Source organism: Streptomyces sp. I05A-00742, assembly GCF_013055795.1.
In the GTDB taxonomy this organism is placed as follows: Bacteria; Actinomycetota; Actinomycetes; order Streptomycetales; family Streptomycetaceae; genus Streptomyces.
Map to the genome: position 1 here is coordinate 1 of NZ_JABETO010000042.1, position 48,435 is coordinate 48,435.

Here is a 48,435-nt window from a genome sequence, read left to right on the forward strand (position 1 = left end):
CGCGGGGCGCCGCTGTCCACGGGGGGCTTGGGCACGGCGACCCGGGGCGCGCCGCTGTCGAGCGGCGGCTTGGGCCCGCCCGGCGCGGGGACGGGCGGCATGCCGCTGACGAGCGTCTCCGCGGCGGGGTTCGGCCGCGCGGCGCCGGGCGGCGGCGGGACGGAGCCCTTGGCACCGGGCGGCGGCACCTTGGGACCGGACCGCTGCTGCTGGCCGCCGCCCTTGGGGCCCTTCTTCTTTTTGCCCTGCTTCTGGGCAGGAGCCGGTGCGGCGGGGGCCGGCGCGGCGGCGGCCGCGGGCGGCGGGACGACCGGGAAGCCGTCGTGCGGGGTGTCCGTCCGCCCGCCGACGGGGAACGGCAGCCGGGGCCCCTGGCCCTGCTGCCCCTGGCCCGGGGCCGGGAACTGCTGGGTGGTCTCCGGCGTGCCCGGCCCGTTCCCGGGCCCGGTCCACGGCGTGCCGTTGGGCGTGCCCGGGCCGCCGGGCGCCTGCGGCGTACCGGGGCGGGCCGGGACGCTGCCCGTCAGGGCATCGGCGGTCCACGGCGCGCCCCCGGCGGCCGGGGTGTTGTTGAAGGGGTCATCGGGCAGCGGCGTGGCGCCGGTGACGGACGGGCCGCCCGGTACGGGCATGGCGCCCGTGGTGTCAGGACCGCCCGGCCACGGCGCGCCACCCTGACCCAGCCCCTGACCCTGACCCGGTACCTGACCCTGACTCGGTCCCTGGCCGAAGCCCTGGGTTCCCGGCCCCCCGAACGGGTCGCCGGGTACGGGCATGGCACCGGTGGCAGAGGGGTCGCCCGGCCACGGCGCGCCGCCGCCCATCGGCCCCTGCTGCGCCTGCGGCGGCTGGTGGGACTGCGGCGCCTGAGGGGACTGCGGGTACGGAGCCGGTCCGCCGCCGAACGGGTCGCCCGGCAGCGGCATGGCGGCCGTCGTCGACGGGTCGCCCGGCAGCGGCGGGTGCGGTGCGGCACCGCCGCCGGCGAGGTCGCGCGGTATGCCGGGGGGCGTGCCCATGCCGGGGACGTTGCCCGGCACCGGAGCATTGCCCATGCCCTGAGCATTACCCATGCCCTGAGCGTTGCCCATGCCCTGAGCATTGCCCTGGACCGGCCCGGGCGTCGGCGCCGGAGTGCGGCGCGGCAGCCCGTTCGCCCCGGCCGCCGGCGAACCGCCGGGCGGCGTGGAGCCGCCGGCCGGCTTGCGGGGTGCGAACCAGTCGCTGGTCTTCTCGGCCGGGCGCTCCGGCTCCGGGGCCGCCGCGGGCGGTTCCGGCTGCCGGGCGGGCGCGGCGGCGGCCTGCGGCCGCTCGGCCCCGTCGCCCGGCGCCTCCGGAGCACCCTCGGTCTGCGCATCGTCGCCGACGGGGGTGCGCATGACCACCGGCGGGATGGGGCGCGAGCCCGGGATGTTGATGCGGATCCGCGTGGTCAGCGTGGTCTCGGTCTTCGGTGCGTCCGGCGTGCGCCCGGCGTTCGGCCGGCCGTCGCCCCCGGACCCGTAGGGCTGAGTCCCCGACGGGTACGCGGCGCCGCCACGGCCCTGGGGGCCGGAGGACGGACTGTCAGATTCTCGGCTCAAAGCAGGTTCTCCCGGTTATTCTCCGCCGCCCTCCGACCTCTCCGGGGTCGCCCATGCCCAAGGTCAGGGGGGCTCGGCGGCGCCACCACCATACTGGGCACCACGGGCGCGCATTTGACGACCGCCGGATACCCCGGCGGCCCGCAGGCGATACGCGCCGTCGCGGCTCGCACAGCGGCGGGCGACATCAAGGAAAAGTCAGGCGAATCGCCGGACAAAACAGTCGCCTCACGGGCCAAGTCGGTCGGCGGGCCCGTTCGGTTGCGGATTTCTCACCAGCGTGGCACAGATCACAACTACGACCATTCCGCCCAGCATGAAGACGTTCGAGCCGATACCGGCCTCGAACAGGAAGTCTCCTTCGGGACGGTTGAGCGCGAGCACGAGCACCGCGAGCAACCACCCCACGCCGCCGGACGCGGCCCCGGTCCGGCCGCCCGTCAGCACCCGTCCGCCGTGGCAGAGCGCCGCGAGGGCCACCAGGGCGAGCAGCAACCCGCCCGGGAACCACGCCGCTTGCACCAGCGAACCGGCGATCCCGACCAGGAAGCCGAGGACGACGAGGCCGAGGTGGGTGGCGACCTTGCCCGCCGTGAGAGTTCCGGTCAGCACGCCGCACCTCCGGCGACGCCCGCGAAGAGGTCGTCCTCCCGGGCGGCCGCCGCCGCGCCGCGGACGAGGCGGTAGTACTCGTCGGCGAAGAGCGGCTGGCTCAGTTCGTTGGAGAGGGCGAAGAAGTGACCGGCCACCACGATCTGGGTGGCGTGCGCCCGCATGGCCGCCGCCTTCGCCGGCAGGTGGGCGGCGGTGTCCGGAGCCGCCGTCACCTCCTCGTCGGGGACGACGCCCGGGACGTCGTCGAGCGACGCGACGCCGGGGAAGGGCAGCGTGCCGCCCGCCGCCGCGGTCTCGCGCAGCCGTGCGAAGGCCGCTTCCGCGACCGAGCGCGGAACGCAGTTCCAGTAGACCTTCGCCACCTCGTACGGGTCGCCGAGGTCCCGGCGGAACGCCGGTTCGCCGGCCAGCTCCACCGCGCGCGTCGCCACCCGGTGCGCCTGGATGTGGTCGGGGTGCCCGTAGCCGCCGTGCGGGTCGTAGGTGACCAGCACCTGCGGGCGCACCTCGCGAATCACCTCAACGAGGTACGCGGCGGCCTCGTCCACGTCGGCCCGCCAGAAGCTCTCCGGGCGGTCGTTCTGCGGGGCGCCCATCATCCCGGAGTCCCGGTAGCGCCCCCGGCCGCCGAGGAACCGGTGGTCGGTGACGCCGAGCTCCTTCATCGCGGCGGCCAGTTCGCCGGCGCGATGGGCGCCGAGGCCGTCCTCCCGGTCGGCCGTGAGGTGGGCGGGGCCCGGCGGGAGCACCTCGCCCTCCTCGCCGAGGGTGCAGGTCACCAGGGTGACGTGAGCACCCTCGGCGGCGTACTTGGCCATGGTCGCGCCGTTGTTGATCGATTCGTCGTCCGGGTGCGCGTGCACCAGGAGCAGCCGGCGGCCTGGAAGGTCGGTCATGGGGACAGCCTACGAGCCGGACGGCTCCACGGGGGAGCCGACCGCGGCACGTGGCGGGCGGCCCGTCAGAGCTTGATGCCGCCGATCATCGCGGTGACGCTCTTCGTCAGCTGGTGAAGGGTGGGGGCGACGGTCGAGCTCGCGAGGTAGAAACCCAGCAGCACACAGATGGCGGCGTGACCCGCCTTCAGCCCCGACTTCCGGACCAGCAGGAAGACGACGATCGCCAGCAGCACCACCGCCGAAATCGAGAGTGCCACAGCGGTTCACCTCCAGATACGCGGTCGAGCGGACGGCAGGACGAACGGCGCGCGCGTCCTCGGGACGGCACGCGGCGAGGCGCGGGGAGTTCCCCACTATGCGTGAGGGATCATAACTTTCCGCGCTGCTCTCGTGACTCGGTGCACAGGAGCAAAGCCGGGGCGCACGGTGACTTCTCGCCGCCCGGCACCGCCCTGCACCGGCCGGCCCTAGGCTCGGCCGTATGACCGGACAGCTCTCGTTCCCCCGCCAGTACGCCCGTACGCAGCGCTACACCCTCGGGGTACCGCGCGCGTTCACCGTGGCGCCGGACGGCTCGCGCGTCGTCTTCCTGCGCACCCGTTCGGGCACCGATCGTTCCCATGTGCTGTGGGTGCTCGACCTCGACGACGGGCGGGAGTACCCGGCGGGGGATCCCGCCGTCCTGCTGGGGGGCGCCGAGGAGGAGTTGTCGCCCGAGGAGCGCGCGCGGCGCGAGCGGGCGCGCGAGGGCTCGGCGGGCATCGTGGACTACGCGGTGGACAGCGCCGCCGAGTTGGCCGCCTTCGCCCTGTCGGGGCGGCTCTTCGTCGCCGAGCTCCAGGGCGGCAGCACCGTCGAACTCCCCGTCCCCGGACCGGTCGCGGACCCGCGGCCGGCGCCCGACGGCCGCCACGTCGCGTACGCGGCGGGCGGCGCGCTGCGCGTGGTGGAGGCCGACGGCAGCGGTGACCGGGTTCTGGCCGCGCCGGAGGCGGAGGGCGTCACCTGGGGGCTGGCCGAGTTCATCGCGGCGGAGGAGATGGACCGGACGCGCGGCTACTGGTGGTCCCCGGACAGCGATTCCCTGCTGGCCGCCCGCGTGGACGAGGCGCCCGTACGCCGCTGGTGGATCGCCGATCCGGCCCGCCCGGCCGATGCCCCGGCCGAGATCGCCTACCCGGCCGCCGGCACGCCGAACGCCCGGGTGTCCCTGGCCCTGTTCGGCCTGGACGGCGGGCGCACGGACATCGAGTGGGACCGGGAGCGCTACCCGTACCTGGCCCGCGTGCACTGGTCCGCGGGCGGCCCGCCGCTGCTGCTGGTGCAGGCTCGCGACCAGCGCACACAGGTCGTCCTGGAGGTGAACACCACCACCGGCGCCACCCGCGCGCTCCTCACCGAGGAGGACCCGGCGAATTGGCTCGATCTTTTCCCCGGCGTCCCCGCGTGGACCCCGGACGGGCGGCTGGTCCGCATCGCGGACACCGACGGCGCCCGCGCCCTCGTCGTCGGTGAACGCGCGCTGACGGGACCGGAGTTGTTCGTCCACGCCGTACTCGACATCACCGAGGGATCCGTGCTGGTCAGCGCCTCCGCCGGAGCCGCGGCGGACGACCCGGAGCCCGGCTCCGCGCACGTCTGGCGGATCGGCGAGGGGGGCGCGGAACGGCTCTCCGACCGGCCCGGGCGGCACTCCGCCGTGCGCTCCGGCGCGGTCACGGTCCTGGCCTCCGTGACACCGGACCGCCCCGGGGTCGAGACCGTCGTGTTGCGGGACGACAAGCCCGTGGCCACCGTGGCGTCGCTCGCCGAGACCCCCGTGCTCTCCGCGCGCCCCCGGTTCACCCGGGCGGGGGATCGTGGGATCCCGTGCGCCGTGCTGTTGCCGACCGGTTACCGGGACGGCGACGGTCCGCTGCCCGTCCTGATGGACCCCTACGGGGGACCCCACGCCGCGCGCGTGGTGGCCTCCCACAACGCCCACCTCACCTCGCAGTGGTTCGCGGACCAGGGCTTCGCCGTGGTCGTCGCCGACGGGCGCGGCACCCCGCACTCCTCCCCCGCCTGGGAGAAGGCCATCCGCGACGACTTCGCCGGCGTCACCCTCGACGACCAGGTCGCCGCCCTCCACGCCCTCGCCGGCAGCCACCCCCTCGACCTCGGCCGCGTCGCCATCCGCGGCTGGTCCTACGGCGGCTACCTCGCCGCCCTCGCCGTACTGCGCCGCCCCGACGTCTTCCACGCCGGCATCGCCGGCGCCCCCGTCACCGACTGGCGCCTCTACGACACCCACTACACCGAGCGCTACCTCGGCCTGCCGGACGAGCGGCCCGACGTGTACGACCGCAACTCCCTCGTGACCGAGCGGGGGTTGTCGGCCGCGGCCGAGCAGCATCGGCCGCTCATGGTCATCCACGGGCTGGCCGACGACAATGTGGTGGCGGCGCATACGTTGCGGTTGTCGTCGGCGTTGCTGGCGGAGGGGCGGGCGCATGAGGTGCTGCCGTTGTCGGGGGTGACGCATATGACTCCGCAGGAGCAGGTGGCGGAGAACCTGCTGTTGCTCCAGGTGGACTTCCTGCGGCGGTCGTTGGGCGGGTGAGCGGCCCCGTCCCTTCCCCCGGAGGGGGCATCCCCAACGGGCTGAAGTGTGCGCCCGGGCGCACACTTCAGCCCGTCCGGCGTTTGAGGACGCGCGCCGCAGGCGCGCTCAGGGGGCGTGGGGGAACTCCCCGCAGAAACGGTGAAAGGGAGGGACCGGGGCACCCCCACCGCCCACCAACTGTCAAGCACACCACCACCTCGATCCGCACAACCTTCGCTCAAGAAGCGCCAGAACCGCGCACCTTCCCCCGCAGCCCTCTTGACTCCGCGCCAACGCCATTGCGACAGTCCCGTCCAACCCCGGTGTGAGCCCGATCACCCGGCGGGTCCACCACAACATGGCGGGGGCCGCAAAGCGATGACGAGTCCTTCCCCGACCACTCCCCCCAGTCCCTCCCCGATCACCGAGCCGGCGGCCCCGGCCGCCGCGCCCGCGGAACTGGCCGGCCGGTCCCCGGGCCAACTGATGTGGCTGCGCTTCAAACGAGACCGCGTGGGCACCGTCTCGGCCTGCATCGTGATCTTCTTCTTCGTCGTGGCCGTGGCCGCGCCACTGATCTCGATGCTCTACGGGAAGGACCCGACCACCACCTACGGGCTGGACGAGAAGGGCCTGCTGAACGAGTACGGCTACCCGATCGCCCCCAACGGCGGGATCTCCGGCCGCTTCTGGTTCGGGATCGAGCCGACGCTGGGCCGGGACGTGCTGACGCAGTTGGTGTACGGCATCCGCACGTCGCTGCTGATCGCGGCGGCGGCAACGGTGCTGTGCGTGGTGACGGGCGTCCTCGTCGGGGTGGCCGCCGGGTACGCGGGCGGACGGACGGACTACTTCCTGGGCCGGTTCATCGACCTGCTGCTGGCGTTTCCGCAGCAGTTGTCGTTCGTGGCCTTCACGCCGGTCGTCTACTCGCTGTTCGTCAGCCCGGAGAAGGAGACCCCGACGTACCTCCGGGTGGTGACCCTGATCGTGGTGCTGTGGGCACTGGGCTGGATGGGGCTGGCGCGACTGCTGCGCGGGCAGGTACTGAGCCTGCGGGAGCGGGAGTTCGTGGAGGCGGCCAAGGTGACCGGTGCGTCGCCCTGGCGCATCATCACCAGGGAGCTGCTGCCCAACCTGTGGACACCGATCCTCGTCCAGTCCACCCTGATGCTGCCCGCCCTGGTCACGGCCGAGGCGGGGCTCTCCTTCATCGGCGTCGGCATCCTGGAACCCACGCCCGACTGGGGGCGGATGTTCGCCAACGGCGCCCAGTACTACGAGAGCGACATCACCTACATCTTCTTCCCCGGGCTGGCCATGATCATCTTTGTGGTGGCCTTCAACCTCCTCGGGGACTCCGTCCGGGACGCGTTCGACCCACGGACCAGGCGGCGCTGAGCGAGCGCCGTCCCGCTCGTCCCCGGCAGCACACAGCAGCCAACGCACCACACCACAAGCGCACGGCAAGCACACAGCACGTCCCCGTCACCACACGGAACAGGCAGGTGCAACCCATGACGAGACTCCACCGCAGGGCCCGGTACGCCGTGACCCTGGCAGCCGGGGCCCTGGTGGTCTCCGCGTGCAGCAGCGGCGGCGGAGGGGGTGACGGGGACGGCGGCTCGAAGAGCGAGGGCCCCGGGGAGGACAAGACCGTCTCCGCCAACTACTCCATCGGCACCGCGGCCGACGCGGCAGGGCCCGCCCCCGAGGCCCCGGGGGCGAAGAAGGGCGGCACCGTCACCGTCCTCCAGCGGGACGCCTTCAACCACCTCGACCCGGGCCAGATCTACTTCGCCGACGTCCTGGCCAACCAGATGCTCTACAACCGCTCCCTCACCTCGTACAAGATCGACGACAAGGGGCGGGTGAAGCTCGTCGGCGATCTCGCGACCGACTCGGGCACCCCGTCCGACGGCGGGAAGACCTGGAAGTTCACCCTCAAGGACGGGCTGAAGTTCGAGGACGGCTCCCCGATCACGTCCAAGGACGTCCGCTGGGGCATCGAGCGGCTCTACGCCCCCTTCGAGACCGACGGCCCGCTCTACATCCCCCAGTGGCTCTCGGGCGACGGCAACGACTTCCGCAAGGCGCTCCCGGACGGCCCGTACAAGGGGCAGCACCTGCCGTCCTCCGTCCTGGACACCCCGGACGACAAGACCATCGTCTTCCACTTCCGGCAGCCGCACGCGGACACCCCGTACGCGACGGCCATGCCCAACATCGGCGCGGTGAAGGCGGACAAGGACACCCAGCGCAAGTACGACATCGCCCCCTTCTCCTCCGGCCCCTACAAGGTCGACAACTTCAAGGTCGGCAAGTCCCTCACCCTCGTGCGCAACGAGCACTGGGACCCGAAGACCGACCCCATCCGCCACCAGTACGCCGACCGGTTCGAGATCAGCTTCGGCCACCAGTACGCGGACTCCACCCGGCGCCTCCTGGCCGGACAGGGCGTGGACCGGACCGCCATGTCGTTCAGCAACGCGGTGGCCCCCGAGATGACCGCCAAGGTCCTGAACCAGGCGGACACCAAGGCCCGCCGCCTGGTGGAGGTCCAGCCCTACGTCGACTACATGACGTTCAACACCTCCCGCATCAAGGACGTCAAGGTCCGCAAGGCGCTCGCGTACGCCATGCCCAACGGGCAGATCCTCCAGCAGAACGGCGGCGCGACCGCCGGCATCGTGGCCACCAACTACCTCTCCCCCGCAATGGACGGCTACCGGCCCACCGACCCGTACGGCAAGAAGGACAAGCCCGCGGGCGACCCGGAGAAGGCCAGGGCCCTGCTGAAGGAGGCCGGCAAGGAAGGGGTGGAAATCGTCTACGCCTACGCCAACACGGACGTCCAGCAGAAGGTCTCCGTCGTCGTCACCCAGGCCCTGGAACGGGCGGGCTTCAAGGTGCAGAAGAAGGAGGTCGACGCCAACACCTGGCGGACCGCGATCTCCGAGGTCGGCAACAAGTTCGACGTCTACCGCACCTCCTGGGGCGCCGACTGGCCCGTCTCCTCGACCGTCGTCCCGCCGCTGTTCGACGGCCGGCAGATCGCCGACGGCTCGCAGAACTACGGCCACCTCGACAACCCCGAGGTCAACGCGGAGGTCGACCGCATCACGAAGATCACTGACGTGAAGAAGGCGGGCGAGGAGTGGCAGAAGCTGGCCGACCGGATCCTCACCGATGACGTACCGGGCGTCCCCACCTTCTACAACCGGCAGTTCTCGCTCTGGGGTTCGGGGCTCGGCGGGGTCAAGTACCACCCGGTGTACGGAACCCTCGACCCCACCGCCGTCTTCGTCAAGTGACACACCGGTCCGCACGGCCCACCCCTCCGTGCGGCCGGGTACCGTCCCGGCCGGACACCGACCCGTGAAGAGCCCGCAGCCATGCTGAGATTCCTCGCCCGCCGGTTCCTCGGCGCGATCGTCATCGTCCTGCTGATCAGCGCGATCACCTTCTTCCTGTTCTTCGCGCTGCCCTCCGAGCCCGCCCTGATGTCGTGCGGGAAGAACTGCACGCCCGACGCGCTGGCCGTCATCAACAAGAACCTGGGTCTCGACGAGCCGGTGCCCGTCCAGTACTGGCACTACATGACCGGCATCTTCACCGGCCGTGACTTCTCGGTGGGCCACTGCCCGGCGCCCTGCCTCGGCTACTCCTTCTCCAACCAGCAGCCGGTCTGGGACACCATCGTGGACCGCTTCCCGACCACCCTGTCCATCACCCTGGGCGGGGCGGTCGTCTTCCTCGTCGTGGGCGTCGGCATCGGTATGATCGCCGCCGCCTTCCGGGGCACCTGGATCGACAAGTTCTTCAGCTCGCTGTCTCTGATCGGCAACTCGCTCCAGATCTACTTCGTCGGCGTCATCGCCCTCGCCGTGTTCGTCAGCGGGCTGCACTGGCTCGACAACCCGACGTACCACCCGATCACCGAGGATCCCGTCAAGTGGTTCACCGGGCTGATCATCCCGTGGCTGGTGCTGTCCATCATCTTCATCGCGAGCTACAGCCGGATGACCCGCTCCCAGATGATCGAGCAGCTCGCCGAGGACCATGTGCGCACCGCGCGCGCCAAGGGCCTCGGCCGCCGCGCGGTCTTCTTCCGCTACGCCTGGCGGGGGGCGATGACGCCGATCGTCACCCTCTTCGGCATCGACCTGGGGTCGCTGTTCGGCGGCGCCATCATCACCGAGTTCACCTTCAGCCTGCACGGGCTCGGGCGGCTCGCCGTCTCCTCGGTGAGCGAGACCGACCTGCCCACGCTGATGGCCGTGATGCTCGTCGGCTGTACGGCGATCGTCGTCGCCAACATCGTCGTCGACGCGGCGTACGCGGTGATCGACCCGCGTGTGCGGCTCAGTTAGCACGCCCGGCAGACCGCGCCCAGCACGCCCGGCGGACCGCCCAGCACGCCCCGTGGACCGCCCCGCACGCCCCGTGGACCGCCGCCGGAACGGCCCCCAGCCAGGAGCTCCCCGATGAACGAAACCCCGTCCCCGCCCTTTCTGACCCTCCGCGACCTCCACGTCCGCTTCAGCACCGAGGACGGCGTCGTCAAGGCCGTCGACGGCCTGTCCTTCGGCCTGGAGCGCGGCCGCACGCTCGGCATCGTCGGCGAGTCCGGCTCCGGGAAGTCCGTCACCGCCCTCACCGTGCTCGGCCTGCACGAACCGCGTACCACCGAGGTCACCGGGGAGGTCCTGCTGGACGGGCGGGAGCTGACGGGCGCCCCCGAGTCCACGCTGGAGAAGCTGCGCGGCGCCCGGATGGCGATGGTCTTCCAGGACTCGCTCACCGCCCTGTCCCCGTACTACACGGTCGGCCGGCAGATCGCCGAGCCGTTCCGCAAGCACACCGGCGCCTCCCGGAGCGCGGCCCGGCTGCGCGCGATCGAGATGCTGGACAAGGTCGGCATCCCCAACGCCTCGCTGCGCGTGGACGACTACCCCCACCAGTTCTCCGGGGGCATGCGCCAGCGCGCGATGATCGCCATGGCGCTGGTCTGCGACCCCGAGCTGCTGATCGCCGACGAGCCCACCACCGCCCTGGACGTCACCGTCCAGGCACAGATCCTCGATCTGCTCAAGGACCTCCAGCAGCAGACCGGTTCGGCCATCATCCTCATCACCCACGACCTCGGCGTCGTGGCCCGCACGGCCGACGACCTGCTGGTGATGTACGCGGGACGGGCCGTCGAGCGCGGCCCGGTGCGCGAGGTGCTGCACGCGCCCCAACACCCGTACACCTGGGGCCTCCTGGGCTCCATGCCCCGCCTCACCTCCGACGTCGACACCCCCCTGACCCCGATCCCGGGCGCCCCGCCCAGCCTGCTCTCCCCACCGCCGGGCTGCCCCTTCCACCCGCGCTGCGCCTGGACCGTGGAGGTGCCGGGCGACCGCTGCGCGACCGAGCGCCCGGAGCTGCCCGCCGGGCGGGGCGCGGCCTGCCACCTGGACGCCGGGCAGCGGCGAACCCTGTTCACCGAAGGGGCCCGGCTCCGGACGCTCCGCGAGGCCCCGAGGAGCGAGGCATGACGGACATCCTGGTCGCCGAGGGACTGACCAAGCACTTCCCCGTCCTGGGCGGCTTCCCCGTCCGGCGGCGGGTGGGCGCGGTGCGGGCCGTCGACGGCATCGACCTCGCGGTACGGGCCGGGGAGTCCTTCGGGCTCGTCGGCGAGTCCGGCTGCGGCAAGTCCACCACCGGCCGGCTGCTGACCCGCCTCCTGGAACCGACCGCCGGCCGGATCACCTATCAGGGCGAGGACATCACCCACGCCAACCGCAGACAGCTCGCCCCCGTCCGCTCCCAGATCCAGATGATCTTCCAGGACCCGTACTCCTCCCTCAACCCCCGCCAGACCGTGGGCCGGATCATCGCAGGACCCATGGAGGTCAACGGCATCCGCCCGCCCGGCGGCCGGGAGGCCCGCGTCCGCGAACTCCTCGCCACCGTGGGCCTCAGCCCGGAGCACTACAACCGCTTCCCCCACGAGTTCAGCGGCGGCCAGCGCCAGCGCATCGGCATCGCGCGCGCCCTCGCCCTCGACCCCAAGGTCATCGTCGCCGACGAGCCCGTCTCGGCCCTGGACGTCTCCATCCAGGCCCAGGTCGTCAACCTGCTGCGCAAGCTCCAGGACGAACTGGGCATCGCCTTCCTCTTCATCGCCCACGACCTCGCCGTCGTCCGCCACGTCTCGCAGCGGGTCGCCGTGATGTACCTCGGCAGAATCGTCGAGGTGGGCCCCCGCGACGCCATCTACCACCACCCCCGCCACCCCTACACCCACGCCCTCCTCTCCGCCGTCCCCGAAGTCCCCGAACCCGGCACCGAGCACGAGCCCCTCCGCGAACGCATCCGCCTCACCGGCGACGTCCCCTCCCCCGTCTCCCCACCCTCCGGCTGCCGCTTCCGCACCCGCTGCTGGAAGGCGGCGGAGAGGTGCGCCACGGAGGAGCCGCCGCTGGCGCGGGCGGAGGGGAGCGGGGAGGGGCATCTGACGGCGTGCCACTTTCCGGAGGCGGTGGCGGTGGCCTAGGCAGCGGGCCGCCGCGCGCCGCTGCGTCAGCCCGCCCGGGGCGCCCCCTCCGGAACCACCGGAACCAACTGCTCCGTGCGCGGCCGCGCGGGTGGCGCATCCCACACCGGCCGCGACACCAGGTACGTCGTACGGTTGATCACGTCCCCGTCCTTGAGCCCTGCCAGGAACGGGTCATCGGGGTTCGGCCTCCCCACGAGGAACTCCGCCCTCTCCAGCACCTGGTACGTGCGCGGAGCGATGATCAGGCGGGATCGACGGTTGTCGTTGCCCGTGAAGTCGAGGGCCGTGCCGGTCCGCCCCCTGCTGTCCTTCACCGTGCCGGCCGGTCGGACATGGGTGATGCCGGGCAACAGGCCGTACAGCGCGGCCCGGACCCGCGGTGGGGCGGGCGACTCGGAGAGCAACCCCCCGATGCCGTCGAAGAGTTCCTCCGGCAGCGGGACGCCGATATCGGGCTTCTCGCCGGCGAGGCTCTGCAGGAGCGCCTTGGGGTTGCCGGTGGGCAGATTCCAGAGTTCGTCCCAGTCGATGTCCCAGCTCTGCACCCCGAACCCCGTGCTCGCGCCCTTTCTCATCTTCGTCCCGTACACAGGTCCGTCGCCTTCGCGCTCCCGGCTCTCGTTCCGTGCCGTCCAGGAGGTCCGCTTCGCGTAGGTCTTCAGGGAGCCGCCCTTCTCCCGCCCCATGCTGACGGTCTGCACTTCCCAGAACGGGGCCCGTTCCTCCACCGGCTTGGCCAGCGCCGGCCTCACCCGCCCCCTGCCCGACTCGGGTGAGGCCCACACGGCCGCTCCCACGGCGACGGCCATCACGGCGGCGGCGGAGACGATGACCGGCACGCGGCGCCGCCAGCGCGGCCGGAGCGGCGCGGCCCCGCAGGCCTCCGGCACGCGCGTGCCGCTCACGGCCGCGACGCCTTCCGCCCCGCGGCCCTCCTCGGCGAGGGCGGCCCCCCGTACGGCGGCGAGCACCGCCGCGACGACGTCCGCGGAGGGCGGCGCGACCTTGCCGGCGGCGCGCAGCCGGCCGGCGCCGGGGAAGTCGAGGACGTCCCGGCCGGTGCCGTCGTTCGGGTCGTTCCGGTCGTTCCCGGTCATGCAAGGTCTCCTGTCAGGGGCTTCGGGTCGGACGGGGCGAGGGCCGTGCGCAGCCGGGTGCGCGCGCGGTGCAGCCGGGAGCGGGCCGTTCCTGCGGGAACGCCCATCACCGCGGCGGCTTCGGTGGGACTGAGCTGCTCCCAGGCGACGAGAAGCATCAGCTCACGTTCCACGGCGGGCAGTTCCGCCATAGTGTCGCGGATGAGCGGCGCGACCGCCGCCGCGTCCAGCCGCCGGTCGACGGCATGCCATGGATCACTGCTCACCTCATCGCCGTGCGGGACCCGGGACTGCCGCTCCTGCCCGCGCCAGTGCGCGGCCAGTACATTTCTGGCCACCCCGAACAGCCACGCCCGCACGGTACCCCGCTCCGGGTCGTACGTCCCCCGCGCCGTGAACGCCTGGAGCCACGCCTCCGACAGCAGGTCGTCCGCCGCCCCCGGCGCCCGGCGGGCGAAGTACCCGTGCAGCGCCCCCGAATGACGCTCGACCAGCGGTTCGAAGGCCCCCGCCTCCCGCGTCGAGCGGACAAGCAACGCGTCGTCCGTTTCCACCGACACCCCTCCTCGGCCGCCGGAGCAGCGGCTCTCGGACGTTACTTGCCAGTCGGCAGGGGGAGCGTTCGCAGGCGATCCGGTAACTGCGGGTCCAGAACGCCTCGGTGACACCATCGGTAACAGCGGTAATACTTCCGACAGTTGCGCACGGCTGCGTACTCTCCACGTCAACGCATCCGGCGTGAATTCGCCGAGGAACGGACCAGGGATCACAAGAGGCGCGCCATAACGACGGCCGCTCGCACAGGCGCCATTCCCGGTCCGTCGGTGTAACGGGTCCTGGGTAACCCCCACCCCTTCAGTGCGGATCCGCTCGGCTTTCCGACCTCGTGCGCGCGAGTAGGACCACGCCCTCAGCCCCCCTCCACCGCCGGCACCACCCGCCGCTCCCCCGCGTAATGACAGGCCGACACGTGCGCCGCCGGACCGCCGCTCTCCCGGAACCACTCGGGGACCTCCAACGGCGGCACCACCTCCGCACACGTGCGCTGGGCCTTCCAGCAGCGGGTGCGGAAGTGGCAACCGGAGGGCGGGTTGGCGGGTGACGGGACGTCGCCCATGAGGAGGATGCGTTCGCGGCGGCTGCGGACGGAGGGGTCGGGGACGGGGACGGCCGAGAGGAGGGCCTGGGTGTAGGGGTGCGTGGGGTGTTCATAGATCTGGGCGTCGGTGCCCGCCTCCACCACACGGCCCAGGTACATCACGGCCACCCGGTCGGAGATATGGCGGACCACGGACAGGTCGTGGGCGATGAAGACGTACGACAGCTCGAACTCGGCCTGGAGCCGTTCCAGCAGGTTGACGACCTGGGCCTGGACGGAGACGTCGAGCGCCGAGACCGGTTCGTCGGCGACGATCACCTCGGGGCGCAGGGCGAGGCCCCGGGCGATGCCGATGCGCTGCCGCTGGCCGCCGGAGAACTGGTGGGGGTAACGGTTGATGTGCTCCGGGCTGAGGCCGACGACGTCGAGGAGTTCGCGGACGCGCTTGCGGCGGTCGCCCTTGGGGGCCACCTCGGGGTGGATGTCGAAGGGCTCGCCGATGATGTCGCCCACGGTCATCCGGGGGTTGAGCGAGGTGTACGGGTCCTGGAAGACCATCTGGATGTTGCGCCGTACGGCCTTCAGCGCCCGCCCCGACAGCTTGGTGATGTCTTCGCCCTTGTAGTGGATCCGCCCGGCGGTGGGCCGTTCGAGGTTGACGAGCAGCCGGGCCAGCGTCGACTTGCCGCAGCCCGACTCGCCGACGACGCCCAGGGTTTCGCCGCACCGCAGGTCGAAGGAGACGCCGTCGACGGCCCGGACGGCGCCGACGTGCTTGCGGAGGAGGACGCCGCGGGTCAGCGGGTAGTGCTTGACCAGGTCGCGCACCTCCAGGATCGCCCCGCCGTCAGCTCGCATCGAGGGTCTCCTTCCAGAAGTGGCAGGCGCTGGTCCGGCCGGGGGCCACCGGGAAGAGCGGCGGCCGGTCGGTGCGGCAGATGTCCCGGGCCCTGGGGCAGCGGGGGTTGAAGGGACAGCCGGGCGGGACGTCCAGCAGGCTGGGCGGCAGGCCCTTGATCGCGTGGAGCTCCCGGCCCTTGCGGTCCAGGCGCGGGATGGAGTCCAGCAGGCCGCGGGTGTACGGGTGGGCGGGGGCGGCGTAGAGGTCACGGACGGGAGCGTTCTCGACGACCCGTCCGGCGTACATCACCGCGATCCGGTCGGCGACGTCGGCGACGACGCCCAGGTCGTGCGTGATGAGGATCAGGCCCATCGTGAACTCCCGCTGGAGCTCGGCCAGCAGGTCCATCACCTGCGCCTGGACCGTCACGTCGAGGGCGGTCGTCGGCTCGTCCGCGATGATCAGGTCCGGCTCCAGGGCCAGCGCCATCGCGATCATGATGCGCTGCCGCATACCGCCGGAGAACTGGTGCGGATAGTCCCCGACCCGGTCCTTCGCCGCCGGGATGCGCACCCGGTCCATCAGGGTGACCGCCCTGGCCCGCGCGTCCTTGCGGGTCATCCCCTGGTGGACCTCGTACATCTCGGCCAGCTGGGCCCCGACGCTGAGCACCGGGTTGAGGGCCGACAGCGCGTCCTGGAAGATCATCGCCATCCGGTCTCCGCGCAGCCGGCGGCGGTGCTCCGCGCCCATGGTGAGCAGGTCCTGGCCGCGGAAGAGCACCTCGCCGCCGGTGACGTGCCCGGGCGGCGAGTCCAGGATGCCCATGACGGCCTGCGCGGTGACCGACTTGCCCGACCCGGACTCGCCGAGCACGGCCAGCGTCTCCCCGGCGTCGACGGTGCAGCTCACGCCGTTGACGGCCTTGGCCACGCCGTCCCGGGTGCGGAACTCGACGTGCAGATCGCGGACTTCGAGCAGGGCGTCGCTCACGGCCGTCTCCTCACCGCAGTTTGGGGTCGAGGGCGTCGCGCACCGCGTCGCCGAGCATGATGAACGCGAGCACGGTCACGCTGAGGAAGCCCGCGGGCCAGAGCAGCATGTGGGGGGCGTTGCGGATCTGGTTCGAGGCGTTGGAGATGTCGATCCCCCAGGAGACGGTGGGCGGTTTGAGGCCGACGCCGATGAACGAGAGCGTGGCCTCCAGGGCGATGTAGGTGCCGAGGGCGATGGTCGCCACGACGATGACGGGCGCCACCGCGTTGGGCGCGATGTGCCGCAGCAGCAGCCGCCGGTTGCCTGCGCCGAGGGCGCGGGCGGCCTGGACGTAGTCGTGCTGCCGGGCGGAGACGACGGCGCCGCGGGCGATGCGGGAGATCTGCGGCCAGCCCAGCAGGACGATGAAGCCGACCACCGGCCAGACGGACCCCCCGGTGACCACGGAGAGGAAGACGAGGCCGCCGAGGATGATGGGGATGCCGAAGAAGACGTCGGCGAGCCGGGAGAGCAGCGCGTCCCACCAGCCCCCGTAGAACCCGGCGAGCCCGCCGAGCACGCTCCCCAGCAGCGCGGCGCCGGCGGTGGCGCAGAGACCCACCGTGATGGAGGCCCGTGCCCCGTACACGGTCCGGGTGAAGACGTCGCAGCCCTGGGCGTCGAAACCGAACGGGTGGCCGGGCTGGGAGCCCTCCTGGGACTTGGCGAGGTCGCACTGGAGCGGGTTGCCGCTCGCGACCAGGCCCGGCCAGACGGCGATCAGCAGCAGGAAGGCGATGACCAGGGCGGAGAGCAGGAAGACGGGGTTGCGGCGCAGGTCGTGCCAGGCGTCGGACCACAGGCTGCGCGCCTTGGTGCCGCCGGGGGCGGGGGCGGCGGTGGGGACGGGAGCGGCGGTGGGGGCGGGGCCGCGTTCCAGGGTCTCGGCCTCGCGGGAGGCCAGCCGCGCGGCACCGCCGTCGCCGGGGCTGACGGCGTCCGGTTCCTCGGGGGGCGGGTACGCGGGGGGCTCAGACATGGCGGATCCTCGGGTCGAGCACGGCGTAGAGGAGGTCGACGATCAGGTTGGCGAGGAGGAAGACGATGACGAGAACGGTCACGAAGCCGACCACGGTCGGCGAGTTCTGCCGCAGGATGCCCTGGTAGAGCTGGTAGCCGACGCCGTGGATGTTGAAGATCCGCTCGGTGACGATGGCGCCGCCCATCAGCGCGCCGATGTCCGCGCCGATGAAGGTGACCACGGGGATCAGCGAGTTGCGCAGCAGGTGCCGGACGACGATCCGGTGGCGCGGCAGCCCCTTGGCGACGGCGGTCCGGATGTAGTCGGCGCGGGCGTTCTCGGCGAGCGAGGTGCGCGTCAGCCGGGTGACGTACGCGAGCGAGACCAGGCCCAGGACGGCGCCGGGGAGCAGCAGTTCGGCGAAGGTCGCCTCGGGCGACACGGACGGGGAGACGGCCCCCCACTTGACGCCGAAGAGGTACTGGAGGACGTATCCGCTGACGAAGGTCGGGACGGAGACCACGATCAGCGTGACCATCAGCACGCTGGTGTCGGCCGCCCGCCCGCGCCGCAGCCCGCCGACGACACCGAGGGCGATGCCGATGACGACCTCGAAGAGGATGGCGACGATCGTCAGCCGCAGGGTCACCGGGAAGGCGTCCCCCATCAGTTCCAGCACGGGCTGCCCGGTGAAGGCGGTCCCGAAGTCACCGGTGAGCACCTGCCCCATGTAGTGCAGGTACTGCTTCCACAGCGGCTGGTCGAGGTAGAGCTCCTGGCGGATGCGCGCGGCCACCGCCGGGTCGGGCGCCTTGTCCCCGAAGAGCGCGGCGACGGGGTCGCCGAGCGCGTAGACCATGAAGAAGATGAGGAACGTGCTGCCGATGAACACCGGGATCATCTGGAGCAGCCGGCGGATCACATACCGTCCCATGGGACCCCTCCTCGGTTCGTCGGTCTGTCGGTCTGTCGGTTCCTCGGTCTGTCGGTCAGGCGGCGGCGCGGGTCACTTGACCTTGATCCGCTCGTAGACGGGCACGCTGAACTGGTTGAGCATCACGTCGGAGATATCGGCGGTGTAGCCGGCGTTGCCGTTCTGGTACCAGAGCGGGATCGCCGGCATGAGGCCGGCGAGGATCCGCTCGGCGTCCTGGAACTTGGCGACCGCCTTCCCGGTGTCCGACTCCGCGTTGGCCTCGTCGACCAGCCGGTCGAAGCGGGCGTCGCTGAACTTGCCGTAGTTCGACGAGCCGTCGGTGTAGTACTGCGGCTGGAGAAAGTTCTGGATCAGCGGGTAGTCCATCTGCCAGCCCGAGCGGAACATGCCCGTCATCCGCTGCTGAGTGATCTTGTTGCGGAAGTCGGCGAAGGTGCCCACCGGGTTGACCCTGCACGCCCCGTCGTCGCCGAGCGCGTTGTTGATGCTGTTGCACACGGCGTCCATCCACACCCGGTGGGACCCCGTGTCGACATTCGACGTGAGCGTGACCCGCCCGCCCGGCAGCCCGCCACCCTCCTTGATCAGCCTCTTCGCCTGCCCCGGGTCGTACGAGCAGGCCCCGCCGCACAGCCCCGGCCGGTAGCCGCCCCTGTCCCCGAGGACCGGCGACGTCCAGTCGGTCGCCGGCGTGCGGGTCCCGCGGTAGATCCGCCGCGTGATCTGCTCCCGGTCGATCGCCATGGACAGGCCCCGCCGCACCTTCTCCATGCCCGCCTTCGACCATTTCCCGTCGTACAGCGGGAAGAACAGCGTCTGGAGAATCCCGGCCGGCTGGTTGATGTACCGGTCCCCGATGTCCTTCCTGACGTTCCTCAGCTGCGTGCTGGGGATGTCGTCGACCAGATCGATGTTCCCCGCCTGGAGATCCGTGTACGCCGTGTTGCTGTCGGTGTAGACCCGGAGCTCCACCCCCGTGTTCTCCGCCTTGTCCGGCCCCGGATACCCGTCCCACTTACTGAGCCGCATCGCCGACCCCCGGGTGTACGCGTCCACCGCGTACGGCCCGTTCCCGACCGGCTTCCGAAGCCACCCCTCGTGATCCTCGAAGAACGCCCGCGGCAACGGCGCGAACGCCGCGTACCCCAGCGTGTCCGGCCAGGTCGAGAACTTGGTGCTCAGCTTGACCGTGAACGTCCTCGGATCCTTGACCACCAGCCCGGACAGCGTCCTCGCGGTGGGCGACCCGTTATCCGGGTGCACTTTTTCATAACCGTCAACATAGGCAAAGAAGGAGGCATTCTTCTGTTTGTTGTCCACCAGCGCAGCGTAATTCCACGCATCGACGAAGGACTGCGCCGTCACTTTCTCACCGTTACTGAACGCCCAGCCGTCCTTGAGCCGCACCGTGAAATTCTGCGCGTCACTCGACTCGATCTTCTCCGCCAGCATGTTCTCCGCGGCCCCGGTCTTCGGGTTGTACTGCTTCAGCCCCCGAAAGATCAGCGCCAGCACCTTCCCACCCTGCACCTCATTCGTATTCGCCGGCTCCAGCGCGTTCTGCGGATCCCCCCAGGAGGCCCGCACCACCCCGACGGTCCGCCCGTCGGTACCACCACCGCAGGCGGACGCAGCCGCAGCCGCCAGGAGGGCACACCCGACAGCTCCGCCGACCCGGAACCGCGCGCCTCCTCGCATGGGGCTGCCTCCTCGGGGTGGCGGGTCGGGGTACGGCGGGGACGCCGGGGTGTAGGCCCAAATATCACGGATCTGATCACTCGGTGCACTTTCACAGGCGCTGAATGTGCGGCTCACCGGGGAGAAACCGCCCGGATGCGGGAGCGGGAGTGCCGACGCAGCGCGGGAGTGGAGCCGGGTGGCGACCACGCCCGGAGCCCGCATCCTCGGACTCCGCAGCCGCCCCGCGCCGGGCATCGATGCGAAAGGAAGCGTTGGGCAATCACGCCCCATTCCCTATCGGATCGCGATTTCCCCCATACAAAGAGGGGGAAAGTGTCGCATCACCGTCTGGGCGTCGTGTCCTCGTCGACGCACCAAAAGGTGTTACCGGGCCTCAGGGCCTTCCGATTTTCCAGCACCACTCCGCACCAGTCTCGACCATGTGCGCTTGGGTGACCACGCAACGTGGACGGGCACACCCGACATCCGGCACGAAGAGGGATATCTTCTCGCAACGCAGAGACGCGACGGAAGGGGCTGGCTATTACCACCATTACCCGCAGCACCCTTGATCGATGCAGTTTCCCGTCCCTACTGTCGCCGCCAATCCGATCGAGAACTCGGTATCCGGCTCGCGCGGTCCGCCGACCATGCGACGAAAGTCAGGAGATTTCCATGACACACACGAACTCGCTCGACGTCGGCCAGGGGTACCTGGACGCCACGGAGCTGGACCTCGACGTCAGGATCACGGAATCCGACGTCACCGCCGACTTCGACCGCAAGGCCCTGACCACCACGGGATGGTCCGGAGGTGTCGGCTACGCCCGCTGCGGGGGTTGCTGACAGCCCACCGACTCCCCCCGGAAGGCGCTCGTCCGCCCTCCGGGGGCTTTTCATGACTCAGCACCCAGCGAGGGGGACAGTTGCGGTACGACCATTACGAGACGGTGGGGCCACTGTCGGTCCGCATGGCCGGTGCTGCCCACGACCGGCGTCTCCCGCCCTTCGATGCGACGGATCCGTTGCCGTACGTCCGGTCACTCGCCGCCGACCCGCTCCTCCGGGAAGCCGTCCAGGTCGCCAGCCCCGATCTCGCCAACGTCCTCGACCGGATCGACACCGGCATCCCTGTCAGCCCGAAGCGCCTTTACAAAGTTGCCCTGTCGCTCACCCGGTACGCGCTGCGCCACTCCGGCAGGACGACTCCCTTCGGGCTCCTCGCCGGTGTGACCACCGCACGCGTCGACCCGGCCCCGGGCGCGGAAATCCACGGGCCGGGCCGGAAGGCGGTCCATCTCGACGGGGCGTGGCTGGACCGCCGCCTCCGGATGTGGCTGGAGGTGCCGAGTGTCAGGCACCGGACCGATGTGGTTCTCAACGATCTGTGCCGCGTGCACGGCGGGCGGCTCCTGGTGCCCGCCGGGCGAGACGAGGTCTCGGTCCGGTGTACCTCTCTGGTCGACTGGGTGCGCGACGCCGCCGCCACCGCCCTGCCCTACGGCGAGTTGTTGGACAAAGCGACCGCCGCCTTCCCCCATACACCGGCCGAACGGATCGACGCCGCCCTGCTCGTACTGGTCCGCAGAGGCTTCCTGCTCACCTCCCTCGATCGCCCCGACCCTGGCGAAGCTACGCTGGATCGCATCGAGGCGGCCGTCGAGGCCGATCCCCAAGCGGCGGCGGAATTGCACGGAATACGGGCAGCCCTCCGCTCCTACGCGCGGACGCCGCCCGGTGAGGGCGGCGAGGCGCTGCGCCGGGTGTTCCGGGTGACGGGCACCGAGAACGGCCCGGCACCCTCCGTCCCGAACATCAGGGTGGATCTCCGCATGGACGCCGACGTCCGCGTGCCACGGGCCGTCACTGATGAGGCGGAACAGTACGCCTCGGCGATGAGCGGCATCGAGTGGAACCGGTCGGCTGCTCCATATCTTCCGGCCTACCGCGCAGCGTTCCTGGAGCGTTACAGCACGGCCATGGTGACGCTCGGCGAGCTCGTAGACCCCCAGCGCGGCCTCGGGTTCCCCGCGTCCTACCGGGCGCCCTTCGCCGACCAGGTGGTACCGACGCCCGGCTCCATGCACGGTGATGCCATCCGCGCCCGGCGCCGGCTGATCACCGAGCTGGCACAGGAGGCCCTGGCCTGTGACGGTGACGAACTGCGGCTCACGCCCGAGGTCATGGCTCTCCTGACGCCGGAGGAACCGCGGAAGGCGGGGCCACGGACGGTCCCGCACACGCTGGAACTCTGTTTCCAGCTGTTGTCCGAGAGCTCTGACGCCCTGGCCGGTGGAGAGTTCAAGCTGATCACCAGCCCTCACCCCGGTTCGTGGACCGCCGGCGCGACGACCGGGAGATTCGCGGAACTCACGGAGACCACCGACGCACTCGCCCGCCTGATGGGGACTCTTGACGACGGGGATACCCTGGCCGCCCAGGTCGTCTTCCGCCCCCACACCCCCGGTGCCCTGACCGCGCTCCAGGTGCCCCGCCTACTGCCGCATCTCATACCCGTCGGCACGTTCTCCGCCGGTGACGAGCCGGGGCGGCTCGACTGGCGCCGCCTCCTGGTCAGCGGCGATGCCTCGGGCCTATGGCTCACCGACCCCGACACTGGACGCCGCGTCCTGCCGGTGGTCCCGCACATGGTTTCCGCCACACAGGCGCCGGATGTGGCACGGTTGTTGCACGACCTCGCCCACGGCGGTTCCCAGGCCGCGCCGGCCTGGGAGTGGTATGGCCTGGACGATGACTTCCTCGTCCTGCCGCGGGTGACATTGGGCAAGGTGGTCGTCTCCCCGAAGCGCTGGCTCGCCGACAGCAGACTGCGCCGGGCCGCCGCGGACCCTGAGGTCTGGGATGACGCCGTAGCCGGCTGGCGAGACCGTCACCGTGTCCCCGAGCGGGTGCAGATTGCCCGGGCGGATCGCGGTTTCGGGCTCGACCTCGCAGACGCCTGGCACCGGACTCTGCTGCGTCACGAGGTGCTCGCGGGCGGCGCCCTGCGCATCGTCGAGGACCCAACGGCCGACGGCCGGGGCCTCGGCTGGGCCGCAGGGCACAGTACGGAGGTGGTGATTCCGCTGGTTCACCGCTCACCGAGGGCCGACGCACCGCCACGGCCCGGGACGGTCGCATCGTTCCCTGGGCGGACGGCGCCCCACCGTGCCGAGGTTCGTACCCGCCACCTGCCGGGTGAGGAGTGGCTCTACGCCAAGCTCTACGCGGCGGAGAACTTTCACGACGAGCTCTTGGGCACTCATGTACCACTCCTGCTCCACGACATCGGCGCCCACGTCGAACGGTGGTTCTTCATCCGGTACCGGGACCCCGACCCCCACCTGCGCCTCCGGTTCCACGGCGACGCACGGGCGCTCTCCTCCCGCGTCCTGCCCGAACTGGCGCGTAAGGTACGCGGGTTGCAGGATGCCGGACTGGTCAGGGCGATGACGCTGGACGCCTACGAGCCGGAGACCGATCGCTACGGCGGCCCCGACGCCCTGCCGCACGCGGAACGCCTCTTCCACCTGGACAGCCGGTCGGCCCTCGCCCAACTCGCCGCGCGGCCCGGTGCGTCACCGATTCCCGACGCTGTCCTGGCCGCCGCCAACCACGCCCTGCTGCTGGAGACTGTATACGGGCCGGATTGGTGCTCCTGGGCGGCCGAAGCGTTCGCGAAGGGGCACGGCCACACGGCATACCAACGACACCGTGACCTGTCCCGCCGGCTCATCGCGCCGGGCCGCACGGCGGCGGCGCTCGCGGGCCGCCTCTCCCTCCCCGCACTGGCGGACCTCTGGTCGGAGCCCGCAGCGATCGCAGCCTGCGACCTGCCCCTCCCTCAACGTGACCAAGTTCTCCACTCCCTGCTGCACATGCAATACGTCCGGTTGCTGGGCCTCGACCCCGAGGGCGAGGAGTGCGGGCGCGCTATTCTGCGCGGCGTCGCGCGGGACTACCTCGGGCGGCTCCAGCACACCCGATGCCCGGCCGGCGGACGAGGCGAGGGGTGAGGTGCCTACTTCCGCACACCGCGCCGCGGCCCTGTTCGTCGTCTCGCGGACGCTTGAAACGCTCGCCGATCCCGCGTCCGTGGCGGCCGACGTCGGCTTCCCGGACGACCACCTACGGCGAGACCACCCGGACGATCAGCCACTCTGGTCCGACCTCTCCATGGGTGGCTTCCCGGGGCTCTCCCTCGCGTTCAGCGCCAGCCGTGCCGGGGCCGTCGAGCATGCCGGCCGCACCCACATGTACTTGTGCGCATCCCTGACCGCGGCGAACAGGACTGCGGAGGGAACCGGCCTCTATGCGGGCCTTGGTTCAGCCGCTTTCGCCGCCCTAGTCGCTCATCGGGCCACCGGCGGATATCAGAAGGCGCTCGACCGGTTCGACGAGTACCACCGGATTCTGGTTCGGAAGGCTCTGCCTCGCGACACGCACGAACCCGTCGCGACCAACGGCGAGTTCGAGACCATCCGCGGCCTGAGCGGCATCGGCCGCCATCTGCTGGCGCGTGGCGCCACTTGTGAACCCGAGCTCCGTGCCGTCCTGACGTACCTCACCACCCTGGCGACAGGCACCGTCACCCACGAAGGCCACCAGGTTCCACGCTGGTGGGCACGGGCCATCCCCGAGAAAGGCCGGGAGTCGGACTTTCCAGCCGGGCATCTCAACCTCAGCCTGTCGCATGGCGTGTGCGGACCCCTCGCCCTGCTCTCGCTCGCGTGGCGGGGCGGCTTCGTCGTCGAGGGCCAGCGCGAGGCCATCGAGAACATCGTCAGCCTCCTGGAAAGCTGGGCCGTGCCCGAAGGCGACGGCCTCCGCTGGCCCTTCCACCTCTCCCTGGCGCAGTGGGCCGCCGGCCCCGCAGCACTCGACCTGCCTCGGCAGCGCCCCTCCTGGTGCTACGGCGCTCCCGGCATGACCCGCGCCGTCCAACTGGCCGCCCTCGCTCTGGACCGCCCCGACTGGCACGACCTCGCCCACCGCTCCCTGCTACCACTGCTCACCCGCCCCGTGGCCACCTGGGGCCTGGAGGAAGCCGCACTCTGCCACGGATCGAGCGGCGCCCTCCACCTCTTCGGGCTGCTCAGCGAGCATATTGACGACGACCGGCTCCGCATCGTCCAGGACGAGCTGGCGGCCCTCACCATCAGCCACTTCCATGAAGACCACCGCTTCGGCTTCCGCGCCGCCCTGACCAACGCCCCCCTCGGCGCCGATGTGCCCGGCTTCCTCGACGGCGCCGCCGGCATCGCCCTCGCCCTCGACGCCTACGCGCACGGCGGCCGCGCGCACGCCGGCTGGGACATGGCGCTGCTGGTCGCCTAGCGGAGGGACGAGCAAGAAACCGCCACCTAAAAGATCCGATCTCTTCCCGATTTACCAGGGCATGTGATTCCAGCAATCGGCCCACATATCACCCCATCAGGGCCCGCTTGCCGGACACCTCGAGCCGCGCCAATTCCTTTGAGGCGGAAACGGGATCTCACTCCAGAAATTACGCGACCGTCCGCTCCCTCCTGGGAGCCGAGCGTAATAAATCACACGGAGAAAATCGTCCTCAGGTCGGAAGTCACGATATGGCGGACAGCAGCGGAACGCCGCCGAATTCGGTTCATGCACCTTTCCGACCCACCGGAGAACTCCACTCACCCCCCTTGATCACGCCTATCGACAGCCCTACAGTCATGGCCAGTTCCCGGTAAGAAATTGCGCAGAACACGGAACTTTTCCGTGCCCTGCGCCAAAATAGGGAGGCATCTCATGACGCATATGAACCTGCTGGACGAAATGACCGAGTCCGCTGCTCTGGACCTCGACGTCCAGATCTCCTCCGACATGGCGGCGACGGACTTCCACGCGGTCAAGGGCCCCACCTCGGGCCACGCCTTCGCCGAGGCCGCGGACCCGACCTGCTGCTGGTGATCCCGCGCCCGGGGGTCTTCACGGCCCCCGGGCATTCCGCATCACCGGAGACACCCACCTGTGAAGGAGCCGGCCTTGCCGGGCGACCATTTCGACATCGCGGAACCGCTGCTCGTCCGCATGGCGAGCACCCCTCGCGAGGAGCTGCGCCCACAGGCCGCCGCGGGATCTCCGACGGGCATGCGCGAACTCGCCGCCGACCCGCTGCTGCGCGAGGCGATCCAGGTCGCCAGCACCAGCCTGGCGGACCGGCTCGATGAGCTCGATGCCGGGGCGGTCGTCAACGACCGGCGCGCGACCAGTGCGGCACTCTCCGTCACCCGGTACGCCCTGCGCGCCGGCGGCAGGCCCACTCCCTTCGGCCTCTTCGCGGGAGTGAGCCCGGCAAGCATCGGTGACACGGCGCATGTCGACATCCGTGGGCCCGGGCGGAAACAGGTACGCCTCGACGCCGAATGGCTCGACGCCCACGTTCGGGACCTGCTCGCCTCACCGACGGTCCGCAGGGAGGTCACGGTCGTTCTCAACGACCTCTGCCACCGCCGGGGCGAACGTCTGGTACTGCCGACGGCCGAGGGCGAGACAACGCTGCGTCGCACCGCGCTTGTCGCCCTGTTGACCGAAGCGGCGGCGAGTCCGGTCGCCTACCACGAACTGCTGGACAACGCCGCCACCGCCTTTCCCGACATCGCCGCCGACGACGTCGACACCGTGCTGGCACAACTCGTCCGGCACGACTTCCTGCTGACGTCGATCACGCCACTCGACCTGGGTGCCGAGGCGCTGGACCGGGTGGAGACCGCACTCGCGACCGCTCCGGAAGCGGCCGCGACGTTTCGGCGGATCCGCGACGGGCTCCGGGCCTATGAGCTGACAGCTCCCGGCAAGGGCTCCGAAGCCTGGCGCCGGGCCCTGCGACCGACCGGGTCGGTCACCTCGTCCGGCCGCCCGCCGATCCACGTCGACCTTCGCATGGACGCGGACATCCGGTTGCCCCGCATCGTGGCCCAGGAGGCCGAGGCCTACGCGTCCGCCATGTGGGCCATCTCGCCGGAGGGGCGTACCCATGCCCATATGCGCCGGTACTGTGACCGCTTCCTGGAGAAGTACGGGACGGACGCGCTCGTCCCGCTCGGGGAACTCGTGGACCGTCACCGCGGCCTGGGCTTCCCCGACACCTACGGCTCGTCCCCGGCGGACGACGGTTCACCGTCCGAACGGCCCGACGAGCCCCGCGAGCGCCGTCTGTTGACAGCGGAACTGGTGCACGACGCCCTGCTTCAGGAGGAACGGGAGCTCAGGCTCACACCGCAAGTGATCGACCGTATCGCCGCGACCGGCTCCGCGGTTCCCACCACCGCGCCGCCGTACTCACTGGAACTGTGCTTCCAGATTCTGGCGGACAACGTGACAGCCCTCGATCAGGGGGACTTCCGGTTGATCGGCAGCAGGCACTCCGGTTCCTGGACGGCAGGCGCGACCTCCGGCAGGTTCGCGGAACTGACCGGCCTCGCCGCTGATCTGTCACGTCTCATGAGCCGGCCGGCGGACGAGGGCGTCCTGCCCGCCCAGGTCGTCTTCCGGCCGCTCCGGCCCATGGCCCTCAACCTGGTCCAGGTCCCGCCCTTGCTCCCCCACCGGATCCCGGTCGGCGTCCATGCGGATCCCGGCCGACCGGACCACCTCGACTGGCGGCGTCTGCTCGTCCGCGCGACCACCTCACGGCTGCTGCTCGTGGACGAGCGGACCGGACGTCAGGTGCTGCCCGTGGTACCGCACATGGTGAGGCTCGACCGGGAGGCGCCCCACGTCGTGCGTCTGCTCGGGGACATCTCGCACGACAGGCCCCGGAACTGGCACGGATGGAACTGGTGCGGGCTGGAGACCCTGCCCGTGCTGCCCCGTGTCACCTTCGGCAGGGTCACCGCCGCACCCCTGCGCTGGCTGCCGGACCGTCGCGTGCGTGAGGCCGCCTCGGCGCCGGAGCAGTGGGACGACGCCGTCCGGCGGTGGCAGGAGCGCTACCGCGTACCGGACCAGGTGCAGATCGTCCGCGAGGACCGGGTGTACGGCGTCGACCTGACGAGTCAGTGGCACCGCACGCTGCTGCGGGACGAGGTGCGCACCGGCCCCGGAGTGATCATCGCGGAGGATCCCGCGGCGGACGGCCGAGGACTCGGCTGGGCACAGGGGCACAGCACCGAAGTGGTCTTCCCCTTCGTCCGCCGGCGCCCGGCCGACGCCGCACGTCCGACCGGGAGCGCCCGCGCCACATCGACCGGCATCCGGCACCTGCCCGGTGAGGAGTGGCTGTCCGTCAAGCTCTACGCGGCGGCGGACACCCATGACGAGTTGCTGCGCGCGTATCTCCCCGGGCTCCTCCGTGACGTGGTGCCCCACACCGACCACGGGTTCTTCATCCGCTACCGCGACCCGGAAGCCCACTTGCGTCTGCGGTTCCACGGCGTTCCCGCGACCCTCCGCTCGATCGTCCTGCCGGAACTCGCCCGCCACGCCCGGGCGATGCAGGACGCGGGAGCGGTGCGCGCCATGGTGCTGGACAGCTACGCACCGGAAACCGACCGCTACGGCGGCGAGGACGCGCTGCCGGCCGCCGAGCGACTGTTCTGCCTGGACAGCCAGTCCGCGCTCGCACACCTCACCCTGCTTCCCCACACCGGATCCACCGTTCCCTCGGACGTGCTCTCGGCCGCGCATCACGCCCTCCTGCTGGAGTCGCTGGGGGACTGGGACTGGTGCTCATGGGCCGGGCGGGTGTTCCCCAAGAGGCCGGCACACCGGGCCTTCCAGCGCGTCCGCTCCTATGCCCGGAACCTGGTGCGTCCGGGCCAGGTCGCCACGGCGATCGGCGAGCGGCTCGCCGCCCCTTCCCTGGCCCGGCTGTGGACGGACGCGCCCGAGACCCGCGCCTACGGCCGGTTCCTCCTGGCGCCGGACGGCAGCGGCCTCCGCTCCCCCGCCCACGAACGCTCCCTGCTCAGCCTGCTGCACATGCAGCACAACCGGCTGTTCGGTATCGACCCCGCCCACGAGGAAAGGGGTTACGCGATCCTGCGGGGCGCCGCACGGGATCACCTCGCGCGGCGGGACCGGGAGGCGAGGACATGAGCACGTCGCGTCGCCTCGCGGCCGTGGACGTCGTCCAGCACGTACTCGACCGGCTCACCGTCACGGCGTTCTCCACGGCCGGCGCGCCCGGAGCCGGGGCTCCGGTTCCGGACCGCAGTCCCGACGAGTCCCTGGCGGACCTGTCGTTGGCCGACGGGCACCCCGGTATCTCCCTCGCCTTCAGCGGGACGGTCCCCCGGCGCCCCGGGCACGCCGCCCGGGCCCACGACCATCTGGCACGGGCGACATCCATCCTGGCCCGCGGTGACGAACCCGCGGCGGGCATCTACAACGGTCCCGGCTCGATGGCCTACGCCCTGCTGATCGCCCATCGGTCCACCGGCGGATACCGATCGGCGCTGGAAAGGCTCGACGACTTCCAACGGAACCTGGTGCGCACGTCCCTGCCCGAGATCACCGACGCGCCGGTCGCCAGCAACGGACAGTTCGAGGTCGTCCGGGGCCTGAGCGGCATCGGACGGTACCTGCTCGCACGGGGCGAGACCTGCGCCCCGGAGCTCCGCCTGCTCCTCGGCCACCTGGTGGAACTGGCGCACGGCCGCGTGATGCTCCGAGGCCGTCCCGTACCCCGGTGGTGGACTGCGGTGCCCGCGTTGCCGGACCTGGAATCCGCGCTGCCCGACGGTCACCTGAACCTCGGCCTCTCGCACGGCATCGCCGGCCCCCTGGCCCTGTTGTCCCTCGCGTGGCGGGACGGCGTCGTCGTGGAGGGCCACCGCGAGGCCATCGAGCAGCTGGTGGGTCTGTTCGAGGAGTGGACGACCGAGGACGGCGACGGCATCCGCTGGCCCGACTACCTCGGACTCACCGACTGGTCGGCAGGCTATGGCCGGCCGACCGGCCGGACGAAGCCTCCCTCCTGGTGCTACGGCGCGCCGGGCACTTCACGGGCGATCCAGCTGGCCGCCCTGGCCCTCGACCGGTCCGACTGGCACGATCTCGTTCACCGCTCGCTGCTGCCGCTGCTCACCACGCCGCTCGACGCCTGGGGCACAGACACCCCTTGGCTGTGCCACGGCTGGGGCGGACTGCTCCACCTGTTCGGCCTGCTGAAGGAGCACATCGACGACCCGCGACCGGCCCGTGTCCACGAGCAACTGGCCACCGCGGTCCTGGAACGGTTCGACACCGGCACCCGATTCGGCTTCAGCTCACCGCACAGCAACGCCCCCGGCTTCCTGACCGGCGCCGCCGGCACCGCCCTCGCGCTCGACGCGTACGCGAACGGCGGGCGTGCGCACAGCGGGTGGGACATGGCGCTGCTCGTGAACTGAGGCCGCTTTCCGGAGGGCAGCACTCCAGCCGGGTCCCCTGCCTGTGCCGAGGAAGGCGATACGGGTCGCCGGCACGGATCTCATCGAGCGTCCCGACGAGCTCTATGCCGACACTCCAGACCCCATTCGCCCCCTCCGACGCCCCCGCCCGGCACCCGACACGAACCGTTCACGGAGCGCCCATTCCGCGGAAATCCCGTCGAACCGCACCCACCGGACCGCCGCGCGGAAATCCGACCGACGGCTCCCCCGATTTCTCTCGGCGATTTCCCTGTTGCCGGACCCCACCGGCTCAGTACGATGCGTCGTCTCGTATTCAAGTATCAACCCCCGTCGGTTGCACGGCAGTTCGGCGGTCGCGGACGACGAGGAGGAACGCGGATGAGCGATGCGCGCCCACGGCGCCAGGGGCGGGTGCGGATTCGTACCCAGGAATCCCCCGCGTCCCGGAATTCCGGCGGGTCCCGTACATCCGACGGCGTACTTTTCGACCCGCTTTCCCCGTCCTTCCTCCTGGACCCCTATCAGGTCTATACCAAGCTGCGGCAAGAGGACCCGGTGCACCGGCACGAGGAACTCGGGCTGTGGGTGATATCCCGCTACGAGAACTGCCGGTATGTGCTCCAGGAGGACGGGCTCTTCGCGGCGGATCCGCGGCGGCCGCGCGGGGACGGACTGCCCGGGCCTGAGGAGGCGGGAACGCTGGCGGCCGAGGACCGGGCGCCCGTCCGGGAGCTGCTGACGCATGCCTTCCGGACGCAGGACCTCGGACAGCTGGCCGCGGATGTCCGGGAGTTCACCCGTGAGCGCCTCGCGTGGCTGCACAGCGAAGGCCGGGAGGAGGCGGACTTCGTCTCCGCGCTCGCGGTGCCCGTCGCCTCGTACGCGGCGGGCGCCCTGTTCGGCGGTGGGCTCGCGCGGTGGGACGGGTACCTGGACGCCTGCGCGGACGCGGTCCGGGGCATGACGGCCGGGGCCACGCCGGAGGAGACCGACGCGGGGCTGCGGGCCAGGGCGCTGCTGGGGCAGATGCTGCGCACCGAGTACCGGTACGCGCACGGCGGCAGCGACCGCAGGGGCGGTCTCCTGCGCTACCTGCGGCTGCACGAGGCCGAGCACTCGGTCGGGGCCGAGGCCCTGACGGGGTCACTCGGCGCCCTGCTGTTCGCGGCCCTCAACTCGGGCCGCCGGCTGCTCGGCAACACCCTGAACGCCCTTGTCCGCACTCCCGGGGCGCTCCGCGGGTTCGCCGGACTGAGCGGCGCGGGAACGGCCGTCGCCCTGGACGAACTGATGCGGTACGACAGCCCGTTCCAGGCCCAGGACCGGACGGTGACCGCCGCGACCACCCTGGGCGGCCGGCGGCTGGCCGCCGGCGACCGGGTCAGGGTGCTGCTGGGCTCCGCCCACCGGGACCCCGAGGCGTTCCCCCACCCCGACCGCCTGGACCTCTCCCGCAGCCCCAACCCCCACTTCGCCTTCGGCGTGGGCCCCCACTCCTGCCTCGGGGTACCCCTGGCCCTGCTGGAGGCCCGCGTCCTGCTCACGGAGTTCGCCACCGCGCACCCGGACAGCACCCCCGTCGGGGACGGCACCCGGGAGCCCCACCCCACCCTGCGCGGCTTCACCGCGCTTCCGGTCACCCTCCCGCACTGAGGCGAGGGCTCATCCGGACGGCTCAGGACGGCTCCGAGCCCGAGGGCGGCGGCCACACCACGCCCGCCGCCCGCTTCTCCCCGCTCAGCGGTGCGCCGGCTCGTCCCGGGGCAGGAGCGAAGCACATGAACGTCGGCCGAATGCGCTCCCATGAGGGTGTCCCCCGACCGCCGGCAAAAGAGAAGCCCCCGCCCCGCCCCGGTCACCGGGACGGAGCAGGGGCGAAGGCCCTGCGGACGACGAACGCTTACGCCGCCCCCACCACCTGCTTCTCCTCCGCGAAGTGGCAGGCCGACTCGTGCGCGGCCGGGGTCTTCTTACCGGCGAAGACCTCGGGCACCGCCAGCAGCGGCACCTCCTCGGCGCACTTGTCCTCCGCCTTCCAGCAACGCGTGCGGAAGCGGCAGCCGGACGGCGGGTTGGCCGGCGAGGGGACGTCGCCGGTCAGGATGATGCGCTCGCGGCCCTCGCGGGCCTCGGGGTCGGGGACCGGGACGGCCGAGAGCAGGGCCTGGGTGTAGGGGTGGGTCGGGTGGTCGTAGATCTCGGAGTCGGTGCCGATCTCGGCCATCTTGCCCAGGTACATCACCCCCACCCGGTCGGAGATGTGCCGGACGATCGACAGGTCGTGGGCGATGAAGATGTAGGACAGGTTGAACTCGTCCTGCAGCCGCTCCATCAGGTTGACGACCTGCGCCTGCACCGAGACGTCCAGCGCCGAGACGGGCTCGTCGCAGATGATGATCTCGGGGTTGAGCGCCAGCCCGCGGGCGATGCCGATGCGCTGCCGCTGACCGCCGGAGAACTGGTGCGGGTAGCGGTTGACGTACTCGGGGTTGAGGCCGACGACGTCCAGGAGTTCCTGGACCCGCTTCCGGCGGTCGCCCTTGGGGGCCACCTCGGGGTGGATGTCGAAGGGCTCGCCGATGATGTCGCCGACGGTCATGCGCGGGTTCAGGGACGTGTACGGATCCTGGAACACCATCTGGATGTTGCGGCGCACGGCCTTCAGAGCCCGCCCCGACAGCTTGGTGATGTCCTGGCCCTTGTAGAAGACCTCGCCGGCGGTGGCCTTCTCCAGGGTCATCAGCAGCTTGGCGACGGTGGACTTGCCACAGCCGGACTCGCCGACGATGCCCAGCGTCTCGCCCTGGTAGAGGTCGAAGGAGACTCCGTCCACGGCCTTGACCGCGCCGATCTGCTTCTTGAAGAGGATGCCCTGCGTCAGCGGGAAGTGCTTGACGAGGTTGCGGACCTGGAGGATCGGCTCGCCGCGCTCGACCGGGGCGTCGAGGACGGCCTCGACCTCGGCGGTCGTGCTCGCGTCCGCCACCTGCACCTCGGAGACGTTGGGCGTCGCGTCCACGGCCTCATCCGTCTTGCCGGACTTCTTGCCGGTCTCAGCCATGGATCGTCTCCTTCCAGAAGTGGCAGGCGCTCCGTCGGCCCGGCAGCGCCGCGCCGTCCGCCTCGGCCACATCGTGCAGCGCCGGGATCTCCTCGCGGCAGATGTCCTGCGCCTTGGGGCAGCGCGGGCTGAAGGCGCAACCCGTCGGGATGTGCAGCAGGTTGGGCGGCAGACCCTTGATCGCGTACAGCTCCTGGCCCTTCTGGTCCAGGCGCGGGATCGAGTCGAGCAGACCCCGGGTGTACGGGTGGGCCGGGCGCTTGTACAGCTCACCGACGGGCGCGGTCTCGACGATCCGGCCCGCGTACATCACCGCGATCTTGTCGGCGACGTCGGCGACGACGCCGAGGTCGTGGGTGATGAGGATGAGGCCCATATTGAACTCGCGCTGGAGCTCGGCGAGCAGGTCCATCACCTGGGCCTGGACCGTCACGTCCAGGGCGGTGGTGGGCTCGTCGGCGATGATCAGGTCCGGCTCCAGGGCCAGCGCCATCGCGATCATGATGCGCTGGCGCATACCGCCCGAGAACTGGTGCGGGTAGTCGCCGACGCGGTCCTTGGCGGCCGGGATCCGGACGTGGTCCATCAGCTCGATGGCCTTGGCCTTGGCGTCCTTCTTCGACATGCCCTGGTGGATCCGGAACATCTCGCCGAGCTGGTAGCCCACGGAGAGCACCGGGTTCAGGGACGACAGCGCGTCCTGGAAGATCATGGCGATCTTCGCGCCACGGATCTTGCGGCGCTCCTCGTTGGGCATCGTCAGCATGTCCCGGCCGCGGAAGAGGATCTCCCCCTTGGGGATCTTCGCCGGCGGCATGTCGAGGATGCCCATGATGGCCTGTGCCGTCACGGACTTGCCGGAGCCGGACTCGCCGAGGACGGCGAGCGTCTCACCGGCGTCGACCGAGTAGTTGACGCCGTTGACGGCCTTGGCCACGCCGTCCCGGGTGTGGAACTCGACGTGCAGGTCGCGGACTTCGAGGAGCGGCCCGGCGTCCTGGCTCTTCTTCTCGGGGACGTCCGCGGTCTTCTCGGTAGTCGTGGTCACGTACGCCTCCCTCAGCGCAGCTTGGGGTCGAGGGCGTCGCGCACCGCGTCGCCGAGCAGGATGAACGCGAGCACGGTGAGGCTCAGGAAACCGGCCGGCATGAGCAGGGCGTGCGGACCGTCCCGCACGTCCTTCTGGCTGGCGGAGATGTCCACACCCCACGAGACCGTCGGGTCCTTCAGGCCGATGCCGAGGTACGACAGCGTGGCCTCGGTGGCGATGTAGCCGCCGAGCGCGATGGTGGCGACAACGATCACCGGACCGATGACGTTGGGCAGAATGTGCCGGAAGAGGATCCGGCTGGTGCCGGCGCCGAGCGCCCGGGCCGCCGTGACGAAGTCCGCCTGCTTCTGGATGATGACGGCACCGCGCATGACACGGGCGATCTGCATCCACCCGAAGGCGGTCAGAGCGAAGGTCACCGTCCACACCGTGCGGTTGGTGAACGCCTGCAGCAGCACCAGGCCACCGAGGAGCAGCGGGATACCGAAGAACATGTCGGTGATGCGGGAGAGGATGGTGTCGATCCAGCCGCCGAAGTATCCGGCGATCATGCCGACGATACCGCCGAGGACGGTGACGGCGAGGGTCACGCAAACGCCGACGATGATCGAGGCGCGGGCGCCGTGCACGGTACGCGCGTAGACGCTCTGCCCCTGGACGTTGTAGCCGAACCAGTCCTTCTGGAAGAAGTGGGACCAGTTGGGCGCGCCGAGGTAGTGATTCCGCAGGTCGGCCTGGCGCGGGTCCACGTCGGTGAAGAGCGACGGGAACGCGGCCATGAGGATCAGCAGGACGAGCAGCACGCCCGACGTCCAGAACAGCCAGCTGCCGCGCAGTTCGCGCCAGGCATCCTGGCCGAGGCTGCGGGACTTGTTGCCGTCGTCCTTCTTGCCGCCGCCGGCCGACTCGCCCGCCATGGTGGTGAGCTCGGTGGCCGCGGCGAGACTGGCGGCGGACGTGTCCGCGAAGCCACCGCTGAGGTTCGGACCGGCGCCCATGACGCTGCTGGGGGTCACCTGCTGGGGCTTGTTGTCAGGCATAGCGGATCCTCGGGTCCAGGACTGCGTAGAGCAGGTCGACGACCAGGCTGCTCACGAGGTAGATGAGCACCAGCACGGTCACGACGCCGACCACGGTGGGGCCCTCGCTGGTGTTGACGGCCTGGTAGAGCGTGTTGCCCACACCGGGGACGTTGAAGATGCCCTCGGTGACGATCGCACCGCCCATGAGCATGCCGAGGTCGGTGCCGAGGAACGTGACGACAGGAATGAGGGAGTTGCGCATCAGGTGCACCCCGACGACCCGGCGCCGGGGCAGGCCCTTGGCCACCGCGGTGCGGATGTAGTCGGCGCGGAGGTTCTCCGCCACGGTCGTCCGCGTCAGCCGGGTCACATACGCCAGCGAGAGCAGGGCGAGCACGACCGCCGGCAGGATCAGCTGGGAGATGTCCTCCGAGTCCCTGACGGTCGGGGCCACCAGCTTCCACTTCACACCGATCAGGAACTGGGCCATGTTGCCGAGCACGAAGACCGGAATGGACACCACGATCAGCGTGAAGATCAGAACCACTTGGTCCAGGATCTTGCCGCGCCGCAGGCCCGTGAGCACACCGAGGCCGATGCCGAAGACCAGCTCGATCGCGAAGGCGAACAGCGCCAGCCGAATGGTCACCGGGAAGGCGTCCGCCAGCAGGTCGGACACGGGCCGGCCGGTGAAACTCTGTCCGAAGTCACCCTGCAGGAGACCACTGATGTAGTCCCAGTACTGCTTGATCAGGGGTTGGTCCAGCCCGTATTCATGCTTCAGTTTCGCGACTGTCGCCGGGTCGGCCGCCTTCGACCCGAACATCGCCTTGATGGGGTCGCCCGGCAGCGAATACACCATCAAGAAAATAAGCAGCGTGGTCCCGATGAACACCGGGATCATCTGGAGCAGTCGCCTCGCGACAAAGCGCCCCATTGTTCCTCCTGTCGCCGACGGGCCCAGCGGCCGCCGCCTGTTCCTTGTGGGAAGCGGACGGCCACTGGGCCTACGTCACTGCAAACGTCCCGGTTACTTCTTGACCTCGACCTCGGTCCAGACGGCCTGGCGCTGGTAGTCCATCTTCACGTTCTGCACGCGCTTGGAGTACCCGGCGACGGTGTGGTCGGTGAAGAGCGGGATGGCCGGCATGTCCTCCATGAGCTTCTTCTCGGCCTCGAAGTAGCCCTTGTTGGCCTCTTCGGGCGTCTTGGCCTCGTCCGCCTTGTTCATCAGGGCGTCGACGGCCTTGTTGCTGTAGCCCATGTCGTTGGCGCCGGCACCGGTGCGGAACTGCTCGGTGACGAAGTTGGCGATGTTCGGGAAGTCCATCACCCAGGCCATACGGAAGGGGTTGCTGAGCTTCTTCTCGGTGATCAGGTCACGCGACTCCTGGAAGGTGGACTTCGCGTCGGTCACGCACTCGACCCCGGCGTTCTGCCGGATGTCGTTGCAGACCGCGTCCACCCACTCCTTGTTGGCGCCGTCGGCGTTGTAGGTGATGGTCACCTTGTTGCCGGGGACGCCGCCGCCCTGCTTGATGAAGTCCTTGGCCTTGGCCGGGTCGAACTTGCAGAACTCGCCACAGGCGCCGTCCTGCCAGCCGATCATGCCCTTCGGAGTGAAGCCGGTGGCCGCGTCCTTGCTGCCCTTGAGCGCCCTCTTGGCGATGGTCTCGCGGTCGATCGCCATGGACAGGCCCTGGCGCACCTTGGCCTTCTCCGGCTTCTTCCACTCGTCGTTGTAGAGCGGGAAGCCGATGTTGGTGTTGCCGCCGTACGGCTGGCTGATGGCGCGGTTGCCGAGGTCCTGCTTGAAGTTGCCCACCTGCGAGTTGGGCACCTGGTACATGATGTCGATCTTGTCCGACAGCAGTTCCGCGTAGGCCGCGTCGTCCTTGCTGAAGAACTTGAAGTCGATGCCGCCGTTCTTGGGCTTGTCGTCGCCCTTGTAGTCGGCGAACTTACGGACCTTGAAGTCGACCTTGTGGGCCCAGTCGCCTTCCATCTTGTACGGGCCGTTGCCGATCGGGTGCTCGCCGAAGGCCTTGGGGTCCTTGTAGAACGCCTCGGGAAGCGGGAAGAAGGCGTCGTAGTACAGCCGCTGCTTGAAGGTGGAGACCGGACGCGCGAGCTCGATGGTGAACTCGTTGTCGTTGACGACCTTCAGACCCGACATCGCGTCGGCCTTGGGGTCGCCCTTCTCCGGGTGGACCTCCTCGTAGCCCTTGATGGCCTCGAACCAGGAGGAGTTGAGCTGGGCGTTCTTGGCGTTGGCGGCCCAGTTCCACGCCTTCACGAAGGAGTTCGCGGTGACCGTCTCGCCGTTGTGGAACTTCCAGCCCGGCTTCAGCTTGACGGTGTAGTGCTGGTTGTCAGTGGTCTCGACGCTCTGCGCCTGCGCCATCTGCAGCTTGTTGTTGATGTCGAAGGTCACCAGACCACGCCACATGTTGGCCATCATGTAGTGGCCGCCGACCTCGTTGGTGTTGGTCGGGATGAGCCCACGCTGCGGCTCGGTGTTGTAGTAGGTGAAGACGCCGTTGGGGTCAACGGCCGCGTTGCCCTCGTCATCGTTACTGCTGCCGCCACCACAGGCCGTCGCCGCCATCGAGACGACTATCGCACCCACGACCCACTTGGCACTCTTGGCACCGCGCATGGGTATCCCTCCTCAGGAGTCCACTGTCACCAAAAGGGAGTCCGGCCCCCAGCGCTGACACCCCTGACAGCGGAAAGCAGGAACCGGCCCCCGAGTGTGCTCGTGAGTCCTCGCGCTCCCCACAGCGCGTGACCCATTGACCCGAGCTAATGGACCCACTATTGAGTACCGCCGCTCCTTAAACCACACTTACTGGGTCTCGCTTTGGTCACATCGATCACCGTCGCATGCCCGAAATCCGGACAAAGACGGCCCAGACAGACACGTACGAAACGGGCCGTTGGCGCCAGATCCGGAGGCCACTGTCCGATATCAGGACGCGGCCTCACGTCCTGTCAGGAAACGCCGAAGGCCCGGCACCCCTCGTACGGGGTACCGGGCCTGCGGGGCCGGTCCGGCGAACGGGCGCCGGACCGGCGGGGCTTGACGCGGGCCTGCGACGCCATCGGCCGACGCGGGCCGCAGCGCTCGCTACGGAGCCTCAGCGCTTGGCGCGGGAAGCCGTGCGGCCGCGCTCCTTCTGGTCCAGGACGACCTTGCGGATGCGGACGGCCTCCGGGGTCACCTCGACGCACTCGTCGTCGCGGCAGAACTCCAGGGACTGCTCCAGGGAGAGCTTGCGCGGCGGGACGATCGCCTCGAAGGAGTCGGCGGAGGAGGAGCGCATGTTGGTGAGCTTCTTCTCCTTGGTGATGTTGACGTCCATGTCGTCGGCGCGCGAGTTCTCGCCGACGATCATGCCCTCGTACACCTCGGTGCCCGGGTCGGTGAAGAGCACGCCGCGCTCCTGGAGGTTCGTCATCGCGAAGGCGGTGACGGCACCGGCGCGGTCGGCGACCAGCGAGCCGTTGTTACGGGTCTTCAGCTCGCCGAACCACGGCTCGTGGCCCTCGTGGATGGAGTGGGCGATACCGGTGCCGCGGGTGTTCGTCAGGAACTCCGTACGGAAGCCGATCAGACCCCGGGACGGGACGACGAACTCCATGCGGACCCAGCCGGAGCCGTGGTTGGACATGTTGTCCATACGGCCCTTGCGGGTGCCCATCAGCTGGGTGACGGCGCCCATGTGCTCCTCGGGCACGTCGACCGTGAGGCGCTCGACCGGCTCGTAGGTCTTGCCGTCGACCTGCTTGGTGACGACCTGCGGCTTGCCGATGGTCATCTCGAAGCCCTCGCGGCGCATCTGCTCGACCAGGATGGCCAGCGCCAGCTCACCGCGGCCCTGCACCTCCCAGGCGTCGGGGCGCTCGGTGTCCAGGACGCGCAGCGAGACGTTACCGACCAGCTCGCGGTCCAGACGGTCCTTGACCTGGCGGGCGGTGACCTTGCGGTCCTTGACGGCGGACTTGGCGTCCGCGCCCTTGCCCGTGCCACCGCGGCCGACCAGCGGCGAGGTGTTGGTGCCGATGGTCATCGAGATCGCCGGCTCGTCGACCGTGATCAGCGGCAGCGCGACCGGGTTCTCCGGGTCGGCCAGGGTCTCGCCGATCATGATGTCCGGGATACCGGCGACCGCGCAGATGTCACCGGGGCCCGCCACCTCGGCCGGCTTGCGGGTGAGCGCCTCGGTCATCATCAGCTCGGTGATGCGGACGTTGGAGATCGAGCCGTCGCGCTTGATCCACGCGACCGTCTGGCCCTTGCGCAGCTCGCCCTGCTCGACGCGGAGCAGCGCGATGCGGCCGAGGAAGTTGTCGGCGTCGAGGTTGGTGACGTGGGCCTGGAGCGGCGCGTCCTCCTCGTACGTCGGGGCCGGGACGTGCGCCAGGATCGTGGAGAAGAACGGCTCCAGGCTGGTGCTGTCCGCGGGGACGGTGCCGTCCTCCGGCTTGGTCAGCGACGCGATGCCGTCACGGCCGCAGGCGTAGACGATCGGGAACTCGATCTGGTCCTCGTCCGCGTCCAGGTCCAGGAAGAGGTCGTACGTCTCGTTGACGACCTCGTCGATGCGGGAGTCCGGGCGGTCCGTCTTGTTGATGCACAGGATGACCGGCATCCGGGCCTGCAGGGCCTTGCGCAGCACGAAGCGGGTCTGCGGCAGCGGGCCCTCGGAGGCGTCGACGAGCAGGACGACCGCGTCCACCATCGACAGACCGCGCTCGACCTCGCCACCGAAGTCGGCGTGGCCGGGGGTGTCGATGATGTTGATCGTGATCGGGGCCCCGCCGTCCTTGGGGTGGTACTTCACCGCCGTGTTCTTGGCGAGGATCGTGATGCCCTTCTCACGCTCCAGGTCGTTCGAGTCCATGACGCGGTCGTCGACGGATTCGAGCTGGTGGGCGGCGAAGGCACCGGCCTGCTTGAGCATGGCGTCGACTATGGTCGTCTTGCCGTGGTCGACGTGGGCGACGATGGCGACGTTACGAATGTCATGGCGCGTGGGCATACTTGCGGCGCTTCTCCCGGAATCGTGGATGGCCGCGCGTACGGTCCGGTACGCGGGCCTGCCGGGCGGATCAAGCCACGGCCTTTACTCCATGGTACGGGGAAGTGGGGGGCGGGGCTGCCCGGGGAGCGGCGCAGCTGCGCTGAGCTGGGGGTTTGCGCCCCGGTCCCTCCCTTTCACCGTTTCTTGCAGGGGGCAAGCCCCCACACCCCCCTGAAGCGCGCTACGCGCGCTGTCCTCAAACGCCGAAGGTGCTTTCACGGGGTCACCGCAGGAACCCGATGTCCTGATACCGCGGACTGGCCAGCCCGAACGCCCCGGCATTCGCCACCGCCCGCCGCGAAGCGATCAGCTCCGGCCGCTGGTACAGCGGGATCGACCCCGCCGCCGCCCAGATCCGCGCGTCCGCCCGCAGGACGAGGTCCCGGGCCGCGTCGGGGTCCAGCTCGGTGGAGGCCTGGTCGAAGAGGCGGTCGATCTGGTCGGTGCCGACGCGGGTGTAGTTCTGCTCGACCTGGAGGGACCCGTCGGCCGCGGGCTGCGGCTTGGCGAAGATCGGGCGGGCGTCGGTGGCGGGGAAGGCGCTGGCGGGCCAGGAGTAGAGGGCGAGGTCGAAGTCGCCGGAGGCGATGTGGTCGCGGAAGAAGCCGGCGTCGTCGACCTTGACGATCTCGGTGTGGATGCCGACGGCGTCGAGCTGCCGGGCGATCCGCGCCCCGACCTCGCGCAGCGGCTCGGCGCCCGCGCCCTTGGGGAGGACGAACCGCAGGGCCAGCTGCTTGCCGTCCTTGAAGCGGACGGGGCCGATGCCACCCTTGCTGCCCTTGCCTCCGGCGTCCCGAGCGCTCTTGTCGTCACCACCGGAGCCCCCGCCGGCGTCCTCCTCGCCCGGCTCCCCCGCCTCGGGTTCGGCCGGCTCGGCCGGAACCGGCTCCGCCGAGGCGGAGGCCGGACCGCCGGGCTCCTGCGGCCGGGTCTCCGCCTTGTCGTCCCGCCCGCCCGGCAGACGCCCCGGCTGCTGCCCCGGCTCCGCCGCCCGCACCGGCTTCCGGCGGGCCGGTTCGCCCTTGCCCTCCTTCCAGCCGGCGTCGGCGAGCAGGTCGCGCGCCGCGCCGGGGTCGGACGCGCCGATGGCGTCGCTGTTGTCCTCGTAGCCCAGCTGCCCGGCGACGAGCACATGGCTGCCCAGCGGGTCGGCGGGCAGCCCGAGGGGGCCGAGGACGAACTGGGCGAGCGCCTTGCGGTCGACGGCCCGGGCCACGGCCCGGCGCACGCGTTCGTCGGTGAGGGGGCCGGAGGCGCCGTTGAGGGCGAGCTGGGTCCAGGCCGGCTCCAGGGCGCGGTGGACGACGAGGTCGCGCAGGCCGGTGGCCGCCTCGGGCTTGTTGGCGTCGTCGCCCTTCTTCGGCGGGGTGTTCGCCCGGGTGATGCGGTCGGCCGCCGCGGGGGTGACCTCGGCCAGGTCGATGCCGCCGTTGGCCAGCGCGTCGGCCCGTTCGTCGCGGGGCACGGCGCGGAGCACGAGCCGGTCCAGCTTGGCCCGGTCGCCCCACCACTTGGGGTTGCGGACGAGCGTCAGCGTGCCCTGGCCGTCGTTGCGCTCGCCCACCTGGAACGGGCCGGCCGCGAACTTGAGCTCCTTGCGCATCGAGTCGTTGAACGCGTTCCCGTTGCCCATCGCGGCCCGCGGGTACAGCGGGGTGAAGAGGGAGGCCCAGTCCGCGTACGGCTTCGCAAAAGTGATCTTCACTTCGCGGTCGTCGGCACCGCGCTCGACCTTCTCGATCCGGTCGTAGCCGGCGTTGCCCGTCGTCCAGAAGGCGCTGTCCTTGCCGCGCAGGGCCTTCCACTGGGCCTCGAAGTCCGCGGCGGTGATCGCGCTGCCGTCGCTCCAGACCGCGCCCGGGTGCAGCCGGTAGACCACGATCTGCCGCGGCTCGCGCTGGGTGACCTCGGCGGAGAGCAGGTAGTCGGGGTTCCGCCGCGGACGGCCGTGCGCGTCCAGGGTGAAGAGGGCCGGGAGCACCGCGCTCGCCACTCGCTGGGTGGCCGCGTCCGCGTCGGTCTGGAAGGCGTTGTAGGTGGCGGGCAGCGCGTCGACGGCCCAGGTCAGCGTGCCCCTGTCGGCGATCTTCGCACGGGGGGCGGCGGCGATGTCCTGGGTGCCGCCCGGCCCCTCGTCCCCGCCCCCGGAGCCTCCGCAGCCGGCCAGGACGGGCAGCGGGAGGAGGGCGCCCGCGGCGAGCAGGGCGGCGGAACGGCGCGTGCGCGAACGCTTGCTCGTCAAGAGGGGGAACATGGGCGACAACCTCCGCCGTACGGGTCCGGGGCAGGACCGGGCCGAGCCGGGTCGTTCAGTCAGCCGGTCAGCCGGTCAGTCAGCCGGTCAGCCAGTCCAATGAACCGCTGATCGGATCTACTGCCGCCCACTGAAGGCGACGGCCCGCGCGAAGGCGCGCCGACACGGCGCCTCCGGCCCGCACGCCACCCGCCTGGACGAACGTTTGAGCAGCGCCAGGGCACACGGCAATGCGCTCCCGCGAAGGTGCAATCGGGGCCGCTATCTTCCCCTGAAGGGGTGTGACGCGCGACACTCTCTGTCGCATCACCGTCGCCACCCGCAACCGCCTATCGCGGAAGTGAGGGCAGATCCGTGTCCCTGAACGACGACCTGACAGCGGTTCAGCGCTGCCTCGGCGAACTCGACCGCGCCCTCGGCCGGCTGGAGCGCCAACTGGGCAGCGACGGCCCGGAGCTGCGGCGGATGCGTTCCGACGCCGGGCACCTGCGCGAGAGCCTGTCGCTCCTGCGCGAGACCCAGCCACCGGAGCGGCCCCGCCCGGCCCTGGTGCAGATTCCCGACACCCCGTACGACCCCTCGCTGTGGCGGGACGCCGACGAGGAGGGGATCGGTTCCCGCGCCCCGTAGCGCCGCCGGCCCTCCCGCGTCCCGACGCCCGGCATCCCCACACCCCCGCTCCTAGACGGAGTCCCTTTGTCCACTGGTACCGACCCCAGACCGTCCGCCGCCGCCGGCTCCCCGGCGCGCGGCGGCGTCCACCACACCTCCCGGGCCGCGATCGAGCCCCGCCACCTGCGCCGCGACCGCTGGTGGCTGGCGCCCGCCGCCACCGCGGCCGGCCTGCTGGCGTTCGTCGTCTACTCCACCTGGCGGGCGTTCGCGGACGAGCGCTACTACGCCGCCCCGTACGTCTCGCCGTTCTACTCGCCGTGCCTCGCCGAGCACTGCGTCCCCATGAAGGACGGCGCGGACTGGGAGGTCTTCGGCTCCTGGTGGACGCTGTCGCCCGCCCTGCTGGTGCTGATCTTCCCGCTGGGCTTCCGGCTCACCTGCTACTACTACCGCAAGGCGTACTACCGCGGGTTCTGGGCCTCTCCCCCGGCCTGCGCGGTCGCCGAGCCGCACGCGAAGTACACCGGTGAGACCCGCTTCCCGCTGGTCCTGCAGAACATCCACCGGTACTTCTTCTACTTCGCGGTGATCGTCGCGGGCATCCTCACCTACGACGCCGTCCTCGGCTTCCGCGACGAGCGGGGCAACTGGGGCCATATGGGCCTCGGCACCCTCGTCCTGCTCGCCAACATCGCGCTGATCTGGGCGTACACGCTCTCCTGCCACTCGTGCCGGCACATCGTCGGCGGGCGCATCCGCACCTTCTCCAAGCACCCCGTGCGCTACCGCATGTGGGGCCTGGTCAGCCGGCTCAACGCCCGTCACATGCTGCTCGCCTGGGCCTCCCTGGTGAGCGTCGCGGTGGCCGACCTGTACGTGTACCTGGTCGCCGGCGGCGTGTTCGACGATCCGCGCTTCTTCTAGGAGAGACCTTCTGATGACTCGGGTGGACCGGCAGTCCTGGGACGTGGTCGTGGTCGGCGCGGGGGGCGCCGGGCTGCGCGCCGCGATCGAGGCCCGTGAGCAGGGGCTGCGCTGCGCGGTGATCTGCAAATCACTGTTCGGCAAGGCGCACACGGTGATGGCCGAGGGCGGCATCGCCGCCTGTATGGGCAATGTGAACGCGAACGACAACTGGCAGGTGCACTTCCGCGACACCCTGCGCGGGGGCAAGTTCCTCAACAACTGGCGGATGGCCGAACTGCTCTCCAGGGAGGCCCCCGACCGGGTGTGGGAGCTGGAGACCTGGGGCGCGGTCTTCGACCGGACGCCCGACGGGCGGATCTCGCAGCGGAACTTCGGCGGCCACGAGTACCCGCGGCTGGCGCATGTCGGCGACCGCACCGGCCTGGAGCTGATCCGCACGCTCCAGCAGAAGGTCGTCGCCCTCCAGCAGGAGGACTTCCGGCGGCACGGGGACTACGAGGCCGGGCTGAAGGTGTTCCAGGAGTGCACCGTGACCCGGGTCCTGCGGGACCGGGGGCGGGTCTCCGGCGTCTTCGGCTACGAGCGCGAGTCCGGGCGCTTCTTCGTCCTGGAGGCCCCGGCCGTGGTGCTGGCCACCGGCGGCATCGGCAAGTCCTTCAAGGTGACGTCCAACTCCTGGGAGTACACGGGCGACGGGCACGCCCTGGCGCTGCTCGCGGGCGCCCGGCTGGTCAACATGGAGTTCGTCCAGTTCCATCCGACGGGCATGGTCTGGCCGCCGTCCGTCAAGGGCATCCTCGTCACCGAGTCGGTGCGCGGGGACGGCGGGGTGCTGCGCAACAGCGACGGCAAGCGGTTCATGTTCGACTACATCCCGGACGTCTTCAAGGAGAAGTACGCGGAGACGGAGGGCGAGGGCGACCGCTGGTACACCGACCCCGACCACAACCGCCGTCCGCCGGAGCTGCTGCCGCGCGACGAGGTGGCGCGGGCGATCAACGCCGAGGTGAAGGCGGGCCGCGGCTCGCCGCACGGCGGGGTGTTCCTGGACGTCTCCACCCGGATGCCCGCCGAGGTCATCCGGCGCAAACTGCCGTCCATGCACCACCAGTTCAAGGAGCTGGCGGATGTGGACATCACCGCGGAGGCGATGGAGGTCGGCCCGACCTGCCACTACGTGATGGGCGGCGTCGAGGTCGACCCGGACACCGCGGCGGCGGTCGGGGTGCCGGGTCTCTTCGCGGCCGGCGAGGTCGCGGGCGGGCTGCACGGTTCCAACCGGCTCGGCGGCAACTCCCTCTCCGACCTGCTGGTCTTCGGGCGGCGCGCGGGGCTGTACGCGGCGCGGTACGCCGCGGAGTCGGTGGCCGCGGAACGGCCCGCGGTGTCCGACGCGGACGTCGCCTCGGCGGAGGCGGAGGCGCTGCGGCCGTTCGGGGCCGAGGAGACCACCGGGACCACCGGCGAGGCCGAGAACCCGTACACCCTGCACCAGGAGCTCCAGCAGTCGATGAACGACCTGGTCGGGATCATCCGCAGGGCGCCGGAGATGGAGGAGGCGCTGCGGCGTCTCTCGGGTCTGCGGGCCCGTGCCCGGCGGGCCGGGGTCGAGGGGCACCGGCAGTTCAACCCGGGCTGGCATCTGGCGCTGGATCTGCGCAACATGCTGCTGGTCAGCGAGTGTGTGGCGCGCGCGGCGCTGGAGCGCGCGGAGAGCCGGGGCGGCCACACCCGGGACGACCACCCGGGGATGGACCGGCGGTGGCGGCGGGTCAACCTGGTCTGCCGGCTGGCGGACGACAGCACCGAACCGGCCGCCGAGGACCCGGCGCTGGGCCGGATCCAGCTGGAGCAGCGGGAGACGCCGCCGATGCGGCCCGACCTCCTGGAGCTGTTCGAGAAGGACGAGCTGAAGAAGTACCTGACGGACGAGGAGCTCACCCAATGAGTTATCAGGCCCGCTTCAAGGTGTGGCGGGGTGATGCGGACGGTGGCGGCCTCGCCGACTACGAGGTCGCCGTCAACGAGGGCGAGGTCGTCCTCGACATCATCCACCGGCTCCAGGCCACGGCCGCACCGGACCTCGCCGTCCGCTGGAACTGCAAGGCGGGCAAGTGCGGTTCGTGCAGTGCGGAGATCAACGGCCGGCCGCGGCTGATGTGCATGACGCGGATGTCGGTCTTCGACCCGGCGGAGACGATCACGGTCACCCCGATGCGGGCCTTCCCGGTCGTCCGCGACCTGGTGACGGACGTGTCGTACAACTACGCCAAGGCGCGCGAGGTGGCGTCGTTCGCCCCGCCCGCGGGGCTGGCGCCGGGCGAGTACCGGATGCGGCAGCAGGACGTGGACCGGCTCCAGGAGTTCCGCAAGTGCATCGAGTGCTTCCTGTGCCAGAACACCTGCCATGTGGTGCGTGACCACGAGGAGAACAAGACGGCCTTCGCCGGGCCGCGTTTCCTGATGCGCGTCGCCGAGCTGGACATGCACCCGCTGGACGCCGCCGGCGAGGCGGGCGTCGACCGCAAGGCGGCGGCCCGCGAGGACCACGGTCTCGGCTACTGCAACATCACCAAGTGCTGCACGGAGGTCTGCCCGGAGCACATCAAAATCACCGACAACGCGCTGATCCCGCTGAAGGAACGGGTGGTGGACCGCTCCTACGATCCGCTGGTCTGGCTGGGGAACAAGATCCGCCGCCGGGGCGCCGAGCACGGAACGTAATACCACACAGCCTCCCGGTAGCGGCTTTGACAAACCGGTCATACCCTCCGAAGTGTGACGCGGCTTTTGAGGCGGTACGGGCCCGGGGCGCCGGGCCCGGCCATCGTCGGCGCCCTCTTCGCGCTGTGCGTCCTCCTCCTCCCGGCGCCGCCCGTCGCCCGTGCCGAAACCCCCCTCGACCTGGACGCCGGCGGCCACGTCACCGACACCGTCGGCGCCCTCGGCCGGCGCCGGTCCCAGGTCGAGGCGGCCCTCGCCCGGCTGGCGGGCCGGCACGTCCAGCTCTACGTCACCTACGTCCACGACTTCTCCGGCCGCACCGGCCACGAGTGGGCCGACGCCACCGCCGACCGCAACGGTCTGGGCCCCCGTGATGTCCTGCTCGCCGTCGCCACCCATCCGCGGCAGTTCGCCGTCTCCGCCGCCCCGGACTCCGGCTTCCGCACCGACCAGCTCCAGCAGGTCGCCTCCATCGCCATCGCGCCCGCCCTCAAGGAGCACGACTGGGCCGGGGCCGCGATCGGCGCCGCCGACGGCTACCGGTCCGTCCTGGCCGGACAGGCCGTCCGGCCGCCCGTCATCGTCCCCGGCCGCAGCGACCCGGGGAGCAGCGGCCTGCTCCCCGGCGACCGGCGGTTCTGGGTGCCGGTGGCCGTGGGAACGCTGCTGTGCCTGATCGGACTGCTGCTGCGCCGGCGCCGTCGCCGCCGGGCCCGCCGACGCGTGACGACCGTTCCGTTCCGGGCGCCCGTCACCGTCTCCGCGTCGACCGAACCGGGCCTCGCCCGGATGGCGCAGCCGCTCACCCCGCTCCCCGACCTGGAGACGGAGGCGGCGCTCAACCTCGTCGCGACCGACGACGCCGTCCGCACCAGCGCCGAGGAGCTGCCCTTCGCCCTCGCCCAGCTCGGCGAGGCCGCCACCCTGCCCTTCGCCGAGGCCGTCGCCTATGCCAAGGGGGAGCTGGCGGACGCCTTCCGGCTGCGCCAGCGGCTCGACGACGCCCCCGTCCCGGACGACGACTTCCGCCGGCACGCCCTCGACGAGATCTGCTCCCGCTGCACCAGCGCCAACCGGCGGCTCGACGCCGAGGCGGCCGCGTTCGACCGGCTGCGCGGGCTGAAGGCCAACGCGGCACTGGTCCTCGACCGCGCGGAGGCCGTCGCACGGTCGCTGGAACCGCGCATCGACACTGCCGAGGACGCCCTGTCCGGCCTCCGCCGCTCCTGCACCGACGCCGCGCTGGCGCCCGCCCGGCGGTACCCCGCGGAGGCCCGCGACCGGCTCGCCTTCGCGGGCGCCGCCCTCGACGAGGCCCACACCGCCCTCGCCGACGGCGACCTCGACCGGGCGGCGGTCTCGGTGCGCGCCGCCGAGGGCGCCCTGTCCCAGGCCCGCACCCTGGCCACCGCCGCCCTGCGGCACGCCTGCGAACTCGGCGGCGCGGCG

Annotated in this window: 35 protein-coding genes and 1 pseudogene; 18 read left to right on the forward strand and 18 right to left on the reverse strand. The window is 70.9% G+C overall.

What is annotated here, in order from left to right; translation table 11 throughout:
• The 4 genes and pseudogenes from HN013_RS27430 to HN013_RS27445 form a co-directional block, all read right to left on the reverse strand.
• Positions 1 to 1,583 (reverse strand): annotated as a pseudogene (locus HN013_RS27430) (hypothetical protein); the annotation flags it as partial.
• Positions 1,584 to 1,811: 228 nt separating this feature from the next.
• A complete protein-coding gene (locus HN013_RS27435) occupies positions 1,812 to 2,195 on the reverse strand; it encodes a DUF6113 family protein (protein ID WP_171170860.1) in 384 nt (127 codons plus the stop codon).
• Positions 2,189 to 3,094 (reverse strand): N-acetyl-1-D-myo-inositol-2-amino-2-deoxy-alpha-D-glucopyranoside deacetylase, encoded by a 906-nt coding sequence (gene mshB, locus HN013_RS27440; protein WP_171170868.1) that lies wholly within the window; start codon positions 3,092 to 3,094, stop codon positions 2,189 to 2,191. The genes HN013_RS27435 and mshB overlap by 7 nt, the downstream gene beginning before the upstream one ends.
• 65 nt (positions 3,095 to 3,159) lie before the next feature.
• Positions 3,160 to 3,354 (reverse strand): hypothetical protein, encoded by a 195-nt coding sequence (locus tag HN013_RS27445; RefSeq protein WP_171170870.1) that lies wholly within the window; start codon positions 3,352 to 3,354, stop codon positions 3,160 to 3,162.
• A 224-nt stretch (positions 3,355 to 3,578) separates the two neighbouring features.
• Here HN013_RS27445 and HN013_RS27450 point away from each other — a divergent pair, with 224 nt between their 5' ends.
• The 6 genes from HN013_RS27450 to HN013_RS27475 all read left to right on the forward strand — a co-directional run bounded on the left by HN013_RS27450 (position 3,579) and on the right by HN013_RS27475 (position 12,228).
• The gene (locus HN013_RS27450) at positions 3,579 to 5,699 is read left to right on the forward strand and encodes a S9 family peptidase (protein ID WP_171170872.1); all 2,121 of its coding nucleotides are present in this window, start codon (positions 3,579 to 3,581) and stop codon (positions 5,697 to 5,699) included.
• Positions 5,700 to 6,059: 360 nt separating this feature from the next.
• The gene (locus tag HN013_RS27455; protein WP_171170874.1) at positions 6,060 to 7,082 is read left to right on the forward strand and encodes an ABC transporter permease; all 1,023 of its coding nucleotides are present in this window, start codon (positions 6,060 to 6,062) and stop codon (positions 7,080 to 7,082) included.
• Positions 7,083 to 7,198: 116 nt separating this feature from the next.
• On the forward strand, positions 7,199 to 8,995 hold the full coding sequence (locus HN013_RS27460) for an ABC transporter substrate-binding protein (RefSeq protein WP_171170876.1): 1,797 nt from the start codon (positions 7,199 to 7,201) through the stop codon (positions 8,993 to 8,995).
• 81 nt (positions 8,996 to 9,076) lie between these two features.
• The gene (locus HN013_RS27465) at positions 9,077 to 10,054 is read left to right on the forward strand and encodes an ABC transporter permease (protein ID WP_171170882.1); all 978 of its coding nucleotides are present in this window, start codon (positions 9,077 to 9,079) and stop codon (positions 10,052 to 10,054) included.
• A gap of 114 nt (positions 10,055 to 10,168) precedes the next feature.
• Positions 10,169 to 11,224, forward strand: coding sequence for an ABC transporter ATP-binding protein (locus HN013_RS27470; protein ID WP_171170884.1), 1,056 nt, complete (start codon positions 10,169 to 10,171; stop codon positions 11,222 to 11,224).
• A complete protein-coding gene (locus HN013_RS27475) occupies positions 11,221 to 12,228 on the forward strand; it encodes an ABC transporter ATP-binding protein (RefSeq protein WP_171170886.1) in 1,008 nt (335 codons plus the stop codon). The genes HN013_RS27470 and HN013_RS27475 overlap by 4 nt, the downstream gene beginning before the upstream one ends.
• Before the next feature lie 26 nt (positions 12,229 to 12,254).
• Here HN013_RS27475 and HN013_RS27480 read toward each other — a convergent pair whose 3' ends face one another.
• The 7 genes from HN013_RS27480 to HN013_RS27510 all read right to left on the reverse strand — a co-directional run bounded on the left by HN013_RS27480 (position 12,255) and on the right by HN013_RS27510 (position 19,899).
• Positions 12,255 to 13,328: a hypothetical protein gene (locus tag HN013_RS27480; protein WP_171170888.1), complete on the reverse strand. Its 1,074-nt coding sequence runs from the start codon at positions 13,326 to 13,328 to the stop codon at positions 12,255 to 12,257.
• Entirely contained in the window at positions 13,325 to 13,882 is a 558-nt protein-coding gene (locus HN013_RS27485; RefSeq protein ID WP_171170890.1) for an RNA polymerase sigma factor, read from the reverse strand. Before HN013_RS27485 ends, HN013_RS27480 begins: the two co-directional genes overlap by 4 nt.
• A gap of 356 nt (positions 13,883 to 14,238) precedes the next feature.
• Positions 14,239 to 15,285, reverse strand: coding sequence for an ABC transporter ATP-binding protein (locus HN013_RS27490; protein ID WP_171170892.1), 1,047 nt, complete (start codon positions 15,283 to 15,285; stop codon positions 14,239 to 14,241).
• Positions 15,275 to 16,261 carry an ABC transporter ATP-binding protein gene (locus HN013_RS27495; protein ID WP_171170894.1) on the reverse strand — a complete coding sequence of 329 codons (987 nt, stop codon included), beginning with the start codon at positions 16,259 to 16,261 and terminating at the stop codon, positions 15,275 to 15,277. The genes HN013_RS27490 and HN013_RS27495 overlap by 11 nt, the downstream gene beginning before the upstream one ends.
• A 10-nt stretch (positions 16,262 to 16,271) precedes the next feature.
• Positions 16,272 to 17,282 (reverse strand): ABC transporter permease, encoded by a 1,011-nt coding sequence (locus HN013_RS27500; RefSeq protein WP_171170896.1) that lies wholly within the window; start codon positions 17,280 to 17,282, stop codon positions 16,272 to 16,274.
• A complete protein-coding gene (locus HN013_RS27505) occupies positions 17,275 to 18,198 on the reverse strand; it encodes an ABC transporter permease (RefSeq protein WP_171170898.1) in 924 nt (307 codons plus the stop codon). The genes HN013_RS27500 and HN013_RS27505 overlap by 8 nt, the downstream gene beginning before the upstream one ends.
• A gap of 72 nt (positions 18,199 to 18,270) precedes the next feature.
• Entirely contained in the window at positions 18,271 to 19,899 is a 1,629-nt protein-coding gene (locus HN013_RS27510; protein WP_171170900.1) for an ABC transporter substrate-binding protein, read from the reverse strand.
• 657 nt (positions 19,900 to 20,556) lie between these two features.
• Between HN013_RS27510 and HN013_RS27515 the strand changes: the two genes are divergently transcribed.
• The 7 genes from HN013_RS27515 to HN013_RS27545 all read left to right on the forward strand — a co-directional run bounded on the left by HN013_RS27515 (position 20,557) and on the right by HN013_RS27545 (position 31,895).
• A complete protein-coding gene (locus HN013_RS27515; protein WP_171170902.1) occupies positions 20,557 to 20,727 on the forward strand; it encodes a hypothetical protein in 171 nt (56 codons plus the stop codon).
• Between the two features lie 80 nt (positions 20,728 to 20,807).
• A complete protein-coding gene (locus HN013_RS27520; protein ID WP_171170904.1) occupies positions 20,808 to 23,897 on the forward strand; it encodes a lantibiotic dehydratase in 3,090 nt (1,029 codons plus the stop codon).
• 1 nt (position 23,898) lies between these two features.
• Entirely contained in the window at positions 23,899 to 25,218 is a 1,320-nt protein-coding gene (locus HN013_RS27525; RefSeq protein WP_171170906.1) for a lanthionine synthetase C family protein, read from the forward strand.
• A gap of 435 nt (positions 25,219 to 25,653) precedes the next feature.
• Positions 25,654 to 25,815 carry a hypothetical protein gene (locus HN013_RS27530; protein WP_171170908.1) on the forward strand — a complete coding sequence of 54 codons (162 nt, stop codon included), beginning with the start codon at positions 25,654 to 25,656 and terminating at the stop codon, positions 25,813 to 25,815.
• Positions 25,816 to 25,890: 75 nt separating this feature from the next.
• Positions 25,891 to 28,944: a lantibiotic dehydratase gene (locus tag HN013_RS27535; protein WP_249375474.1), complete on the forward strand. Its 3,054-nt coding sequence runs from the start codon at positions 25,891 to 25,893 to the stop codon at positions 28,942 to 28,944.
• On the forward strand, positions 28,941 to 30,239 hold the full coding sequence (locus HN013_RS27540; protein WP_171170910.1) for a lanthionine synthetase C family protein: 1,299 nt from the start codon (positions 28,941 to 28,943) through the stop codon (positions 30,237 to 30,239). Before HN013_RS27535 ends, HN013_RS27540 begins: the two co-directional genes overlap by 4 nt.
• Before the next feature lie 381 nt (positions 30,240 to 30,620).
• Positions 30,621 to 31,895, forward strand: a complete 1,275-nt coding sequence (locus HN013_RS27545; RefSeq protein WP_171170911.1) for a cytochrome P450 — start codon at positions 30,621 to 30,623, stop codon at positions 31,893 to 31,895.
• Positions 31,896 to 32,142: 247 nt separating this feature from the next.
• Here HN013_RS27545 and HN013_RS27550 read toward each other — a convergent pair whose 3' ends face one another.
• The 7 genes from HN013_RS27550 to HN013_RS27580 form a co-directional block, all read right to left on the reverse strand.
• Positions 32,143 to 33,303, reverse strand: coding sequence for an ABC transporter ATP-binding protein (locus tag HN013_RS27550; protein WP_171170913.1), 1,161 nt, complete (start codon positions 33,301 to 33,303; stop codon positions 32,143 to 32,145).
• A complete protein-coding gene (locus HN013_RS27555; RefSeq protein WP_171170915.1) occupies positions 33,296 to 34,351 on the reverse strand; it encodes an ABC transporter ATP-binding protein in 1,056 nt (351 codons plus the stop codon). The genes HN013_RS27550 and HN013_RS27555 overlap by 8 nt, the downstream gene beginning before the upstream one ends.
• An 11-nt stretch (positions 34,352 to 34,362) precedes the next feature.
• Entirely contained in the window at positions 34,363 to 35,352 is a 990-nt protein-coding gene (locus HN013_RS27560; RefSeq protein WP_398980851.1) for an ABC transporter permease, read from the reverse strand.
• A 34-nt stretch (positions 35,353 to 35,386) separates the two neighbouring features.
• Positions 35,387 to 36,313 carry an ABC transporter permease gene (locus HN013_RS27565; RefSeq protein WP_171170919.1) on the reverse strand — a complete coding sequence of 309 codons (927 nt, stop codon included), beginning with the start codon at positions 36,311 to 36,313 and terminating at the stop codon, positions 35,387 to 35,389.
• A 93-nt stretch (positions 36,314 to 36,406) separates the two neighbouring features.
• Positions 36,407 to 38,035, reverse strand: coding sequence for an ABC transporter substrate-binding protein (locus tag HN013_RS27570; RefSeq protein ID WP_171170921.1), 1,629 nt, complete (start codon positions 38,033 to 38,035; stop codon positions 36,407 to 36,409).
• Between the two features lie 481 nt (positions 38,036 to 38,516).
• Complete coding sequence (gene typA / locus HN013_RS27575) at positions 38,517 to 40,421, reverse strand: translational GTPase TypA (protein ID WP_171170922.1); 1,905 nt, start codon at positions 40,419 to 40,421, stop codon at positions 38,517 to 38,519.
• A 265-nt stretch (positions 40,422 to 40,686) separates the two neighbouring features.
• The gene (locus HN013_RS27580) at positions 40,687 to 42,720 is read right to left on the reverse strand and encodes an ABC transporter family substrate-binding protein (RefSeq protein ID WP_171170924.1); all 2,034 of its coding nucleotides are present in this window, start codon (positions 42,718 to 42,720) and stop codon (positions 40,687 to 40,689) included.
• Between the two features lie 354 nt (positions 42,721 to 43,074).
• Between HN013_RS27580 and HN013_RS27585 the strand changes: the two genes are divergently transcribed.
• The 5 genes from HN013_RS27585 to HN013_RS27605 form a co-directional block, all read left to right on the forward strand.
• Complete coding sequence (locus HN013_RS27585) at positions 43,075 to 43,350, forward strand: hypothetical protein (protein WP_171170926.1); 276 nt, start codon at positions 43,075 to 43,077, stop codon at positions 43,348 to 43,350.
• A gap of 66 nt (positions 43,351 to 43,416) precedes the next feature.
• A complete protein-coding gene (locus HN013_RS27590) occupies positions 43,417 to 44,259 on the forward strand; it encodes a hypothetical protein (protein ID WP_171170928.1) in 843 nt (280 codons plus the stop codon).
• A gap of 13 nt (positions 44,260 to 44,272) precedes the next feature.
• Complete coding sequence (locus HN013_RS27595) at positions 44,273 to 46,210, forward strand: fumarate reductase/succinate dehydrogenase flavoprotein subunit (protein ID WP_171170930.1); 1,938 nt, start codon at positions 44,273 to 44,275, stop codon at positions 46,208 to 46,210.
• Positions 46,207 to 46,986: a succinate dehydrogenase/fumarate reductase iron-sulfur subunit gene (locus HN013_RS27600; RefSeq protein WP_171170932.1), complete on the forward strand. Its 780-nt coding sequence runs from the start codon at positions 46,207 to 46,209 to the stop codon at positions 46,984 to 46,986. Before HN013_RS27595 ends, HN013_RS27600 begins: the two co-directional genes overlap by 4 nt.
• Before the next feature lie 54 nt (positions 46,987 to 47,040).
• Positions 47,041 to 48,435 (forward strand): TPM domain-containing protein (locus HN013_RS27605; RefSeq protein ID WP_171170934.1); only part of this gene is annotated, 1,395 nt, incomplete at its 3' end.

What these genes read in the sequence shown, in the direction of transcription:
- HN013_RS27550 (WP_171170913.1), bottom strand. Translation starts at nt 33,303, where the DNA reads ATGGCTGAGACCGGCAAGAAGTCCGGCAAGACGGATGAGGCCGTGGAC.
- HN013_RS27580 (WP_171170924.1), bottom strand. Translation starts at nt 42,720, where the DNA reads ATGTTCCCCCTCTTGACGAGCAAGCGTTCGCGCACGCGCCGTTCCGCC.
- HN013_RS27545 (WP_171170911.1), top strand. Translation starts at nt 30,621, where the DNA reads ATGAGCGATGCGCGCCCACGGCGCCAGGGGCGGGTGCGGATTCGTACC.
- HN013_RS27490 (WP_171170892.1), bottom strand. Translation starts at nt 15,285, where the DNA reads ATGCGAGCTGACGGCGGGGCGATCCTGGAGGTGCGCGACCTGGTCAAG.
- HN013_RS27470 (WP_171170884.1), top strand. Translation starts at nt 10,169, where the DNA reads ATGAACGAAACCCCGTCCCCGCCCTTTCTGACCCTCCGCGACCTCCAC.
- HN013_RS27560 (WP_398980851.1), bottom strand. Translation starts at nt 35,352, where the DNA reads ATGGGCGCCGGTCCGAACCTCAGCGGTGGCTTCGCGGACACGTCCGCC.
- HN013_RS27530 (WP_171170908.1), top strand. Translation starts at nt 25,654, where the DNA reads ATGACGCATATGAACCTGCTGGACGAAATGACCGAGTCCGCTGCTCTG.
- HN013_RS27480 (WP_171170888.1), bottom strand. Translation starts at nt 13,328, where the DNA reads ATGACCGGGAACGACCGGAACGACCCGAACGACGGCACCGGCCGGGAC.
- HN013_RS27475 (WP_171170886.1), top strand. Translation starts at nt 11,221, where the DNA reads ATGACGGACATCCTGGTCGCCGAGGGACTGACCAAGCACTTCCCCGTC.
- HN013_RS27460 (WP_171170876.1), top strand. Translation starts at nt 7,199, where the DNA reads ATGACGAGACTCCACCGCAGGGCCCGGTACGCCGTGACCCTGGCAGCC.
- HN013_RS27455 (WP_171170874.1), top strand. Translation starts at nt 6,060, where the DNA reads ATGACGAGTCCTTCCCCGACCACTCCCCCCAGTCCCTCCCCGATCACC.
- HN013_RS27505 (WP_171170898.1), bottom strand. Translation starts at nt 18,198, where the DNA reads ATGGGACGGTATGTGATCCGCCGGCTGCTCCAGATGATCCCGGTGTTC.
- HN013_RS27510 (WP_171170900.1), bottom strand. Translation starts at nt 19,899, where the DNA reads ATGCGAGGAGGCGCGCGGTTCCGGGTCGGCGGAGCTGTCGGGTGTGCC.
- HN013_RS27465 (WP_171170882.1), top strand. Translation starts at nt 9,077, where the DNA reads ATGCTGAGATTCCTCGCCCGCCGGTTCCTCGGCGCGATCGTCATCGTC.
- HN013_RS27570 (WP_171170921.1), bottom strand. Translation starts at nt 38,035, where the DNA reads ATGCGCGGTGCCAAGAGTGCCAAGTGGGTCGTGGGTGCGATAGTCGTC.
- HN013_RS27600 (WP_171170932.1), top strand. Translation starts at nt 46,207, where the DNA reads ATGAGTTATCAGGCCCGCTTCAAGGTGTGGCGGGGTGATGCGGACGGT.
- mshB (WP_171170868.1), bottom strand. Translation starts at nt 3,094, where the DNA reads ATGACCGACCTTCCAGGCCGCCGGCTGCTCCTGGTGCACGCGCACCCG.
- HN013_RS27500 (WP_171170896.1), bottom strand. Translation starts at nt 17,282, where the DNA reads ATGTCTGAGCCCCCCGCGTACCCGCCCCCCGAGGAACCGGACGCCGTC.
- HN013_RS27595 (WP_171170930.1), top strand. Translation starts at nt 44,273, where the DNA reads ATGACTCGGGTGGACCGGCAGTCCTGGGACGTGGTCGTGGTCGGCGCG.
- HN013_RS27565 (WP_171170919.1), bottom strand. Translation starts at nt 36,313, where the DNA reads ATGGGGCGCTTTGTCGCGAGGCGACTGCTCCAGATGATCCCGGTGTTC.
- HN013_RS27540 (WP_171170910.1), top strand. Translation starts at nt 28,941, where the DNA reads ATGAGCACGTCGCGTCGCCTCGCGGCCGTGGACGTCGTCCAGCACGTA.
- HN013_RS27450 (WP_171170872.1), top strand. Translation starts at nt 3,579, where the DNA reads ATGACCGGACAGCTCTCGTTCCCCCGCCAGTACGCCCGTACGCAGCGC.
- HN013_RS27515 (WP_171170902.1), top strand. Translation starts at nt 20,557, where the DNA reads ATGACACACACGAACTCGCTCGACGTCGGCCAGGGGTACCTGGACGCC.
- typA (WP_171170922.1), bottom strand. Translation starts at nt 40,421, where the DNA reads ATGCCCACGCGCCATGACATTCGTAACGTCGCCATCGTCGCCCACGTC.